This window comes from Clostridium cibarium (assembly GCF_014836335.1).
Lineage (GTDB): Bacteria > Bacillota > Clostridia > Clostridiales > Clostridiaceae > Clostridium > Clostridium cibarium.
This window is the reverse complement of record NZ_JACSRA010000012.1, coordinates 57,672-110,370: the sequence shown is the minus strand read 5'-3', so window position 1 is coordinate 110,370 and position 52,699 is coordinate 57,672. Positions and strand designations below refer to the sequence as shown.

The 52,699-nt window shown below is 28.7% G+C and carries 41 protein-coding genes and 1 riboswitch (1 of these 42 running past the window's edge); of the genes, 34 read left to right on the top strand and 7 right to left on the bottom strand.

Going from position 1 to position 52,699, the window contains the following annotated elements; translation table 11 throughout:
• Window positions 1–713: 713 nt before the first annotated feature.
• The 4 genes from H9661_RS09565 to H9661_RS09550 all read left to right on the top strand — a co-directional run bounded on the left by H9661_RS09565 (window position 714) and on the right by H9661_RS09550 (window position 4,226).
• Window positions 714–1,397, top strand: a complete 684-nt coding sequence (locus H9661_RS09565; protein WP_191768478.1) for a response regulator transcription factor — start codon at window positions 714–716, stop codon at window positions 1,395–1,397.
• A gap of 241 nt (window positions 1,398–1,638) precedes the next feature.
• The gene (locus H9661_RS09560) at window positions 1,639–2,571 is read left to right on the top strand and encodes an ABC transporter ATP-binding protein (RefSeq protein WP_191768475.1); all 933 of its coding nucleotides are present in this window, start codon (window positions 1,639–1,641) and stop codon (window positions 2,569–2,571) included.
• The gene (locus tag H9661_RS09555; RefSeq protein WP_185966712.1) at window positions 2,549–3,307 is read left to right on the top strand and encodes an ABC transporter permease subunit; all 759 of its coding nucleotides are present in this window, start codon (window positions 2,549–2,551) and stop codon (window positions 3,305–3,307) included. The genes H9661_RS09560 and H9661_RS09555 overlap by 23 nt, the downstream gene beginning before the upstream one ends.
• Before the next feature lie 280 nt (window positions 3,308–3,587).
• Window positions 3,588–4,226, top strand: a complete 639-nt coding sequence (locus H9661_RS09550; protein WP_185966713.1) for a sensor histidine kinase — start codon at window positions 3,588–3,590, stop codon at window positions 4,224–4,226.
• A gap of 360 nt (window positions 4,227–4,586) precedes the next feature.
• Here the strand turns inward: H9661_RS09550 and H9661_RS09545 are convergent, their stop codons facing one another.
• Both H9661_RS09545 and H9661_RS09540 read right to left on the bottom strand, forming a co-directional pair.
• Window positions 4,587–4,766, bottom strand: coding sequence for a hypothetical protein (locus H9661_RS09545; protein WP_143315137.1), 180 nt, complete (start codon window positions 4,764–4,766; stop codon window positions 4,587–4,589).
• Between the two features lie 90 nt (window positions 4,767–4,856).
• A complete protein-coding gene (locus tag H9661_RS09540; RefSeq protein WP_143315138.1) occupies window positions 4,857–6,860 on the bottom strand; it encodes a KUP/HAK/KT family potassium transporter in 2,004 nt (667 codons plus the stop codon).
• Window positions 6,861–7,031: 171 nt separating this feature from the next.
• On the opposite strand from H9661_RS09540, the gene H9661_RS09535 reads away from it, so the two are divergent.
• Together H9661_RS09535 and H9661_RS09530 are read left to right on the top strand one after the other, a co-directional pair.
• Window positions 7,032–7,568: a cysteine hydrolase family protein gene (locus H9661_RS09535; RefSeq protein ID WP_143315139.1), complete on the top strand. Its 537-nt coding sequence runs from the start codon at window positions 7,032–7,034 to the stop codon at window positions 7,566–7,568.
• A gap of 216 nt (window positions 7,569–7,784) precedes the next feature.
• Window positions 7,785–8,954: a MerR family transcriptional regulator gene (locus H9661_RS09530; protein ID WP_191768472.1), complete on the top strand. Its 1,170-nt coding sequence runs from the start codon at window positions 7,785–7,787 to the stop codon at window positions 8,952–8,954.
• A gap of 33 nt (window positions 8,955–8,987) precedes the next feature.
• On the opposite strand, the gene H9661_RS09525 is transcribed toward H9661_RS09530, so the two are convergent.
• On the bottom strand, window positions 8,988–9,692 hold the full coding sequence (locus H9661_RS09525; protein WP_143315141.1) for a DUF421 domain-containing protein: 705 nt from the start codon (window positions 9,690–9,692) through the stop codon (window positions 8,988–8,990).
• A 158-nt stretch (window positions 9,693–9,850) separates the two neighbouring features.
• Between H9661_RS09525 and H9661_RS09520 the strand changes: the two genes are divergently transcribed.
• The 4 genes from H9661_RS09520 (at window position 9,851) to H9661_RS09505 (ending at window position 14,616) form a co-directional block, all read left to right on the top strand.
• The gene (locus tag H9661_RS09520; RefSeq protein ID WP_143315142.1) at window positions 9,851–10,450 is read left to right on the top strand and encodes an ATP-dependent Clp protease proteolytic subunit; all 600 of its coding nucleotides are present in this window, start codon (window positions 9,851–9,853) and stop codon (window positions 10,448–10,450) included.
• On the top strand, window positions 10,437–11,165 hold the full coding sequence (locus H9661_RS09515) for a TraX family protein (protein WP_191768470.1): 729 nt from the start codon (window positions 10,437–10,439) through the stop codon (window positions 11,163–11,165). Before H9661_RS09520 ends, H9661_RS09515 begins: the two co-directional genes overlap by 14 nt.
• Before the next feature lie 102 nt (window positions 11,166–11,267).
• A riboswitch (NiCo riboswitch) is annotated at window positions 11,268–11,358 on the top strand.
• A 128-nt stretch (window positions 11,359–11,486) separates the two neighbouring features.
• Window positions 11,487–14,027 carry a cation-translocating P-type ATPase gene (locus H9661_RS09510; RefSeq protein WP_143315144.1) on the top strand — a complete coding sequence of 847 codons (2,541 nt, stop codon included), beginning with the start codon at window positions 11,487–11,489 and terminating at the stop codon, window positions 14,025–14,027.
• A 43-nt stretch (window positions 14,028–14,070) separates the two neighbouring features.
• Window positions 14,071–14,616, top strand: coding sequence for a nitroreductase family protein (locus H9661_RS09505; protein ID WP_143315145.1), 546 nt, complete (start codon window positions 14,071–14,073; stop codon window positions 14,614–14,616).
• 94 nt (window positions 14,617–14,710) lie between these two features.
• On the opposite strand, the gene H9661_RS09500 is transcribed toward H9661_RS09505, so the two are convergent.
• Window positions 14,711–15,754, bottom strand: a complete 1,044-nt coding sequence (locus tag H9661_RS09500; protein ID WP_243240379.1) for a sugar phosphate isomerase/epimerase family protein — start codon at window positions 15,752–15,754, stop codon at window positions 14,711–14,713.
• A 113-nt stretch (window positions 15,755–15,867) separates the two neighbouring features.
• On the opposite strand from H9661_RS09500, the gene H9661_RS09495 reads away from it, so the two are divergent.
• From H9661_RS09495 to H9661_RS09445, 11 genes are all read left to right on the top strand, one after another.
• Window positions 15,868–16,431: a TetR/AcrR family transcriptional regulator gene (locus tag H9661_RS09495; protein WP_191768468.1), complete on the top strand. Its 564-nt coding sequence runs from the start codon at window positions 15,868–15,870 to the stop codon at window positions 16,429–16,431.
• A gap of 32 nt (window positions 16,432–16,463) precedes the next feature.
• Complete coding sequence (locus tag H9661_RS09490; protein ID WP_191768466.1) at window positions 16,464–17,954, top strand: BglG family transcription antiterminator; 1,491 nt, start codon at window positions 16,464–16,466, stop codon at window positions 17,952–17,954.
• Window positions 17,955–18,070: 116 nt separating this feature from the next.
• Window positions 18,071–19,087: an oxidoreductase gene (locus H9661_RS09485; RefSeq protein ID WP_191768464.1), complete on the top strand. Its 1,017-nt coding sequence runs from the start codon at window positions 18,071–18,073 to the stop codon at window positions 19,085–19,087.
• A gap of 27 nt (window positions 19,088–19,114) precedes the next feature.
• Window positions 19,115–19,300, top strand: coding sequence for a hypothetical protein (locus tag H9661_RS09480; RefSeq protein WP_243240377.1), 186 nt, complete (start codon window positions 19,115–19,117; stop codon window positions 19,298–19,300).
• Window positions 19,301–19,313: 13 nt separating this feature from the next.
• Window positions 19,314–20,300: a Gfo/Idh/MocA family protein gene (locus H9661_RS09475; protein WP_143315149.1), complete on the top strand. Its 987-nt coding sequence runs from the start codon at window positions 19,314–19,316 to the stop codon at window positions 20,298–20,300.
• A gap of 97 nt (window positions 20,301–20,397) precedes the next feature.
• On the top strand, window positions 20,398–21,330 hold the full coding sequence (locus H9661_RS09470) for a phosphotransferase (protein WP_191768462.1): 933 nt from the start codon (window positions 20,398–20,400) through the stop codon (window positions 21,328–21,330).
• 75 nt (window positions 21,331–21,405) lie between these two features.
• Window positions 21,406–21,948, top strand: coding sequence for a hypothetical protein (locus H9661_RS09465; protein ID WP_143315151.1), 543 nt, complete (start codon window positions 21,406–21,408; stop codon window positions 21,946–21,948).
• Window positions 21,949–22,106: 158 nt separating this feature from the next.
• On the top strand, window positions 22,107–23,000 hold the full coding sequence (locus H9661_RS09460) for a multicopper oxidase family protein (RefSeq protein WP_191768460.1): 894 nt from the start codon (window positions 22,107–22,109) through the stop codon (window positions 22,998–23,000).
• A 195-nt stretch (window positions 23,001–23,195) separates the two neighbouring features.
• The gene (locus H9661_RS09455; protein WP_191768458.1) at window positions 23,196–24,038 is read left to right on the top strand and encodes a potassium channel family protein; all 843 of its coding nucleotides are present in this window, start codon (window positions 23,196–23,198) and stop codon (window positions 24,036–24,038) included.
• 106 nt (window positions 24,039–24,144) lie between these two features.
• Window positions 24,145–24,546, top strand: coding sequence for a hypothetical protein (locus H9661_RS09450; protein WP_143315153.1), 402 nt, complete (start codon window positions 24,145–24,147; stop codon window positions 24,544–24,546).
• 142 nt (window positions 24,547–24,688) lie between these two features.
• Entirely contained in the window at window positions 24,689–26,704 is a 2,016-nt protein-coding gene (locus H9661_RS09445; protein WP_191768456.1) for a penicillin-binding transpeptidase domain-containing protein, read from the top strand.
• Window positions 26,705–26,776: 72 nt separating this feature from the next.
• Here H9661_RS09445 and H9661_RS09440 read toward each other — a convergent pair whose 3' ends face one another.
• The gene (locus H9661_RS09440) at window positions 26,777–27,649 is read right to left on the bottom strand and encodes a LysR family transcriptional regulator (RefSeq protein ID WP_191768454.1); all 873 of its coding nucleotides are present in this window, start codon (window positions 27,647–27,649) and stop codon (window positions 26,777–26,779) included.
• A gap of 124 nt (window positions 27,650–27,773) precedes the next feature.
• Between H9661_RS09440 and H9661_RS09435 the strand changes: the two genes are divergently transcribed.
• The 3 genes from H9661_RS09435 to H9661_RS09425 all read left to right on the top strand — a co-directional run bounded on the left by H9661_RS09435 (window position 27,774) and on the right by H9661_RS09425 (window position 30,317).
• Window positions 27,774–28,772: a YeiH family protein gene (locus H9661_RS09435; RefSeq protein ID WP_191768452.1), complete on the top strand. Its 999-nt coding sequence runs from the start codon at window positions 27,774–27,776 to the stop codon at window positions 28,770–28,772.
• Window positions 28,773–28,928: 156 nt separating this feature from the next.
• A complete protein-coding gene (locus tag H9661_RS09430) occupies window positions 28,929–29,765 on the top strand; it encodes an MBL fold metallo-hydrolase (RefSeq protein WP_191768449.1) in 837 nt (278 codons plus the stop codon).
• A 105-nt stretch (window positions 29,766–29,870) separates the two neighbouring features.
• Window positions 29,871–30,317, top strand: coding sequence for a DUF134 domain-containing protein (locus H9661_RS09425; RefSeq protein WP_143315158.1), 447 nt, complete (start codon window positions 29,871–29,873; stop codon window positions 30,315–30,317).
• 72 nt (window positions 30,318–30,389) lie between these two features.
• Here the strand turns inward: H9661_RS09425 and H9661_RS09420 are convergent, their stop codons facing one another.
• Together H9661_RS09420 and H9661_RS09415 are read right to left on the bottom strand one after the other, a co-directional pair.
• The gene (locus H9661_RS09420; protein ID WP_191768447.1) at window positions 30,390–30,755 is read right to left on the bottom strand and encodes a NifB/NifX family molybdenum-iron cluster-binding protein; all 366 of its coding nucleotides are present in this window, start codon (window positions 30,753–30,755) and stop codon (window positions 30,390–30,392) included.
• 118 nt (window positions 30,756–30,873) lie between these two features.
• Entirely contained in the window at window positions 30,874–31,344 is a 471-nt protein-coding gene (locus tag H9661_RS09415) for a hypothetical protein (RefSeq protein ID WP_191768445.1), read from the bottom strand.
• Between the two features lie 177 nt (window positions 31,345–31,521).
• Here H9661_RS09415 and H9661_RS09410 point away from each other — a divergent pair, with 177 nt between their 5' ends.
• From H9661_RS09410 to H9661_RS09365, 10 genes are all read left to right on the top strand, one after another.
• Window positions 31,522–32,214 (top strand): response regulator transcription factor, encoded by a 693-nt coding sequence (locus tag H9661_RS09410; protein ID WP_191768443.1) that lies wholly within the window; start codon window positions 31,522–31,524, stop codon window positions 32,212–32,214.
• Window positions 32,207–33,985 carry a HAMP domain-containing sensor histidine kinase gene (locus H9661_RS09405; protein ID WP_191768441.1) on the top strand — a complete coding sequence of 593 codons (1,779 nt, stop codon included), beginning with the start codon at window positions 32,207–32,209 and terminating at the stop codon, window positions 33,983–33,985. Before H9661_RS09410 ends, H9661_RS09405 begins: the two co-directional genes overlap by 8 nt.
• A 14-nt stretch (window positions 33,986–33,999) precedes the next feature.
• Window positions 34,000–34,401 carry an SHOCT domain-containing protein gene (locus tag H9661_RS09400; protein ID WP_191768439.1) on the top strand — a complete coding sequence of 134 codons (402 nt, stop codon included), beginning with the start codon at window positions 34,000–34,002 and terminating at the stop codon, window positions 34,399–34,401.
• Between the two features lie 47 nt (window positions 34,402–34,448).
• On the top strand, window positions 34,449–35,759 hold the full coding sequence (locus H9661_RS09395; protein ID WP_143315164.1) for a peptidoglycan-binding protein: 1,311 nt from the start codon (window positions 34,449–34,451) through the stop codon (window positions 35,757–35,759).
• Window positions 35,760–35,811: 52 nt separating this feature from the next.
• Entirely contained in the window at window positions 35,812–36,546 is a 735-nt protein-coding gene (locus H9661_RS09390; protein ID WP_243240376.1) for a DUF2812 domain-containing protein, read from the top strand.
• 134 nt (window positions 36,547–36,680) lie between these two features.
• Window positions 36,681–38,699 (top strand): acid phosphatase, encoded by a 2,019-nt coding sequence (locus tag H9661_RS09385; protein WP_191768437.1) that lies wholly within the window; start codon window positions 36,681–36,683, stop codon window positions 38,697–38,699.
• Between the two features lie 483 nt (window positions 38,700–39,182).
• Window positions 39,183–40,061, top strand: a complete 879-nt coding sequence (locus tag H9661_RS09380; protein ID WP_143315166.1) for an ABC transporter ATP-binding protein — start codon at window positions 39,183–39,185, stop codon at window positions 40,059–40,061.
• On the top strand, window positions 40,061–41,734 hold the full coding sequence (locus H9661_RS09375; protein WP_143315167.1) for a hypothetical protein: 1,674 nt from the start codon (window positions 40,061–40,063) through the stop codon (window positions 41,732–41,734). Before H9661_RS09380 ends, H9661_RS09375 begins: the two co-directional genes overlap by 1 nt.
• 11 nt (window positions 41,735–41,745) lie before the next feature.
• Window positions 41,746–41,901, top strand: a complete 156-nt coding sequence (locus H9661_RS09370; protein WP_185966715.1) for a hypothetical protein — start codon at window positions 41,746–41,748, stop codon at window positions 41,899–41,901.
• A 168-nt stretch (window positions 41,902–42,069) separates the two neighbouring features.
• Window positions 42,070–52,699: the 5' portion of a non-ribosomal peptide synthetase gene (locus H9661_RS09365; RefSeq protein ID WP_191768435.1), read on the top strand. 5,549 nt of this gene lie beyond the right edge of the window; the window shows 10,630 of its 16,179 coding nt (coding positions 1–10,630); the start codon lies at window positions 42,070–42,072; the stop codon falls past the right edge of the window.

Sequence of the window (52,699 nt, the reverse complement as noted above, 5' to 3'; positions counted from 1 at the left end):
TATTATTCCAAATCTACCATCAAACAATACAAAAAAAGAATGTAGTAGATTTGTTTTACACAAATCTATCTACATTCTCATTATACTTTTAGATTTTTAAATTTAATTTTAACAATAAAGATATTTTATGGTTCAAAATACTGTAATTCCATATTGGAACATTGCAGTATTTTTTTGTATCTTCATTATGTCTACATTATGTCTACATTATGTCTACTGCTTGGTGTCATAAGTCTTCATAGTTTTTCTTCTATCTTTTTGATAAGTTTAATAATAGATTATTGATTTCAGATGATCTTTAGTAAAAAGTTAAAAATCTTGATACAAGTATTCTACAATTATTCATGTTTAGGTAGAAGAACTTTTAGCTGTATTCTTGAAAAAAGTAACGTATAAAAAAATAATGTTCTATACTTGAAAATATATCAACTAATATATGCAACTTATTTCTTTAAATGTGAATCAATATTTGAATAGCAGTAACAATTAGAATTAAATTATTTTATTACAGAAACAATTACAGTATAATATTATTGTAAAAACATTGAATTATAGTAATGAAATGGATTGATAGTGTTATAAAGTAGTGGAATACTAATCTGTTTTTACATGAAGTTAACAAAATAGATCAATCATTTTATGTAAATTATACAACAATGTATTATTTATAAGCTATTGTTATAGGTATGAATAAAAAGAGGGAGGAGTAGAACATGATTAAGATTTTGGTTTTAGAAGATGATAAAGAAATTAATCAACTTATTTGTAAGGTATTAGAAGATAATAATTATTTTACAACTTCTGCCTTTACAGGATTAGATGGAATGAGATATTTAAAATCAGAAAAATTTGATCTAGTATTACTAGATTTAATGTTACCTTTTATGAGTGGAGATAAAATTTTAAGTGAGCTTCGTACATTTTCACAAGTTCCAGTTCTTGTAATTTCTGCCAAAGAAACAACACAGATTAAAGTAGATTTACTTCGATTAGGAGCAGATGATTATATAACAAAGCCATTTGATCTTGATGAGATTGTAGCTAGAGTTGAGTCAAACTTGCGACGTAGTAGAAATGAAAACAAAGAAGAACAAAAGTGTATATTTAAAAATAAGGATATCGAAATGAATTTGCTTGAAAAAGAGGTAAAGGTTGGTGGAAAAGTACTTCAATTAACAGCAACTGAATATAAAATTTTAGAACTCTTTTTATGTAATCCTCAAAAATTATTTTCTAAGGCTAATTTATTTGAAAGCATTTGGAATGAAGATTATATTGTAAGTGATAATACTATTAATGTATATGTTAGTAGATTACGACAGAAGTTAAAAGTTGCAAATCCGCATATGGAATATATAGAAACTCTTTGGGGCTTAGGATATCGTTTGTCGAAGTAAGTATTTATATTTTTTTTATTAATTTGTAAGGATTTTGTTAGAATTACTTATTATGATAAAAGTATAGGATGATTTTCAAATCCAAACTAATAGTTAAGAAAAATTTTAATAACAGGGAGTGCGATATAGTTATATTAACAGGAAATCAACACTAAATAAACCTATGTTAAAAAATATTCAGTAATTTATAAGGGGCTCTATTTGGAGAAAGATAAAATAAAAGAAAGTGGAGTATTTGAATATGGAAGAAATTATTTTAAGGGCAATTGATTTGAATAAAAAATATAATCAAACTAAAGTTTTAAACAATGTAAATATTACTATAAAAAAAGGTAGAATATATGGATTTGTTGGACAGAATGGAGCCGGAAAAACTACGGTTATGAGAATTATATCAGGTCTTTCTATCGCTGATTCTGGGTATATAGAAATGTTTGGGGTATCAGATAGAAAAGGATTAATAGAAGAAAGAAAACGTATGGGATCTATGATCGAAACACCAGCTTTTTATCCATATATGACAGCATATGAGAACATTGAAGCAGCACGAATAGCTTACGGAATTCCGAGTAAAGATTCAAGTGAGAAAGCTTTAGTTGCTGTTGGGTTACAGGATACAGGAAAGAAAAAAGTGCAAGATTTTTCAATGGGAATGAAACAGCGTTTAGGTATTGCAATATCTATACTTAATGAACCGGAGTTTCTTGTTCTGGATGAACCTACAAATGGGTTAGATCCAATTAGCATGATAGAAATACGAGATTTAATAGCTAGTTTAGCACGTGACAAGAATATTACCATTTTAATTTCTAGCCATATATTGGAGCAGTTATACCAATTAGTAACAGATTATATTATTATTCATAAAGGGCAAATCTTACGAACAATAACAAAAGAAGAATTAGATAAAGAATGTGAAAAACATATTGCTATATCAGTAGATAATACTTCACTTGCAATAGCAAGTTTAGAAAAATCACTTAATATAAAAAAATATAAAATTATGCCTGATGATAGCATCTTACTATATGATTATGTTGATGATGTCCAGAAGGTTATTAATACACTATCAAAAGGTGAAATTATAATTAAAAAGATTAATGTAAATGGAGACAGTTTAGAAAATTATTTCATTAATCTTATTGGAGGTGTTGAAAATTTTAAATCTATTTAAGTTAGAATTATATAAATTGAAAAAGCAAAAGACACTCAAAGTATTATTACTACTTGTAATCTTGCTATCTGTTTTAAGCGCTTTTTCTGAGATTAGAATACTTGCTGAGCAAGGAGTTTCAAGCAGTGGAAAATTAAGTTATGAAAAAGCGTTTCAAGATATTTTTATGTATTTTGTATGTGCTGTATTTGCAGGTCTTTATATAGGGGCTGATTTTTCAAATAGGACAATTCAGTCTTATCTTTCTTCTGGACATAGCCGTATTTCAATAATTATAGCAAAATCGTTAGGCTTTTTCATGGGGACAACAATTATTATGTTACTTTATCCAATTACAGTTACTATTATTAATACAATTAAATTTGGGTGGGGTGAACCATTTACTTTTCTTTCATTCTGCTATATATTAAGGGTTGCTTTATTAGGTTCAATTTTAAATATTGGAACAAATAGTGTATTCGTACTTTTTGCTTTTATTTTTAAAGATATTCCCAAAACTATTTGCGCTTCATTATTATTTCCAATTTTATTTTCGTTTTTTCAGTCATTAATAGGAGATGTTATTCCAATTTTAAAGAGTGTAATCAACGTTACAACCTTAGCACAGTTGAAAAATATATCAATCGCCACAATTAGCTATCAACAAATATTTGTAATATTTTTATCATTTTTAATTATAACAATTATAACATTAAGTTTAACTTATATAATTTTTGATAAAGCAGAAATTAAATAGAGGTTAGATAAATATGAGAAATAATATGTTCATAACCAATATTATACTAATAATTCTCATATGCATAATCATTATATTATTTCTTCATTTATATCTAATAAAAAGGCAGATAAGAGCTATATCAAATCAATTGCAAAAAAATAAAGTTGAAAAAATAAATATCGCTTTAATTAATAAAGATGTTATTAATTTAGCTTCTATAATAAATAAAAATATTCTAAATCAAAAAAAACATAATTTGGATATTATAAAAAGGGGAAAAAAACTAAAGGAAGCAATTTTGAGTATTTCACATGATTTAAGGACACCATTAACATCTATTATTGGATATTTACAACTTCTGAAAAGATCAAAGCTTAATAGTGAACAAAATGAATTTGTTGAAATAGTATTAAATAGAAGTGATGGATTAAAAAAATTAATTTGTGATTTCTATGAGCTTTCTATTTTGGAAATAAGTGAAAATAAACCAAATTTCCAAAGGGTCAATATTTCAAAGGTTATTACTGAATGTGTACTTAATTACTTTGAAGAATTTGACAAGAGAAATATAGTCCCAAAATTGAAAATTTCAAAGGAAGTAGATTATGCTTATGTGGATAAATTGATGTTAGAAAGAATTATAAATAACTTATTGATAAATGCATTGCGTTATAGCAATGGCGATCTTAGTATAACTGTAACTGCATCTGAATGGATTAATATAAGTTTTAAAAATGGTATTTTTCAAAATAAAATGTTTGATCCAACTAAACTATTTGAAAAATTTTATACTGGAGATGAAGCTCGTAATAAACATGGTACTGGGTTAGGGCTTTATATAACAAAGCTTTTAATAGAAAAGATGGGAGGGCAAGTATTTGCTAAACTTCAAGACAATATGCTAGATATTACAATTTTGCTAATGAGGAAAAGTTAAGCTAAGTTTATTTGTTAGGTAATAATAAGCATCGAGAGATTTCACAGCTGAATATTAGTAAATCCTCATTATTAAAATTAAATTACGCTTATAGATAAAATATCAAAATCTGATATAGCATTTAGTGCTTACCAGGTTTTTTTTCTTTTTACTGGCTAAGATAACTTAAGTAGTGGTTATTTGGCTAATTTATATAAAAAAAGATTTATGAAAATAAAAGATGGAAAATCGAAGATATATAATACATTAAAAAATAAAATGAAGTTTGAAAGTATTACAGGAAAATTAATTCTTTATTTTTTAAAGAGGCTGTTACATTAGCATTTTGAAAATGCTAATGCGACAGCCTCTTTACATTCATTATTCAGCAACACTTGGAATCTCTTCATTGTCGCTTGACTTCTCTTTATTGTAATAATTATTTGTAGTATTACCTGAATTATTACCAACACCATTTTTAACTGGTGAAATAATAAATCCAAAAACTACTCCAATTGAAAATGCTAAGGAAGTCAATCCCAAAACCTCTTTTTTATTCATTACGTATCCCCCTTTTATTATGAGTACCACTATATTCACATATTACTAAATTATAGTTAAACAGTATAATAATTATAACACTTTTATTCTTTATTTTTTACTTCTTTTTAAAACTACAGGATTTGAATGTCCTACAAATAATGGAACTTTTTCAATATAAACATCACTAGTTTCAAGTCCAAACCATCTTGCTGGAGTAACAGTAATTTTCTTTATTAATAATTTTGATCTAAGTATAAGTGAATCCCAAGACTTTAATTCTGACTCATAAGAAAGATGTTCTTGAATTAAAATAAAGCGGAAGTCACTAATTTTTCTATCGGGCATAGTTGTGTAAGTTCTAGCTTGCATTTCTATTTCACCGCTTTCAACTAATTCATTTGAAATTTGGCGCAAGAAAACATTTAATTTTTGTTCTACTCTAAATCCAAGCTTTAATCGAACTTTCACAATGTAAGATGTTCCAAAGGTGTCTACATTATATTCAGCTAAATAAGGTTCATCGGTAACATCAATATTTACAAACCAATAAACATTTGCTTTTTTAGGTCTTTTGTCTAAAATGGAGTACATTATTTTTCTTTCAATATATTTTCGGCTTCCTAAGCTTGTTAAATATACCAAGTTTGTTGCATACTTAGGGCGATCCTCATCTTGACGTAATTGATTTAATTGATCCTTATAATCTTCTATTGGAACTTCTTCTAGTAATCCCATCTTAATATAGTGACCTTTAATCCAAATAATCATAACTGTTAGTATTCCTAAGGCAATTAAAACAGCTACAAATCCTCCATGCATAAATTTAACTATATTTGCAATAAAGAAACAAAATTCAATTACTCCAAAGAAAATAAGTATACATATAGCAACAATAAGTGGAGTCTTTTTCTTTAATAAATAGTTAAACAATAAAATAGTGGTCATTAACATAGTAACAGTTATTGCAAGACCATAAGCTGCTTCCATATGTTCTGAATTTTTAAAGTAGAGAACTATTCCTATACAAACAATCCATAAAAGCTTATTAATTGAAGGTATATACAACTGTCCTTTAGACTTAGAGGGATACATAATATGTAATCTAGGGAATAGATTCAATTTAATTGCTTCAGAAACAAGTGTAAAGGAGCCTGAAATTAAAGCTTGTGAGGCGATAATTGCAGCTAAAGTTGAAATTACTATAGCAAATATTAAAAGTCCTTCAGGAACCATTTGAAAAAATGGATTTAGGCCTTCTATATCAGCATATTCAGTGCTATTCTTAGCTGCCAGTATCCAAGCTCCTTGACCAAAATAATTTAATAGTAAACATATCTTAACAAAGGGCCAAGACCCATATATATTATCTTTTCCAACATGCCCAAGGTCTGAATAAAGAGCTTCAGCGCCTGTGGATGATAAAAATATGCTACCAAGTATAAAGAAGCCTAGTCTATTTTCACTGCTAAAAAGTGTTTTAATTGCATAATATGGAGACAATGCACGTAATAGTGTCCAATCATGAGACATATTAATAATTCCAAAGTAAGCTAAAGCACAAAACCAAATAAGCATAATTGGACCAAATAATTTTCCAATTAAATCAGTTCCAAAATGTTGAATAAAAAATAAAGCACTTATGATTATTATTACAATTACAACAATATTATTTTGATTGTTCCCAAAAACCTCATTAAAACTTGGTATTAGATTTAGTCCTTCAATTGCTGAAGTTACAGTTACAGCAGGAGTCAACATTCCATCAGCTAGTAATGTAGAACCACCAATAATAGCTGGAACTATAAGCCACTTTGCACGCCTACGAACTAGAGTAAAAAGAGAAAAGATTCCACCTTCGCCCTTATTATCTGCATTTAATGTTATAAGAACATATTTTATAGTTGTTAAAATGGTAATTGTCCAAAAAACCATAGATAAAGTTCCAAGTATAAAACTTTCAGATACGTTACTTAAACCGCCATTACCATTTAAAACAGATTTCATTACATAAAGTGGTGAAGTTCCAATATCTCCATAAACTACCCCTAAGGTTACTAAAACTCCTCCTAAGGTCAATTTAGAAATATTATTTTGTTTTCTAATCAAATTCATATTTAATCTTCCTTTTCTTTTTTCTAGATAAAGCTATATTTATTATTTACTTTTTATCTTAAAATCATAGATAAAATAAAAAAATATATAAACTATTTTTTAAGAAAAAGGTTTATAATTGTTATAAATATCATTATCTGATATAAAAAAACAATAAAGGAGAAAAGATATATGAGTAACGTAGCTATATTAGTAGTAGATGTTCAAAATGCATTGATTGAAAAACATCCTTATAATGAAAGGAAAGTAATTGAAAATATAAAAAAGCTAATTTCAACTGCAAGAGATAATATGAAAGAAGTTATATATGTACGTCATGATGATGGAGTAGGGACTGAATTTGAAAAAGGAACATATGGATGGCAGATTTATAATGAAGTAGCACCTAATAATGATGAGTTAATTATTGAAAAACAGTTTAATAGTGCTTTTTTAAAGACAAGCTTAAGAGAATATTTAGAAAGTAAAGAGATAGATACAATAATGCTAGTAGGGCTTCAAACAGAATATTGTTTTGATGCTACTTGTAAAAGTGCCTTTGATGCAGGATATAAAATAATTATTCCAGAAGAAACAAATACAACTTTTGATAACGAATATCTTTCTGGTGAGAATCTTTATAAATTTTTTAATTATGGAATTTGGAATAACCGCTTTGCTCAGGTTATCTCAATGGAGGATGTAATAAAAACTTATCTAGATAAATAATATTCATATCAGAATTAGTTACCAGTATTTCCCAAGAAATAAACCTCATAAGGAATATAACCTTTTAATTGTAATTTAAATAAAAAACTGTTGACCCTAACATAAGGTTATAGTGTAGCATATAGGTAAAGGTTGAACATATTGTAAAAGAAATTCATAGCTAGCTAATAAATTGCAATATTAACAACCTTTGAATCAAGGCTGGAGGTATAACAATTGAAAACAGTTAAAGAAGTTTCAGATTTAACAGGAATTAGTGTGCGCGCACTACATCACTATCATAAAATTGGATTATTAAACCCAAGTGAAATCACAGATGCAGGTTACAGACTTTATGATCATAAATCTATTGAAAAATTGCAACAGATATTGTTTTTTAAGGAGCTTGATATACCTTTAAAAGATATTAAAGAAATAATGGACAGTCCAAGTTTTAATAAAATGAAAGCTTTAAAAAAGCAGGAGAAGTTGCTTGTTTTAAAACGTGATAGACTAAATGATTTAATAGATCTTATAAATAAGACAATAAAAGGAGAGAATTCAATGAGTTTTAAAGAATTTGATATGAGTGAATATTTTAATGCCTTAGAGGAATTTAAAAAAGAGCATAAAGACAAGATAATTAAAGCTTATGGTAGTATAAATAAATATAATGAATTTATTGAAGGTTTGAAATCTAAGGAAGATACAGCTAATAAGATTGCTAAAATGGCCATAACACAGTATGGAAGCATTGAAAAATATGTTGAGGCTATGAAGAAAAATTGGCAAAATGATAAGATGTTTACTAAAGCAGAACAATATGATGAGTTTAAGAGAGATCTCTTGGAAGATAAGCATCCTAAATTAAGAGAATTATATAAAAAGCTTGTATCTGACTTAAGTAAAGATCCTTCTTCAAAGGAAATTCAACAAGTAGCTGAAGAAATAACTAATATAGCTAAAAAAGATTATGAAATTTTTAAAGCTGATATGGGAGATGACTATTGGTACTACATGGTACGACTTTATTTAGTCTTACCTGATTGGATAAAAGCAGTTGACAGTAAATATGGAGATGGCTCATCTAAATTTATCGGTAAAGCTCTAAAAAGTTATTTAGGAGATAATAAGCCTAAGCTTGAGGTACTATATAAAAATCTTACATCTGACTTAAATAAAGATCCTCATTCAAAGGAAATTCAAGAAATAGTTCAGAAAATAGTAAATGAGACTGAGAAACAGCTTAAGGTTTTAAAAAGAGATGAAGGAGAAAATTATTGGGGCTATACAGCAGAACAATATTTATCAGATCCTACTTATATAAAAGTAATGGATAAGAAATATGGAAATGGTGCATCTAAATTTATTGGAGAAGCCCTAAAATTTTATTCTAAAAACAATTAATAAGAAAAGCTAAGCTTTATGTCTTAGCTTTTCTTATTTATATAAAAACACCTTTAGATTACCTTTATCATCAAATGTAGCTAAGAGAACATTTTTAACCTCTGTTTGATATAACCGTTTCAAATTAGACTGAACCCAATCTTCATCCTTCTGTATTTCCTTTAAGCTCTTTGAAATTATCTTACCTTCTTTAACAATTGTCCTTTGAAAATTAAAAGCTTCTGCTTGTATATTTAAATCTGAAAGAGTAGCAGGACTATATTTAGGATCCAAAAAAACAGAAATTTTCCCATCAGATTCCCAAGTTGCCAAGGCTACCTTTTTCACATCTTCTACTTTCTCTTCACGTAATTCTTCTAATAGCACATCAACTGATATTCTTGCTTTTTTTAATCCTTTATAAAGAATTTCTCCATTTTTAACAATAGTAATAGGTGAACTATTTACAATTCTTCTTAAGGCTGGGAACTTAAGAATACTAAAGATACTAATAAGATATAAAATTACTAGTACAGTTGTTGTAATCATAGAGCCTTCTAAACCAAGGTGTTCGTCAGACAAAGGGTGAGCAATTATGTTTCCAATAACTAGAGCAATAACAAAATCAAGAAGTCTTAATTGTGATATAGTTCGTTGTCCTAAGATTTTTGCCATGATAAGCAAGAAGAAATATGAAGTAATAGCACGAAGAACCCACTGAGCTCCAGTAAGGGTCTCTTGGCTTTGTAAAAAATTCATAAAATATGTACCTCCTTTATTCAAAGATTCAATGCTCATGTTATTTTACCCATTAGGCATTGCTGATTATACTAAGAAAAACAACATGATTAGTTGACATATACATGAAGTAAGAATAGAATAAATGGTATGTAATGGAAAATATAGGAGGTTTTTTTATGGAAATTATAAAAAAAGTGATAAATAAGGAAGATAGTAAAGAAGCAAGTGCAAATAAACCTGATATATATCAAGAGAAAATGCTAAATTCTAGAACTATTATAATCTCAGGAGAAATTAATCAAGAGCTAGCAGCAAAAGTTAGCATGCAGTTATTGATTTTGCAAGAAATAAGTGATGAACCTATAAAGATTTTTATAAATAGCCAAGGTGGCCATGTTGAATCTGGAGATACAATTCATGATATGATCAAATTTGTAAAGCCTAAGGTAATAATGATTGGTACAGGGTGGGTTGCTAGTGCAGGTATAACCATTTACCTTGCAGCTGATAAAGAAAATAGATATTCTTTGCCTAATACAAGATATATGATTCATCAACCATCTGGAGGAGCTAGAGGACAAAGTACTGATCTTGCTATTGAAGCTGAAGAAATAATGAAGATAAAAGATAGAGTAGCAAGATTAATAAGTGATGCTACAGGAAAACCATTAGAAGAAGTTAATGAAAACATAAATCGTAATTATTGGATGAATGCAAATGAAGCTGTAGATTACGGTATTGTAAATAAGATTATAACTAAGTATGAAGAGTTATAAAGGCTTAACTAATAATGAGTTAAAAATACTGGCTATCATAGCTATGACTATGGACCATATCGCTTATGGATTTATTACCCCAAGTACTATCACATATGAAGTTTTTAGAGCAATTGGGAAATTAACAATCGTTATAATGTGTTATATGGTTGTAGAAGGATATAAACATACACATAACATAAAAAAGTATCTATTAAGAATGTTTATATTTGCTCTCATTTCTCATATACCTTATGTATTTCTTTTCACAGGAAAAGTATCTTTATTATTTGGTGAACGTAATTTTCATACCAGCGTAATATGGTCATTACTTTTAGGGTTAATATTAATATGTGTTTGGAATGATGATAGATTTAAAAAAATATATAAGATAATTTTGTTAATCATTATTTGCTGTTTATCAACTTTAGGAGATTGGGGTATATTTGCAGTTATATTGATATTTGGATTTAATATTTATTATGGAAACAGAAAAAAACAGATGATTTTTCTTGGAATATGTGCCATGTTTATAGGTATTTTAACTATTTATCAACTAAGTTTAAGGGGGGCTGGAGCTTGGTATAGTGAGATCTACCTTTTTGGTTTACTTCTTGGTATTCCTGTTTTATTAAAGTATAATGGAACCCTTGGGAAAAGCAAAAATTTGAAGTGGCTATTTTATATATACTACCCCTTGCATCAAGTGATATTAGGCATTTTAGCCCATATTTAACACAAGTAAGTTAGAAAATTAAATATTTTTATCAAATAAAGTAACCTTATTAATAATTCTGCAATATAATATATAAAAATCTCTTTGCGCTGCATATAAACTACAGTACAAACTGATCAGGCCATAAGTTGTAGTAATTTAAGGAGCCGGGCCAAAATAGGCAACAGGGTTATTTAATACCTGTGGGACAGTTTAATGTTCTACAGGTATTTTTTCTTTTAGAGCATTAACTGTTATAAATGCAATGCCATAGAGCTATCAAACAAATTTATTCATAACAGAGAGAGAGAGTTGTTATGGATTAAAGGGAGGTAACTTATTATGACAATTGAAAGAAAGACAATGAAATTGCAGGGGCTAACAAATGAGGAAGCTAAGAAAGCTCAAAATAAGTATGGTAAAAATCAACTTATTCCAGAGAAAAAGGAGAATTTCCTTTTAAAGCTTCTTAATGTACTAAAAGAACCTATGTTTTTATTACTAATAATGTCGGCTATTATTTATTTCCTACTGGGGGAACCAACTGATGGTTCGGTAATGCTAATATTTGTAGTTGGAATGATATTAATTGATGTGGTTCAAGAGTGGAAGACAGATAAAACTTTAAAGTCCTTAAGGAAATTATCTGCACCTCATATTAAGGTTATTAGAGATTATAAAGAAAAAATGATAAATAGTGAAGACTTAGTTCCAGGAGATTTAATGATTATAACAGAAGGTATAAAAGTGCCAGCTGATGGAAAGCTAATCTCTTCTAATGATCTTTTCATAGATGAATCTTCCTTAACTGGAGAGGCTGAAGGTATATGGAAATCCATTGATTCTACAGATGAAGGGGATTATTTAAAAAAGGATCACTGCTATGCTGGAACCTTGGTCCTTCAGGGGAGTGGAGTAGTTAAGGTAGAAAAAATAGGAATGGCTACTGAATATGGGAAAATAGGGCATGGCATATCAGAAGCTAAAGATATTGTAACTCCACTTGAAAAACAAACAAGATATCTTGTAAAAATATGCTCTGTATTAGCTATAGTTCTTTGTTTTATCGTGGCAGCAATAACGTATTTAAATCTCTTTGATTCCCCACTAAAAGAAAGGCTAATCGAAAGCATTCTTTCAGGTATAACCCTTGCAATGGCGATGATTCCAGAGGAATTCCCTGTAGTTTTGACCGTGTTTTTATCAATGGGAGCATGGCGGCTAGCAAAGAAACAATCTCTAGTTCGAAAGCTTCCTTCAGTAGAGACTTTAGGTGCTGTATCCATACTTTGTGTAGATAAAACTGGCACTATCACATTAAATAATATGAAAGTAGATCATATTTGGTCTATTGAAGAAGATAAAGATAATTTGCTAAAAGTTATGGGGATGGCATGTGAAACAAATCCTTATGACCCTATGGAAAAAGCCATGCTTAAATACTGCCAAGATAATGATATAAAAAAGGACTACCTGTTTAGTGGTGAGCTTATTAATGAATATTCCTTTACCAATAAACGAAAAATGATGGGGCATGTTTGGAAGCGTGATAATAAAATAATAATTTGTGCTAAAGGTTCTTCTGAAAAGTTAATTAACCTTTGCAATCTCAAAAAGGAAGAAATAGATAAAATAAATAAAAAGGCATATGAAATATCTTCAAAAGGCCTTAGAGTAATAGCGGTAGGAAAAAAGGACATTGAAGATAATGAAATAGTTCCTCTTGAATTAGAAGATTGCAGTCTAAAGTTTCTAGGATTAATAGGGCTTATAGATCCTCCAAGGGATTATATAAAAGATGACATTAATAAATGTATATCTGCAGGTATTAGAGTTATTATGATTACTGGAGATAATGGATTAACTGCAGCTTCAATTGCAAAAAGAGTTGGCATTTGTTCAAATAAAATAATCACTGGTGATGAGCTTTCCCTTATGGATGATAGTACATTAAGAGAAAAAGTAAAGGATGTATGTATTTTTTCAAGGGTACTTCCAGAGCATAAAATGAAGATAGTAAAGGCCTTTCAAGAAAATGGAGAAGTAGTAGCTATGACTGGTGATGGTGTAAATGATGCTGTTGCATTAAAATATGCAGATATAGGTATTTCCATGGGTAAAAGGGGCTCCGAGATATCAAGAGATGCCTCAGATTTAATACTTTTAGATGATAACTTTTCTACTATAGTGGATACTGTTAAAGACGGCAGAAGAATATATGACAATATAAGAAAAGCTGTAGGTTATATATTTACAATTCATATACCAATAGCTTTAGCTTCACTAGTTGCACCTCTTCTAAAAATAGATTCTTCTTCTTTATTATTATTACCAATACATGTTGTTCTTTTAGAATTAATTATAGATCCAACATGTTCAATAGTTCTTGAAAGACAGCCATCAGAATCTGATATTATGAAACGTAATCCACGTAGCCAAAATGAAGGCATAATAAATCCAAGGCTTTTGCTAAAAAGCTTAATTCAAGGATTAGTCATTTTTATTGCTTCCTTTGGTATCTATTATGGGTATTTAAGTTATAATCCTGAAGGGGCAGCAGTAGCACGTTCCATGGGATTAGCTATAATAATACTTTCTAATATATTTCTAGTTCAAGTTAATAGTTCCAATAAGGACTTTGTATATGAATCTTTTAAAAAATTAAGTAAGGATAAGGTTTTATGGCTAGTAAATATAGCAATACTTCTTGGGGTTGGAATAATTCTTTATACTCCTATTTCAAAATTTCTAAACCTTGAAGCTTTAAGTTTTAAAGAAATGCTTTTGGTTATAGGTGCATCCATAGCTTCAGTGATGTGGTATGAATTTGTAAAGCTTGCCTTAAAATTAAAAAAAACAGATCTAATATCTAAAGATAAATAGTATGATATAATGTATAAAATAACTTTGTGTTTGGAGGACAGTAATGGATTTTTTTGAATTGATATATAAAAGAGAAAGTGTTAGAGGATATATAGATAAACCAGTTGAAAGAGAAAAGATTGAAAAGATAATTGAGGCAGGCAGAATGTCGCCTTCTGCATGTAACGCACAACCTTGGAAGTTTGTTGTAGTAGATGATAAAGAAATTGTTTCTAAGCTAGCTAAAAAATTATATGATCCTTTAGTAAGTGGGATAAATAAATTTGCTCTCTCTTCGCCAGCTTTTATTGTGGTAGTAGGGGAGAAGAGAAACTTAACGTCTAAAATGGGAGAAGTTATTAAAAAGCAAGACTTTACTTCTTTAGATATAGGAATAGCCTGTGAAAATATTTGTTTAGCTGCAGCTTCCTTAGATTTAGGAACCTGTATGATGGGTTGGTTTAAGGAAAAATCCATAAAGGAACTTTTAAATATTCCATCAAGCAAAAAAGTTCATTTAGTAATATCTCTAGGTTACTATGAAAATAAGGAACCAAGAAAAAAGATTAGAAAAGATGTAACTGAAATAATGAGTTACAATAAGTATTAAAATTATTTGGGCCTTTTTCGCTAACATTAAATTTTGTTAGTTAAAAAGGCCTTTTTAACATTTAAATGGAGGGTGGAGCATTTACAAAATAACGTTATTTGTCACCAAACTTCTTCTGCATGTATTCTCCACTAACCTGTAGACTCTTAATTGGATCTTTATCTACCCAATTCTTATGAGTTTCTAATATAACACCCTTTACTCCATTTTTTATAGCTATTTCTGAGAGCGTATCTAGATCCATATTTCCATTTCCTAATTCTGTAGCATTTTCTTCAAGTATTGGCGTCATATATGGACCTGATTTAGTGCAACCACGATCATTAATATGCCATAGTTTTATCCTATTACCTAGCTTTTCCATTAAGGCTGTAACATTAGCACCACCATCTGTCATCCAAAAGCTGTCAAACTCGAAGTTCACATATTCAGCATCTGTTTCTTCAATTATAACATCGTAAGCTGTTTTTCCATTGGCTTCCTTTTGTAATTCGCAATTATGATTATGATACAAAAGATGTATTCCTTCCTCCGAAAGAGCCTTTCCTGCCTGATTCAGACCTTGGGCAAGTTTGTCCACTTCCTCTAAACTACTATAATCAAATTTGTACATACCAGTAATAACTACAGTATCTGTTCCAAAACTTTTAGCTTCATCAGCTATAGCTTTAGGATCTTTCTCAATGCTTGCCAAATCACTGTGGAGACTTGTAACCTTTAGTCCACTTTCTTCTATGAGCTTTGGCCAATCAAGCTCGCCACCGTTGCCAATAGACATTCCTGAGAACTTTGTCATTAGTTTTACCAGAATAGAAGACTTGTGGATCATAAAATCATTTAATTCGATTCCTTCATAACCTGCGTTTTTAATATCAAGTAATGTCTGTAAAGCATTATCATAACTATTACACATTGTTCCTATCATAATCTGTTGAACTCCAGTCACAATATGTTTAGAATCCTTCTCATCACTATTTCTTACAACATCGTTTTCTTTTATGTTTTGCTCCGTTTTGTGTGAGTTCACGATTTTATTAATTCTCATATTTTCTTTGATTTCATAACCAGAAATAAGTATTATCACGAACATAATGCATGCAATGATTATTTTTAATATTTTTTTTGATTTTTTCTTCATTTTCCAATCTCCTTTTCATTGACTTATTTCATAAGTACTCTATAATAATATCAACACCTGTTGATTTTGCAACCGACAGATGATTTAAAAGTGTCGAATTCAATGGAGGAGTTATGTCAGAAAAAAATAATACCAATCAGAGGGTCATGTTAACAAAACGCTTGATCCGTGAGGCTTTATTAGAAATGTTAAAGATACATAATATAAAAAAAATATCAATACGAGAATTATGTCAAATTGCAGGAATTAATCGTACTACCTTCTATAATCACTATGGAAGTCAATATGATGTATTAAATGAAATTGCTGAAATGTACATAGAAAATACTTCATTTGCCGTTATAAATGATATTAGAGCAGGCAAAAATTTCTTTGAATGTCTGACCCGGGTTCTACAATATATAAAAGACAATCTTGAATTTGCAAAACTTGTGCTAGATCAAGGTAATTATGACCTAATCACCCACATCAAAATCTCACTTCCACAGTTTGATGGGATGGTCATTAAACATCTACCAGAGGATCTTGATTTGGATGAAAAGAACGCAATCGCTTCCTTTGTACAGTATGGAACAGTAAGACTTCTTAAAGAATGGATTTTCTCAGATTGTTTGAAACCACCAGAAGAAGAAGCAAAATTAATTTTATATATTGCCGGAAGAACAATTGGCAATTGAAAGCTAACGATATAAGGTAGGTGACCATAAATTTGAATCGAAGACGTCGAGATATTTTAAATTTAATTTTTAATACAGAAGAATACATTACAGGTAATGAACTGGCAAGGCTTTGCAATGTAACAATTAGGACAATAAGAAAAGATATCAAAGAAATCAACAATTTATTAAAAGAATACGATACAGAAATAGATTCTAGTATAAAAAAAGGTTACTTCCTAACTAAAAGAAATAAAGAGATTTTGAAGAAAAATGATCTTATAAGAAAAGTTTTAGATTATGAGTATATAATAGAAGCACCAAGTTTGCCCATAGATAGGCAAATGTACATACTGCTAAAATTAACTACTAAAAAATATATTTATGTAGAAGAATTGGCAGAAAGTTTATATGTATCTACAGCTACTGTAAATAATGATATTGCTTTTATGAATAAGTGGTTAAAGAAAGAGTTGAAATTGGGAATAAGTTATTCTTTAAATGAAGGAATTACACTTAGGGCAGATGAAAAGGAAAAAAGAAATATTATCAGTTGGGTTTTAGCAAAACGGATTAATATAAGTACTGTTTCGAAATATTGGAGTTATTTATTTGAAGGGAAAGATGTTATTACATTAGCTAGAGATATTTATCATGTGGTAAGTGCTGAAACTAAAAAGCATAATTATTATTTATCAGGCCATAGCGCCCAACTTTTATGTTATGAAATATTAGTTGCAGTTAATCGTCAGAAATTAGGATTTAATTTAAATGATTCAGATGATATAAACGGTGAACTTATGCCTGTAATCATTGCTATACGAGAAAAAGTAGAAAAGATATTAGAGGAAAGATTATCAGAAACAGAATGGCTCAATTTACAGCAGTATTTTAAATCAAAGCAATTCCTTCATGGAACAGATATTAAAAATATTCAAACAGAAGAAGTTGTTTATATAGTAGATGAGTTTTTAAACATTTTATATAAAAACTTTAAAATAGATTTAAGGGTTAATCCAGATAATAAATATAAGTTAATTTTATATGTAGCTCCAATGATAAATCGTTTGAAATATAGACATTGTATATCAAATACCATAGATAAAAAAGTTGTTAAAACCTATAAAACAGAATTTAAAATGGCCACTGAAATTATACATATTATTAAGAAGAAACTAAATTTGAATATAGGACTTATTGATTTAGCTTATATAACTATTCACTTAGTAACCATGTGTGGGATAGGTAGATATAAATTAAATACTATAATTGTTTGTGATTATGATGAGTCTATATTAAGTTTTATTAATGATAAAATTAAAAATTATTTTGGAGAAAAAATAGAGGTATGCAGGTTTTATGATTATCAAGAATTTATGTATGAAAATGAGGAGAATCTTAAAAAGGTAGATTTTATAATAACCACCTCAACAATAGCGGATATTACTAATATTCCTTTTATTAGAATAAGTCCTGAAGTGGAGCAAAATGACATGGATATGATAGCTGAATATCTTGATGGTTATAAAAGCGAATCATCATAAAGTATTTCACCCTTTGAGGTGAAATATTTTAGTTTGTGGAAAAAATTTAGAATGATTATAATAAAACCAAAGCTTAGAGATAAGTACACACAGAATTATATTTTTAGGAGGTAGCTATGCTTACAATAGGTTATATTGGAAATGGTAAAAGTACTAATAGATATCATCTTCCATTTGTGGTGCAAAGAAAAAATATAAAGGTAAAGACTATTTATCAAAGGAATCCTAAAAATGAAAATTGGGATAGAATCGATAGAGTAAATTATACTTCTAACTTAGATGAGCTATTAAATGACGAAGAAATACAATTGATAGTGATTTGTACACTTCATAATAGTCATTATGAATATGCAAAAATGGTGTTAGAACACAATAAACATTGTCTAGTTGAAAAGCCATTTATGGAAGATTCTAAGCAGGCAAAAGAAATCTTTGCTTTGGCAAAAGAAAAAGGATTAATAGTTCAACCTTACCAAAATAGACGCTTTGATAGTGATTTTTTAACAGTTCAAAAAGTTATCAAAGAGGGAAAATTAGGTGAATTACTAGAATTAGAAATGCATTTTGATTATTATAGACCAGAAGTACCTGAAGCTAGTACTAGTTTTGATCCTCACTCATCATATTTATATGGTCACGGGTGTCATACCTTGGATCAAGTAATTAGTTATTTTGGCAAACCAGATAATATCCATTATGATGTAAGGCAATTATTAGGCACAGGCAAAATGAATGATTACTTCGATTTGGATTTATATTATGGAAAATTAAAGGTATCAGTAAAATCCAGTTATTTTAGAATCAAGGAAAGACCAAGCTTTGTTGTATATGGTAAAAAAGGATGTTTTCTAAAGAAGACAAAGGACCGCCAAGAAGAGCATTTAAAATTATTCTATATGCCTCAAAACAAGGATTTTGGTATTGATACATTTGATCATTATGGGGTACTTACATATATGGATGAAGAAGGCGACATACACGAAGAAAAGGTGAAGTCTGTCTCTGGTGATTATGGCCGTGTATATGATGATTTATACGAAACAATTATAAATGGTAAAAGTAAAACTATTACTGATGAACAAGTATTATTGCAAATGGAAATATTAGAAGCTGGAATAAAAGATTTAAAATAAGTAGCTAATATGGAGGCTTAAGATAAGGTGAATGAAGAGGATTTAAGAAAATTATGTGCTGAAAAAGCTATGGAATATATAAAAAATAATACTGTAATTGGTTTAGGAGCAGGAAGAACTATAGCTTCTTTAATTGAGCTTATAAGTAAAGAAATACAGGATGGTTTGAAAATTAAAGTTGTAACTCCATCTGATAGTACAATTTATATGTAATGGAGGTATTAACATGAAACTAGGCATTATTGGATCTGGAATGATCGTTCAGGAGTTCCTAACTATTACTTCCTATTTAAAGGATTTAGAGTTAGCAGCTATCTATGGAAGAAAAAGTGCTGAAGAGAAAATGAATGAATTGAAGAATAAATATAAAATTATGGATATTTATTATGATTATGACGAACTGCTTAATAGTGATGTAGATACTGTTTATATTGCATTACCTAATAATCTGCATTTTGAGTTTGCTAAAAAGGCATTAGTGGCAAATAAAAATGTTATTATTGAAAAACCTATAACATCAAATTATAAAGAAGCATCAATATTAAAGGATTTAGCTAAACAAAGAAACTTATTTATATTTGAGGCAATCACTAATCAATATCTCCCTAATTATAAAAAGATTAAGGAACTGCTTCCAGCCTTGGGAAATATAAAAATTGTTCAATGTAATTATTCTCAGTATTCTAGTAGATATAATAGTTTTAAGGAAGGTAATGTACTGCCTGCATTTGATCCTAATTTTTCTGGTGGAGCATTAATGGATTTGAATATTTACAACATTCATTATATAGTTGGTTTATTTGGAAAACCTAAAAATGTTGAATATTATCCTAATATAGAAAGAGGAATAGATACATCAGGAGTATTAATATTAGATTATGAAACATTTAAATGTGTTTGTATTGGAGCAAAAGATTGTAAGGCTCCTATTGCAAATAATATTCAAGGGGATAAAGGATGCATATATCAAGATACTCCAACTAATGTTTGTAAAGGATTTGAGTTATTAATGAATGATGGAACTAGCTCTTTAATTAATGAAAACAATTATGATCATCGTATGGTTAATGAGTTCATTGAATTTATAGAGATGATTAAAAATAATGATTTGGAAAAGTGTTATAAAATGTTAGAACACAGCTTAATAGTAAGTGAAGCTCAAACAATTGCAAGGAATAAAAGTGGAATTGTATTTCCTGAAGATAATAATTAAAAATAATGTAGATAATATTGATTTTATATATTGCTGGAAGAACAATTGGTAATTCAGGAATGTAGGTACTGGATTTAACATTTAAGTGGAGGATAGGATGGATAATGTATGGGAACGCTCGATACCTTTTTATAATTTGAGCATTAAAGAAATAACAGCTATATTCACAGAATATGATAAGAATTTTGAAATATTAAATTATACTCCAATATATGTTGGATGTAGAAATAGTAATTATAAGATACATACAAATAAGGGATATTTTTTGTTAAGAGTATGCCCATTAAAGGATATTAGTTATAAAAAGGAAAGATTTATTAGCGAGTTATTTTACGGCTATATAAATGTTCCTAAATTGCTTTTTGTATCTGAAAATAACATTACACAAAGAATATGTTTAATATATGAATATGTGAATGGTAATTCTATGCAAGAAATGCTTATACAAAAAGGCAAGCTTGAAGATAGAATTATAGTTGAAGTTGCTGAAAGTGCTTCATATATACATAACTGTAATATTTTAAATAAAGATGAATTTCATGATGATTATCCACCTTTTCTAACATGGTATGACTTGTTCCTTGAAAAAGAAATTGTTACTGAACGTATTGGAAAAGAAATAAAAGAAAGAGTTAAGACACTTATAGCAGATAAAAAAAGAGATTTATATGAAATTGATAAGTATATAAGTTTCATTCACTCAGATTTTCATCCTGCAAATATGATAATTGATAAAAATAATCGTATTTGGATTGTTGATTGGGAATTTTCGGGTTTTGGCCATAGCTTAGGAGATATAGGACAGTTTTTTCGATATGAGAATAGTTTTAATCAAAGGCAAATTGAAATGTTTGAAAAAGCATATAATAGCTCTTCTAATAGAGTCTTGCCATCTAATTGGTATGGGTTAAGCAAGCTTCGAGATTTAGTAAACCCACTACAAATGCTTGGTGCAAAAGAAAATCTTCCACAAAAATATATTGATTTAAAAAATATTGTTTTAAATATATTAGTGTTCTTTGGCTATTAACTATATAATCCATTAATTTACTTATATATACTCCCATGTTATTATTTAGTTATATTTTCCAAAAGGGAGGTTTATATGAGAAAGAAGATTATTTTAATTTTTAGTTTATCATTATTAATATTATTGGCATTAATTATAGGAATTACCCACAATTGGTCACCTGAACAATCCTTTAGTAGGACTAATTCAAAAAGTATAGATAATTTAAAGAATTTGGAAACCTTAAAAAAAATAAATTTAAATAAAGATAAGGTTATGTTTGTCAATAAAACTCCATACAATCAATTAAATTTAGTAATAACAAGAAACAAATTTCTTAAGGGATGGAGTGTAGAGGATTTTTTATTGGGAGCAAATATCGATCAATTAGATAATTATATATTTATACAATCAAATTCAAATAAATATAATTTTACATCCAGCTGGAGCAGATTAACAAGTTCAAAAGACCCAGATAAAAAAGGAATTCTTTATGGCTTTTTTACTGGTACGAATAATAATTATAAAGAAATTTATGTAGATGATATTAAATGTAATATTGAAAAGATAGATGATAATTTATTTTTATATTACTGTTTTAGTGGACCACCCAAATTTAATTATAAAGTTGTAGAATAAATAAGAACAATTTGAGATAAATACTAGACACCATAATGCATCTAAAACAAGTAAATTTTACACAAAAATATATTGTTTGGTGGCATAATAAGAGAGCTCTGAATATAATGTAATATTATTTATTATTTAAACAATATATAATTCAATGAGGTGTCTTTATGGTTATTACACCAGATATTCCTACACTTAAATATACTACTAGAAATTGTATTAAATTTTTCGAATTAATAGCAGAACCTGTAAATCAAGAAATACTTCCAGGTGTCTCCATTAGAGGCTGGGGGTACAATGGAAGTATACCAGGACCAACTATTCAAGTTTATCCAGGAGATTATGTCTGTATAAGAGTAATTAATCACCTCCCAGAAGATACAAGTATTCATTGGCATGGACTTAACGTTCCTAATGTAATGGATGGAGTGCCAGATGTGGAACCTTCACCTAGAATTGAACCAGGGCATTATTTTGATTATCACTTTAGAATAACTAATCCACCTGGAACTCATATGTATCATTCTCATGTTAATGTAGCAAAGCAAGATATGCTAGGGTTATTAGGTGGCTTTGTAATTCTAGATCCCCATGAAAAAGATATTAATAAAGACTATTTACTACTAATGCAAGAATGGGGTCTTGATGGCTTAGAAAAAGGAAAAAAGATAGAACATGGACAATACAACTTAAATCCTTTTACAATGGACTTCAACATGTTCACTATAAATGGCAAGAGTTTTCCATATACTACACCTATGTCTATTGAATATGATGATATGGTACGTTTAAGATTAGGCGCTATACAAACTAATCATCATCCTATGCATATTCATGGGCATCAATTTTTAGTTGAAAAAGCTGATGGTAATCCTATAAATGATATGAATAGAGTTTTTAAAAATACAATACTAGTTGCTACTGGGGAAACTTGGGATGTTCTATTTAAAGCTGACAATCCAGGTATATGGCCTTTTCACTGCCATATTTCACATCATATGTCTAACAACTTTACTGATGGACCTGGTGGAATGTTAACTACCTTAGTTTATAAACCATAATATACTTATTTGCTGTTAGATTTAAATACTAGATAAACCAAAGGACACATTTTTATGTGTCTTTTTTATTTAGAGATATATGATTAATTTTTAGTGATAAAGCCTTATTTTTTTTAGAAGTTATTAATATAACATTTAATACATATTATTATAGTTGTAAAGAATTATATACTTAGAGGTGAGGATATAATAACATTGATAACAGTTTTAGCTATTATTATATTAATTTTAGGAAGCGGAAGAAGCATAGGTAACTGTATTAACTCCATTTTCCTAGCTATTAAAAAGATAAATAAGAACTATCTAGATTTATTTTTAGAAAAGGATCTCTTTATGAGAATAAGTCAATGTATTATAATTTGTCTTTCAGAGTTCTTTAGCTTTGTATCAGTTTATATTATTCTTATTAAATATGTAAACCTACAGCTAAGCTTGTATATTAAACTTATACTTATAATTAATTGCTGTTTGCTTGTGCATTACCTTTTTGGATTTATCTTAATAATAAGCAATAATTTAAATAATTTTATGGCAAGCTCAAAAGATAACAGTATGAAAGGGGATTTTTTACTAAGCTATTTTATAACCAGTACCTTTTTAGCAGCAACTTTAGCATATCCTTCGCAAGTAAGTAAATATGTAATTAGTGGATTTATTGGAGTTTTCATATGTTATATTTTAAATTTAAAAATACTTTTAAATATTATGAGAAATCCAGGAAAGGTAAAGATTTCTCCATATGATGAAAAAAGTTTTATTAAGGTATCATTAATAGTTGGTATAGTTGTTATAATGATTGTGCTAAACTTATTTCTTGGAGTATGTTTGGCTAGCTCTTTACAAAATGGATTTTCAAATAATCCTAGTTATTTTGATCTTTTTTACTATACCGTAGTTACCTTTACTACCATAGGCTTTGGAGATATTATCCCTTTATCTATTCTAGCAAAACTTATTGCAATAGTTATTTCTGCAACAAGTATAATATGTATAACTATTTTCCTAGGAAGTATTTATTCGTATAGAGATAGAGATTAAAATAAAAAGTTTAAATATTTTCGTATGCATTAAAAAACTATATTTATGATATAATAAGCTAATAGTAATAAAAAGACAAAATAATATGAGTAAAGTAGGTTAATAGATGAGACATTTACAATTAGAGAAACAAGTGAAAAAGATGGATAAAGAAATAGAAGCATTAAAGATTTCAAAAAAGTACTTATCAAATCATGCTGAAATCGATGAGGTAAGAGAATTTTTAAATAGAGAAAGGCAAGCCCTTGCTGATGAACTTTATTTTGAAGATGGAAAAAGTTATATAGAAGCAAGAAATCTTGTTTCAACATTTTTAGGTGAAAGTTTAGGTAAAGACGAACAAAAAAAGTTACTAGAAGATATTAAAGATATTTATGGAAGACAATTACCTAATGCATCAAAAGAAAGCAGTGGACTAAGTGCTTGGTTAAATAAAATAGAAGTAAACTTTAAGTGGATTCAAAATGATGATACTGAATGGTCAACTTTAATAATTGAAACATTATAAGGATCTACAAAATTCTAAGAGATAAATCTTAGAATTTTTTTTCTTAATAATTTAATACTATGAATTTCATCTAAATACATAGTATAATGGAAATGTAATGCAATTTTAATTATAAATTACAAGATGAAAAGTAGGTGAATTAATGAAAAAAGGATTATTAGCAGCTATAATAGGCAGCGGTATAGTAGTTGTATCATTAATTGGTGGAGGAATTTATTATGTAATTAATAATTCAAGTAAGCCAAGTGATGTACTAGAAAAGTATGTAAGTCTCTTAAATGACAAAGATTACGAAGGTATGTATAACTTAATTTCTAAGGATAGCAATATATCTCAAGAGGATTTTGTTTCTAGAAATAAAAACATATATAACGGGATAGATGCAAGTGATATAAAAGTTAAAGTAGGAGATATTAAGAAAAGTAGTAGTGAAGCTACTATAAATTACGATACCTCTATGAATACTATAGCTGGAGAACTTGATTTTTCAAACTCTATAGAACTGAAAAAGGATGACGGGAAGGATTATAAAATAGTTTGGGATTCAAAAGCTATTCTTCCAGAACTTCAAAATGATTATAAGGTAAATACTAATCCTACAAAAGGAAAAAGAGGTAGCATACTAGATAGAAATGGTAAAATCTTAGCTACTGACGGTAAAGTTTTTAACGTAGGTATTGTACCTGGAAAGCTAGCAAATAAAGCAGACGCTGTAAATAAAATAGCATCAATTCTTCAAATGACAGCAGATGATATAAATTCTAAGTTAAGTGCATCATATGTAAAGAGTGATACCTTTGTACCACTTAAGCTTATGTCAAAGGATGATCCTAGAAAAGCTTCATTATTACAAATTCCTGGGATTTTGCTTAATGATAAAGATTCAAGAATATATCCATTAGGAGCACAAGCTGCTCATTTAACTGGTTATGTACAAGCTATAAATGCTGATGAATTAGAGCAAAATAAAGATAAACATTATAATCAAAATTCCCTTATAGGAAAAGCAGGACTCGAAAAACTTTATGAAGACACCCTAAGAAGTAATGATGGAGAAGAAATTCTTATAGTTGATAGCAAGGGTAGTAAAGTAAGCAGCGTACTTTCTAAAGAAGTGGAAAACGGTAAAGACATAAAATTAACTATAGATAGTAGCCTTCAAAGTTCATTATATACAGATTTATCTCAAGACAAAGGTGCTTCAGTTGCTATGAATCCAAATACAGGAGAAGTATTAGCCCTTGTAAGTGCTCCTGGATACGATCCTAATGACTTCGTACTAGGTATGTCAAATGATAAATGGAATAGTTTAAATAACGATCCTAATAAACCTTTATATAATAGGTTTAAGAGTACGGTAGCTCCAGGATCAACATTTAAACCTATAACTGGCGCTATAGGACTTGATACAAAAACATTAGATCCAGAAGCAGATAAAAAAATCAGCGGTTTATCTTGGAAGAAGGATAATAGCTGGGGAAGTTATTCTGTTACAAGAGTATCTGAGTATGGAGGAGGTTCAAACCTTCAAAATGCTATGATTTATTCTGATAATATCTATTTTGCTCAAGCTGCATTAGATATAGGAAAAGATAAATTCGCAGAAAAACTTAAAAGCTTTGGTTTTAGTGAAGATATGCCTTTTGAATTTGGATTAACTAATTCACAATATGCAACAGATGGAAACATAAAAACTGATGTACAACTTGCAGATAGTGGATATGGTCAAGGAGAAATTCTTGTAAATCCTGTACATTTAGCTTCTATGTATTCTATGTTTGCAAATAGCGGAAGCATGGTTAAACCATATTTATTATATAAGGATAATCCAACAGGAGAGATGTGGAAATCAAATGTAGTCTCTAAGGAATCTACAACTACCATATTAAATGATATGATTCAGGTAGTTGCAAATCCTAATGGTACAGGCCATGAGGCACAAATACCAGGTGCTACTATAGCTGGTAAAACAGGAACAGCAGAAGTTAAGGCATCGCAAGATGATAAAACAGGAACTGAAATTGGTTGGTTTGCAGCTATGACTACTAACAAAACTAGCAACATGCTTGTAGTAGAAATGGTTGAAAATGCAAAGGATAAAGGTGGAAGTCACTATGTAGTTCCAAAGGTAAAGAACGCATTACTTACAGTGAAATAATTATAATGAAAATCTCCAACATTATATAAGATGTTGGAGATTTTATTATATGAGTAGTCCAAGGTATTTTCTTTAAAATTCTTCAACTAATTTTTGGTAGATATTTTTAAAGGCGCTATTTTTTCTCCATATAAAATAAAAATCATGATTTTTCTGCAAATCCTCAATTTCTATTTTTTTTAAAGATCCATTTTCCAGCTCATCTTTAACTGCAGCTTCATATAGAGAAGTAATTCCATTATTATTTTTAACTAAATATTTTATTGCATTAATATTCCCTAGCTCAATAACTTTGCTAAAATCCTTTAAAGTAAGGTTTTGTTTTTCTAAGTTCTTTTCAAAAATATCTCGTGTGCCTGACCCTTTTTCTCTTATAATCAATGTTTCTTGAAGTAAATCTTCTAATACACGTGGTTGCTTTTTTAATTGGTAGCCTTTTCCTGAAACGCAAATATACTTTTCACTTGAATATACAGCAAAATCATATTCATTTTTTGCAAAATATCCTTCTACTAGTGCAAAATCAATTTCGCCATGTTCTAACTTATAAAGAAGCTCTTTGGTATTTTCTACAATTATAGTAATATTCATATTATTATTCCTGTTTAAGTAATCACATAGTTTTGGTGGCAATATAAATTCTCCAATTGTGAGAGTTGCTCCAAATTTAAGGTTCTTTACACCTGATTTTTCTTGAATAATTTTTTCTTTTAAATATTGCTCATCATGCTTCATTGTGGCAACAGCATCATAAAATATTTTTCCTTGCTTAGTAAGGGTTATTTTTCTGCCTTCATATTCAAAGAATTTAGTATCATAACTCTTTTCTAAATATTTAATATGCTGCGATACCGCTGGCTGTGTAATACATAGAGCTTCCGCAGCTTTGGTAAAATTCATGTAATTACATACAGTTAAAAATGTATTTATTCTAAAATCCAACATACATATTCCTCCATCAATTAAGCATAACATATTTTTATGATTATATAAAAATAAATAATTTTTAGTTATGGTTCTCTTGTGATAATATACTCCTTGAAGAAAAGTTTAAGAAAAGAGGAATATTATGGAGTTTATTAAAAAGAATTATCAAGGTTTACTATTTTGTTTATTAATTGCTATAATTGCCGCGTTATTTGGAGAAAAATTTACAATTATAGGAGGTCCGGTATTTGGAATTTTATTAGGTTTGATAATAGCACTTTTCCCACGTAAAAATTCTTTTGAAAGTGGAATTAAATTTACGTCAAAAAAGATACTTCAATACGCAATTATTTTACTAGGATTTGGAATGAATTTTTTTCAAATATTTAAAGTAGGGAGCCAGTCATTATTAATTATAATTTCAACAATATCAACTTCGCTGATTGTTTCATATGTAGTAAGTAAATTAATGAAAATCCCATCAAACATATCTATTTTAGTAGGGGCTGGCTCGTCTATATGCGGTGGATCAGCCATTGCTGCTACTGCTCCAGTTATTGATGCAAAGGATGAGGATGTTGCTAAGTCAATTTCTGTAATCTTCTTATTTAATGTAATAGCTGCATTTTTGTTCCCAGTCTTGGGGGATTTATTAGGCTTCAATGATATAGACTTTGGAATGTGGGCTGGAACTGCTATAAATGATACTTCTTCTGTAGTTGCTGCTGGACAAACATGGTCAAGCGCTCATGGAAGTGATATAGCACTACATTATGCTACAATTGTTAAGCTTACACGAACCCTTGCAATAATTCCAATCACATTAATACTTGCCTTATATCGTTCTAAAAAAAATTCCACTACTACAGTCAAATTATCAAAAATATTCCCATGGTTTATCTTATTTTTTTTGTTAGCTGCTATTATAAGTACGGTATTTAATATGAGTAGCAGCATTACAAAACCATTAACTGAAGCAGGTAAATTCTTTATTACAATGGCTATGGTAGCAATCGGACTAAATACTAATATTGTGAAATTAATTAAAACTGGTAGAAAACCAATTATTATGGGACTTTGTTGTTGGATAAGTATTGCATCTGTTAGTCTTTTTATACAACATACATTACATATATGGTAATATGTAATGTAAAATAAAATTAGTAGAGATAGTGAAAATAACTATATAAGAGATATTATCTAAATTAAATCAAAAAAGTATAAGTCAATTTGTTATAATTATCATATGCTTATAATGAAATGTTTAAATTTATTATTATAACAAGGAGAGAATTATATGAGCATAAAAATAACGACTCTTATAGAGAACCAGCAAGATAATAATGATACTTTAGTTAATGAACATGGACTTGCTTTATTTATAGAATTTGAGGATAAAAAAATCTTATTTGATACAGGGCAAAGTGGAGATTTTATTAAAAATGCAGAAAAGCTAAATAAAGATATTAATAATTTAGATTACGTAATATTAAGTCATGGTCATTATGATCATAGTGGAGGCTTTAGAGAATTTACCAAATATTCAAAAAAAAATTTTAAACTCATAGTTGGAAATGGATTTTTTAATGAAAAATATAAGTTAATAGAAGAAGGCTATAAATTCAACGGGAATTCCTTTAGTGAGGAATTTATAGTTAAAAACAATATAGCTGTAAAATATGTTACTGAAGATATCTTTAAAATTACTGATGAGTTAATGGTATTTACTAATTTTGAGAGAAGCACTGAGTTTGAAACTCTTAATGAAAAGTTTTTTATAAAGAAAAATGAGGGGTATATTTTAGACGATTTTTCAGATGAAATTTCTTTAGGAGTTAAATACGAAAAGGGGTTAGTTGTTATACTTGGATGTTCTCATATTGGAATTGTAAATATACTTAAAACAATAATGAAAAGGACAGGAATGCCTATTTATTGCGTTGTTGGAGGAAGTCATTTAATAGAAGCAGATGAATTAAGATTAAATAAAACCATGGAATTTTTCAAAGAAAATAGCATATCTCTTCTAAGATTGTCACATTGTACAGGAGAAAATGCCATATATAAACTTAAACATGAATTTAGAAAAGAGTTTATTTATAACAATACAGGTAACTCAATAGAAATAATCTAGAATAAAAAGAAATACTCAAACCTCCTGAAGATTTATTTTAAATGTAATAGTATAATAGATATTAATGGTAACTTTAAACATGTAGTGAATGCAAGGAGGATAAGGATGGCTAGACCAATAAAGTTTAGAAGAGTTGAATTTTTTCCAGAAGATAATTATTTTGTACCCTGGGGAAAGCCAAAATGTGAACTAGAAGAAATTATTCTAAAGGTTGAAGAACTTGAAGCTATGAGGCTTAAAGATATAGAGGAATTAAATCAAGAAGAATGTGCAGAAAAGATGCAAGTATCAAGACAAACCTTTCAAAACATAATCGATAGCGCAAGGAAAAAAGTTGCTATTGCATTAACAGAAGGGAAGGCAATTAATATAAATGGTGGAAATTACACTACAAATCATTGCAAGTTTAATTGTTTAGATTGCGGAGAAACTTACGAAATAAATTATGACCAAGACAGGACAATTTGTCCTAGTTGTGGTTCACAAAAAGTAATGTGTAGCAAGAAAAAACAATTTTGCAAGAAGTGGTGTAAGACAAGTAATAATTTGTAATTATTTAAAAGAGGAGACTAAATAAAATGTCTCCTCTTTTTTTCATTAATTATACTTAAATATTATAAAAGTTTATTCATTATGACATCCGTGCTCATGAGCATGACAGAAATCACCAGAATCTTTAATAGAGCCTTCAAGCCATTTTAAGGCTACAGCCTTTACATCCCCAGAACAGCCCCTCAATACTTCTATTCCTGAATTATTAAGTACTCTTACAGCACCTTCACCCATATTGCCTGCAAGCATAACTTTGACACCCATGTTAGAAAGAGTTGATGCTATATTTGATTTGCAGCCACAACCTGATGGTGACTGAACTGTTTCAGAAGCTGTTATTTCCTTAGTTTCTGTGTTAACTGTAAAGACAGTGAAATATTCACAATGACCAAAATGATCATCGATATTATTATTACGTGATGGTAATGCAATTTTCATAAAGAACCTCCATTAATATATAATAAATTAGCATATGAATTTTAGTTATTGGCATATGCCTTTTATATATATAATATCTTTATTGAATTTATATGTCAATAATTACTAAGTATATAAATTATGAATTTGCTAAACATCTAGAATTAGATTTTGACATAGAACCTTTTTTACTACCCGGTATTCCTATGCAGTTTTGTGAATTACTTTCTATCTTTGCTTTCATTGAGTCACCTTCAGCTTTTGTTATATTTCCAGCAGAAACAGCTTCATCGATAGCATTGCTTTTTTCTTCAAGTAAAGCTTTCTTAAAATCAGCTTCTGCCATTCCTTTTTCCTTTGCCATATCATATATTGTCTTTCCTGAATTAAAACCTGTTGAGATTTCATTATCTGTCATACCAAGTTTATCCTTTAATACTGATTCTCCATAATTGTAGCCTTTAACCCCTGTAACTTTAGAAAGTCCAACTCTTTGCTGAGTACAAGTAGTAGTATTATTTGTTGCTTCTGCATTTGCTGCATAAGCAGTCACACCTAACCCTATTGAAATGGCCATAGCTAATGTTACTATTAATTTTTTTGATTTCATTTTAATTTCCTCCTCAAATTAAATTTGTGTGTTTATTGTCTATGCCATAATATTAAATCATTTTACATATGCATAAGTGTCTTAATTGTGAAATAAAAGGACACAATTAGGACACAATTCTAATTAAAGGAAATGATATAATTTAGGCATATATGGAAGAGATACGAGGTGATAAAAATGAATAATAGTATTCTTATTGCTGATGACAATATGGAGATAATTAAAATTTTAAAACCATATATAGAAAAAGAAGGTTTTAACGTAATTTTTGCTTTAGATGGAGAAGAAGCATTATTAAAATTTAAGCACTATAATCCTGAACTAATTTTACTAGATATTATGATGCCATATATAGATGGAATAGAAGTTTGCAATAGAATTAGAAAAGAATCAAATACTCCTATAATAATGATAACTGCCAAAAGTGAAGAGGCAGATAAAATTTTAGGATTAAATTCTGGTGCTGACGACTATATTTCAAAACCATTTAGCCCTGGAGAAGTAGTGGCAAGGATAAAAGCGGTGCTAAGAAGAATTGCTCCAGTATCAAATAGCCAATTATCAGTAATTAAATATCCTTCACTTGAACTAGATATAAATAATTATTTAGTAAAAGTAGATGATGTAAATATGAATCTTACAAAGAAAGAAATTGAAGTTCTTTGGATGCTTTCAGGTTCTCCAAACAAGATAATCAAAAGAGATGAGCTCCTTGATAATATATGGGGAGTGGATTATTTTGGAGATCCTAGGACTGTAGATACCCATATAAAAAGAATAAGAACAAAGCTTAATTTAAATAATCAATATGTTTGGGATATTAAGACTGTATGGGGAATAGGGTATAAATTTGAGGTGGAAGATGATTAAGAAAAATATTACCTTTAAACTAACTCTTGGCTTTTTATCAATAGTTATGGTATCAACGCTTTTTATAGGAATTATTGCATTAAATATATTTAAAAATAATATTTATGAAGTTAAAAAAAACAATATGAAAAAACACGCTATAGCAATAGCTAAAGCTATGGAGCCATACCTCGGAAATGATTTAAATAATGATGAATTTATAAAAGTTATGAATCTGATAAAAAATATTGACAATGCAAAGGTTTGGATACTAAAAGATGATAGTAGTCTATTAACTGCATCAGATAATAATGATATTAATTATATTAATGATTCTAAGATAAAGGAGTTATATAGAGACATTAATGTGCAGGTACTGGATGGAAAAGATGCATATGATGAAGGATATAACCCTTACTATAATGAAGAAATGATGATAGTAGCAGTTCCTATAAAAGATAGTAGTAGCCTAATAAAAGGTGTAATTCTTAATTCGCCAGTATCTGATTTATCAAATTCCATAGATAAATTTTTTAAAAGCTTAATTTTAACTGTCTTAGGTGAAATATTTATTGTAGGACTATTAGGATATTATTTTTCAAGAAATATTTCTAATCCCATAAAGAAAATAAATTCGTCAGCTTTAGAACTTGCAAGAGGACACTATGGAATCAAAACAAACATATATCAAAAGGATGAAATAGGGGAATTATCAAGCTCATTTGACTTATTATCTTTAAAGCTTAAGTATACAATAAGTGAACTTTTTGAGGAGAAAAACAAATTAAGTAACATTATAACCAGTATGAGTGAGGGGCTTTTAGCTTTAGATAAAAATTCTAATATTATAAATGTAAACGAAGCTGCAAATAGTCTGCTCTTTAGCAAAAAAATGAAAGATGATGGGGAAATGATTAATTTATTATCACAATTAGGTGTAATTAATGAATTTAAATTTGCTATAGAAAATAATGAAAAAAAGTCACTAGTAAAAAAACATGAAAATAAAATATTAGACTTTTCTATATCTCTCATAAAGAATAGCTTAAATGAGATTATGGGAGGAGTAATACTTATCCAGGATATTAGTGAAAAAGAGAAGCTAGAGCAAATGAGAAAAGACTTTATCTCAAATGTTTCTCATGAATTTAGAACTCCTTTAACCATTATTAAAGGTAACTTAGAGTCTATTGTAGATGGTATGACAAAACCTACCGAGGTAGTAGATACTTGCACAGCATTAATAAAAGAGACAAATAGACTTGAAAGAATGGTTAAAGATCTGCTTAATTTAAGTAGGTTAGAATCAGGCAAAGTAGAAATTGACCATAATGAATTAGATGTAAATATGCTTATAAATGATACTGCAAGAAGTCTTAGGACTTTAATTTATAGTAAAGATATAGATTTGCAATTAAATTTAGAAAGTAATTTGCCAAAGTTATTAAGTGATTATGATAAATTAAAACAGCTGCTAATTATATTTTTAGATAATGCTATAAAGTTTTCTTATTCTAAAGGCATTTTAAAGGTAACAACATATTCAGATAACAAAAAAATATATATAAAGGTTGAAGATAATGGTGTTGGCATACCTAAAGAAGAAATCGAGTATTTAGGTGAAAAGTTTTTTAAAGCTGATAAGTCAAGAAATGCACAAATTGAGGGCACTGGGCTTGGACTTTCAATAGCAAAGAGATTAATAAAAGTCTTAAAGGGAAACTTTTATATAGAAAGTGATTTAAGAAAAGGAACAACAATAATTATTGCATTTTCAATTAGAGAAACTTAAATGGAGGTAGAGATATGAGGCATGGTTATCACATGGGGATGGGGTTTTATGGTCATTATGTTTTAATAATATTTTTAATAATTTTTAGTATATTAATATATTTGTTGCTAAGAAGAAAACCAACTCCAAACGAATTCACAGTAAGGTTAATAGATATACTTAAAGAAAAATATGCTTCTGGAATTATTACTGCAGATGAATTTATAGAAAGAAAATCTATTATAGAAGATATAAAATATTCAAATTCATATATTCCTATGCTTCTTGAAAGGTATGCAAATTGCAAAATAGGAACAAAAGAATTTTTCAATATAAAAAATTTGATTGAAGAGAACAAAATAGACAATGACACTACTGAACAATTAGTCAAAGGAAACTTATCCTACGATGAATTTAGAACAAGTAATAAATATTAAACGAAATAAATATAATAATTTGACTAAAAATTATAAAGAGGATATATATGGAGAATTCAAATAATACAAATTTACTGAACAAAACAGGTAGATTAAAGATTCAATGCTTTAGGGGCAGTGATTATATTCCAATTGATGGAGCTAAGATAACTGTCAAAGGCATAGAAGGAAGTGAAAGTTTAGGGACTATTGACCTAGTTACAGATGATGCTGGATTAACGCAGGAGATAGATTTATCAACTCCACCATTAGAGTATTCCTTGGATATATATAATGATAAGATGCCTTATAGTTTATATGATATAACTATTGAGAGAAATGGATTTAAGCCGCTAGTAATAAACGGGTGTCAGGTATTACCAACACGAGTTGCATATCAAATATGTAATTTGGAACCTAGTTCGGGAAGAGGAGATATGAGACAAGAAGTTATAAGTGTACAACCAAATACATTATACGGAAATTTCCCGCCTAAAATACCAGAACAAGTTGATAAACCATTACCACCTCCATCATCAGGAGTTGTATTAGCTCAACCAGTAGTTCCAGAGTATATTACTGTTCATCAAGGAGTTCCCGATGATACATCGGCACAAAACTATAAAGTACCATTTAAGGACTACATAAAAAATGTAGCTTCATGTGAAATATATTCAACTTGGACAGATTCAGCTCTAAAAGCAAATGTTTTTTGCATCGTATCTTTTACTTTAAATAGAATTTTTACTGAATGGTATAGAGGTAAAGGAAAAAAATTTGATATTACAAATTCTACAGCTTATGATCAGGCATTTAGTTATGGCAGAAACATATATGATAATATAAGTCAAATTGTAGACGAGATTTTTTCTACCTATATAAAAAGAAGCGGAAAGAAGCAACCACTTTTCTCACAATACTGTGACGGAAAGAGCGTTACTTGTCCAGAATGGTTAAGTCAATGGGGCAGTCAACAGTTAGGAGTTCAAGGTTTAGATCCTTATAGTATATTGACACATTACTATGGAAATAATATCGAATTAGTTACAGCACAAAAAGTTTCTGGAAGTCCAATGTCATATCCAGGTGAAGATTTAACTATTGGAATATCTAGCCCAGCAGTTAAAACAATTCAAGGGCAGTTAAATAGAATAGCAAAAGATTATCCAGCAATTCCAAAGCAAGCTGAAGATGGACAATATACTGAAAAAACTTCAGATGCGGTAAAGACATTTCAGAGAATATTTACATTGCCTCAAACAGGTGTAGTTGATTATGCTACATGGTATAAAATATCAGATATTTATGTTGGAGTAACAAAACTTGCAGAGCTTAAAACTACTGAATCAAGTAGGAATTTAAGAAAGTTTGAAATATAGATATTTTTTGCAAAACTAACTTTGACATATATATAAATAGGAATGGTTACAATTGCGCCTGCATCATTATACACAACATAAAAAAACTTTTATCAGCAGATCTAGTGAAGGTTGGATACTTGAAGGCATAACAGGAGGGTTCTTCTACAAGTTAAAAAAAGATAAACCTAAAAGAATAGGCTATACCTTAGATTATCAAAGTGAAGCTAACGAAGAATATTTTACTTTATTTAAAGAAGCAGGATGGTCTCCTGTTTTATCCATGGAAAACCAAATGCATATCTTTTCAGCTAAAGCTGGTACTAAACCTATCTATACTGATTGTGAATCGGAAATAGATAAGTATTCAAATATAAGAAATATAACAAAAAAGGGATCAATTATATCTTCAATAATAGCTGTTCCATTAATATGTTTATTAATGGCCTCAATAAATTTTATAAGACCTATATTTTTTATTATGTTTGGACTTTTGTTTATTGATTTTGTTATATTTACTTTTAACTTTATGCCTTACTTAGCATACAATTCTAGGATTAAAGAAATAGAAAAGTATGGCAAGTATGATAGTAAAAAATTATATGCTAAAAACTTATGGAAATTCGATCTATTTACAGCAAGTCTATTTCTAGCTGTTGGAATATTATATTTAACTAAAAAAAATTATTTTTCCATATTGTTTATAATTGTATTTGTTTTTTTGCTATTAATTCTTATAAAAAATATAAAAAATCTTTATAGAAAATCCCCAACATCTTTTGGTGTTGGAGATTTTTTTATTTTATAAATAAAAGAATTATATTCCTAAACTGATTAATATTACTTTTTCTTAACATTAAGTTAACCCTTTCATGATATAAGTTTGCAATTTATTAATGTAATATGGCAAGTGAGAAGCTAAACAGAAAGGATAAGATTTAAATGAATTACAAAAATAAAATTATTCCACTAGTTTTAATTGTAGCAGTTTCACAAACCTGCATAGCTAAAAGTACTTCTGCTAGTACATATATTGATCCTAATCCAGGATCTTATGGATATTACGTAGATACATGGAAAAACAATAATACTTCTAATATGACTCCAAATACCAACCCTGCAATAGGAGTACTTTCAGAATATCTTAAACTTTGGACTCCAGGAAGTGCATGGAATAACGGAACTATACTTAACAATGAAATTCATAATGCTAATATACAAAAATCAATTGATATAACAAAAAATCGTACTGATATGGAAGCCCATCAAGCTTATCTAGATGATCGTAGAGATCAAAACTATGGCATAGTTGATGGACTTGGTAAATATACTGATGCATTCCGTAATGGATCACATGCTGGAACAACAATACCTGATGAAATTCCTCAAGATGCTAATCAAAAAAAATATGATGATAAAGGAAATAGTAATGGTAATTGGGCTGATACTGATTCCAACCTTGGAAACATGGTAAATTTAATAAATACTATGAGAAATTCTTCAGCTTCAACCACCCCTGCTAAAAATTACTTTCAATATAAACGTCCATGGCGTTGGAGTAATAGTGTACAAGTACTTCCAACACTTGAACCAGCAAAAAGCAGTACTCCTGAAAAGGATGGAGGATTTCCAAGTGGACACACAAATGCAGCAACTATTGCAGCTCTAGGCCTCGCATACTCAACACCAGAACGCTTTCAAGAGATAATTACACGTGCTTCTGAACTTGGGAATGATAGAATAGTTGCAGGAATGCATTCACCTCTTGATGTGATGGGAGGACGTGTTATGGCTACTGCAATTGTTGCAGCTGCTTTAAATAATCCTGATAACCAAAGTTTAAAAACCGCAGCCTATAATGATGCTCATACAAAACTTCTTACACAAAACGGAACCTCAGTTGATAGATTTAGCGATTATAATAAAAATAAACAAGATTATACATATAGATTAACATATGGTTTTCCTCAAATAGGTATAACAACTACTCCGATGAAAGTTCCAAAAGGAGCAGAAGTTTTATTAGAAACGAGACTTCCATACTTAGACTCAAATCAGCGTAGAGCTGTTTTATATACAACAGGTATTAAATCTGGTTATCCATTACTTGATGATGCTGAAGGATGGGGAAGACTTAACCTCTTTAGAGCTGCAGATGGATATGGTTCTTTCCTTGACCATGTTGAAGTAAATATGGATGCTTCAAAAGGTGGTTTTAATGCATTAGATAGCTGGCGTAACGATATATCAGGGGTTGGAAGTTTAACTAAAAATGGAACTGGTACCTTAAAATTATCAGGTAACAATACTTTTAGTGGTGGAACAGAAGTGAATAACGGAAACCTTGAAGCTGATTCATCTACTGCTTTTGGTGCTGGAAATCTAAAAAATAATGGTGGAAAAGTGACAGAAAATGTATCTGGTCCAGTATTTATAAAAGATGCCTATTCTCAAGGCTCAAATAGTACACTAGAGCTTAATATAAGCGGTGACACAGATATTCTAAAGATTGGAGATAAAGCAAATTTCGCTGGGACATTAAAGCTTAACTTCTTAAATAATTATATCCCTGCTGATGGTTCTACTATAATAACCTACAAAAAAGATGGAGGAAGCGGGGCATTTTCTTCAGTTGAAACAACAGGATTACCTAAAGGATATACTGTATCTGTAGCTCAAAATGCTGATAATATTAGTTTAAAAGTAAACAATGGACAAGCAGATAATAAAGAAGCAAAGGCAACTTCAGTTTCAGTTAGCGGAAAAGCTAGTGTTAATTCACCTAACCAAGGAACAAATGATAATGGGCAAGTTCAAAAAGAAGGAAATAACACTAAAACTTTAGTAAAGACAGGAGATTTTGCAGGTACAAACTTATTTGTTACTGTATTATTACTACTTGCTAGTACAGCTTCAGCAATTATTTTTGGAAGAAAAAGAAAACTAAGATGGTTTAAGTGATATTAGGTTCAATAATATATAAAGGTTATATTAGAATATTCTAATATGGTAATATTCCAGTATGGTAATATTCTTAAGAATATGCTGTAAAAATGCTAGCTGAGAAGTATTCTAATAAAAATAATAGATAAATTTTTAAAGAACGGATAAGTTTTGTCCGTTCTTTTCTATTTGCTAGAAATATGATTAACAAATTTCTTATAGTTATTTTTTCAGTGACTTATGACATGAAAAAAGGATTTAATAATTTTTAAATAGTTAACTTTAAGTAAAAAATTTTTAACAAAAAGAAAGCAATTATCAAAGCTTAATTATTAACCTATTATATATGGGAATTAAGCAAGGTAAAATTTTAAACAGAGACAAATTCCATATTATTGAATATTTGACATTTAAAGATGAGTGTAGTATTATTTAGAAAGTTAATAGTTCTATTTTAGAAGTCATAAGATTTTATCTAGTTATATAAGGAGGACTTAATAAATGAAACTTACTATAAAAAACTTAAGTAAAAAATACGGAAAGGATTTTTGGGCACTAAAAAACTTTAATTTGGAGTTAGAAAATGGTGTACTAGGACTTTTAGGGCCTAATGGTGCTGGAAAATCTACATTGATGAGGATTATAACTACTATTTCAAAGCCAACGGAAGGATGTGTGCTTTTTAACGGGGAAGACATTCATAAAAATCCTCAGATTATAACTAATAATATTGGATACCTTCCACAAGATTTTGGTGTATACCCAAATTTAAATGCTGTTGATTTTTTAAGATATATTGCTGCTGTAAAAGGTATTAATATGACTATAGCAACAAAAAGAATAAAAGAATTGATAGAAGCTCTCAATTTAAGTGAAGCAGCTAAAAAGAGTATTGGAAGTTATTCTGGAGGAATGAGACAAAGAATAGGTATTGCGCAGGCATTACTAAATAACCCTAAAATATTAGTAGTAGATGAACCTACAGTTGGATTAGATCCAGAGGAGAGAGTGAAATTTAGAAACTTAATTTCAGATCTAGCTGGAGAAAGAATTGTAATCCTCTCAACTCATATAGTTTCTGATGTAGAAGCTACTGCTTCTAATATTGCAATAATGAATAAAGGAAGCTTAATATCAAAATGCACTATAGAAGAGCTATTAGACAAAATTGAAAATATGGTTTGGGATTGCGTGGTTCGAGAAGATGAATTAGTAAGTATAAGAAGTAAATATATAATAAGTAATACCATTCGAAGAAATGATGGTGTACATGTAAGGATTTTATCGAAGAATAAACCTCTTGAAAAGTGCAAAAATATTTTTCCTACTCTTGAAGATGCATATTTGTATCAAGTTAATTGCAGTGGAGGTACCTTATAATGAAAGGGTTTCAAGTAATATATGAAGTAGCTAGAGCAGATTTTCTTCAGCGAATTAAGCAAAAAAGTACATTAATAGCTATAGCGTTTATGATGTATTTCTCATATTTAGCTGTTCCAGATATTAAAGCCACTTATTATAATACGGTATTTGGCATGGAAAACAATGTTGCCTATAGAGGGATATATAATTCTGCTTGGATTGGATTTCTAGTTACATTCATTGTAGTAACATATATGACTTTAATTGGTTTCTTTCTTACGAAAAATACAATTAGCAGAGATAAACAAACAAAAGTTGGTCAGGTTATTGCAGCTTCAGATGTAAAAGATGTAAATTATCTATTTGGTAAAGTACTTAGTAATTTTATTTATCTAGCTATAATGGTAGGAATATTTATGCTAGTAGCTATATTTCTTCAATTGACCAGGGGAGAATCCACTGAATTGGATTTGTGGAAACTTATTTCTCCATTTATATTTATAGCAATTCCTGCTATGTTTATTACTGGAGTTTTATCGGTAATTTTTGATTCTACACCTTCTCTGCAAAAGACAGGAGGAAATATTTTATATTTCTTTTTATGGTGCGGAATAGTTGCTCTTTCTGTTTTAGGAACAATAGGAAAGCTTATTCCACTTGAATTTGTAAGAAATATTTTTAGTCAAATTAGTCGTTATATAGATGTGTTTGGGATAGGTAAATTATCTGCTTCCATGTTAAATGGAATTTTAGAAAATTATCCAAACTTTAATGGAGGCTTCACATTAGGTTCTGGTGTGGGAATAACAGAAATTAATACTTTTAAGTGGGATGGAATTGAATGGAGCACAGCTATATTATTACCAAGACTTCTGTGGATTTTACTGACTGTTGTACTATTTATATATGCTTCTAGTAAATTCAAAAAAGAATATCTTATCGATAAAGTGATTAGTATAAGAAAACCAATAAAAATTAGAAAGTCAAAGAAAAAGACTAAGAATGACTTAGAAGTGAATAGTGGAAGCAAGTCAAGAAGCTTAGCATATTACGCAACAAATGATATAACTGAAGATCGATTTAGCTTTTTAGATATGATCATTGAAGAATTAAACTTAATGTTAAAAGGTGTATCTCCATGGTGGTTTCTTATACAGGGAGTTTTAATACTTAATATTGTACCAGTTCCTAATGATGTTGCTATGAGTTCTATTATTCCAGCAACATTTATAGCACCTTTACTTGTTTGGTCAAAAGCAGGAACACTTGACAATAAATATGGAACTGAACAATATCTTTTTAGTTGCAAGCATTATAGAATAGATCAATTTGTAGCTTTATGGATATCTGTAGCAATTTTTACATTACTAATTTCAGTAAGCACGATAATAAAAATTTTAGTTTCTGTAGGTTTTGTAAATGTTCTAGCTCTATTAGTTGGAATAGCATTTATATCATCACTTGCTGTATTTTTAGGAATGGTAAGTGGAAATACAATTTTATTTGAATTAATATATATGGCATTATGGTATTTAGGCCCATTAAATAAGATTCCAGTCTTTGATTTTCTTGGATTTACTAAAGAATCTATTTCTATGGGAACACCAATTATTTATGCATTAATTAGTGTTATTTTAATATTTATAGCACTTTTAAGTAGAATAAAAAAAGTTGAAAAAAAATTTAATTAGGAGGAAAATTTATGCAATTACTTACACTCAATCTTTTAGGTGGATTTATAGCTCTTTTGATAGGAGGAATATTATACTATAGAAATAAAGAGCAGAAAGCTTTTTTAATTATAGTTGCATTAGGACTATTAGATATAGTTATAACTACAATTAGACTTATTTTATAATAAGCCTAATTGCATTACATATTAAATTTATTTTTTTGCTTTATTTGATATAAAGCAAAAAAAAATCGAGTTATATTCCATTTTTATCTATTTCTGAGTGAGTAATACATTAATTTCAAAAAATATAATACATGTAAAAAAAGGGTTTTAATAAAGGGGGAGAAATTAATGAGTGTAAAAAAAAATAGTAAACTTGAATATTGGCAAGATAGGTTAAATGGCGAAATACCAGTAACTAATATTCCAACAGATTATAAAGTATCTGTCAATAAATTTCAAGAAAAAATTATAAAGTTTAGTTTGGAGGAAGAATTAAGTAATAAAATTGATTGTATTACAGAAAAAATGGGAGTAAAAAAATTTGATTTTTTCTTGTCTTTATTTTACATAGCACTGTCCAAAAAAAGTGGGCAAGAAGATATTATTGTAGAGATTCTAACATCTGAAAATATAGAATCTAATATTATAGACAATAAACATATTCCAATCAGAAATTATCCAGCTTCCACTAAATATTTTAGTGCTTTTCTAAAGGAAGTTAATAAAAATTTGAAAGAAGATTTAAAACATAAGAACTTTGATTTTACTAAATTGTTAGACACGCTTGCTCCTGAAAAAACTGGTGATACTTTATCCGAAGTTTTTTTCAACTATATAGGTGATGGTAATGAAATAGATTTTAAAGCAGGGGAAAGAAATGAATCAGGTTGTAACTTTTTAGGAAATATGTTTTTAGAAATAGTAGAAAACACTAATACATATAGTTGTAGTTTAAAATATAACTGCAATGCTTTTGAAGAAGAGACTATTGATAGATTTAAAGAACATTTTATTAATACTCTAAAGTTAATATTACATAATTATGAAATTAAAATAAGTGACATTGATATAATTTCTGAATATGAGAAAGAGCTAATTCTAAATAGGTTTAACGACACAAAAAAAGATTATATGAGCGAAAAAACTATTTATAAATTATTTGAAGAACAAGTTATAAAAACACCAAATAATATTGCAGTAATATTTGAAGATAGACAATTAACTTACAAAGAGCTTAATGATAAATCCAATCAATTAGCAAGAGTATTAAGAGAAAAAGGTGTTAAGGAAGAAAGCGTAGTAGGAATTATGCTAGATAGATCACTAGAAATGATAGTAGGAATTATGGGTATATTAAAAGCAGGAGGAGCATATTTACCAATAGCAACTCACTATCCTATCCAAAGAATTGAATATATGGCTAAGGATAGTAAGATGACTGTTTTATTATCTCAAGAAAAATATTTAGAAAAACTATCAGAAATAGAAGATATATTAACTATTTTAAATGTTGAAAGTGATGATTTATATAAAGGAAACTGTGAAAATTTGGTACCTTTAAGTACATCTAAAAACTTAGCATATGTAATATACACTTCTGGTTCTACAGGAAAACCAAAGGGGGTTATGATAGAGCATCATTCAGTTATAAACAGAATAAGCTGGATGCAAAGCAAATATCCAATTTCTCCTGATGATGTAATACTTCAAAAAACTCCATATACTTTTGATGTATCGGTATGGGAGATATTTTGGTGGTCTTTTGTGGGCGCAAAGGTTTGTATGTTGTACCCTGATGGAGAAAAGGATCCAGATAGAATTATTAATGCTATAAGCAAAAACAAAGTAACAACTCTTCATTTTGTTCCATCTATGCTAAATGTATTTTTAGATTATATTGAAGATTTCAATAGTGATAATTATGCCGATAAATTAAGTAGTATAAAGCAAGTATTCTGTAGCGGTGAAGCACTACATGTTGAACAAGCTGATAGATTTAATAAAATGTTATATAGAAAAACTGGAGCAAAGCTAGCAAATTTATATGGTCCAACAGAAGCGACCGTTGATGTATCATATTTTGATTGCTCAGAAGATACAGAACTAAAAAGCATTCCAATTGGAAAACCTATTGATAATATTAAACTATATGTTTTAAATAAAGAAAAGAAACTTCAACCAATAGGAATTCAAGGAGAATTATACATATCAGGTGTAGGAGTAGCAAGAGGTTATCTAAATAACCCTACTTTAACTGCTGAAAAGTTTATAGAGAATCCATTTGTCCCTGGAGAAAAAATGTATAAAACAGGTGATCTTGCAAAGTGGAATTCAGATGGAAATATTGAATACTTAGGAAGAATAGACCATCAAGTTAAGATTAGAGGTTTTAGAATTGAATTAGGTGAAATAGAAAAAGAAATATTAAAGTTTAAAAACATGAAAGAAACTGTAGTTATAGATAGATTGGACAATGGTGGAAATAGATATCTATGTGGATATATAGTTTCTGATGTAACAATAGACGTTAAAGAACTTAAAGATTTTCTAAATAAATCATTAATTGAATATATGGTTCCACCATATATAATACAATTATCAAAAATGCCACTTACTGATAATGGTAAGTTAGATAGGAAAAAGTTACCTGAACCTAATATCACACAGTTAGAAAGAGAATATATAAAGCCATCAACAGAATTAGAGATAAAAATTGAAAGTATATGGAGTGAGATTTTAGGATTATCTCAAATAGGAGTAACTGACAACTTCCTAGAATTAGGGGGGCATTCATTAAAGGCAATAAGTATAGTAAGTAAAATAAGAAGAAATCTTAAGATAAAAATTAAGGTTGCTGATATATTTGAAAATCCAACAATACAAAAGTTATCACAATTTATTGAAAAACATAATTTTAAAGATGAAACTGAGATTTTAGAAGAATATGATGGAATTAAATGCATCCCAGAAAAGGAGTTTTACGAAACATCATTTGTTCAAAAAAGAATGTATGCTATAAATCAAATTGATCTAGAAAGCATAAATTATAATGAACCAGAAATATATACTGTATATGGAAATATAGATAAGCAAAAGTTTGAAAATGCATTACAACAGCTGATAAATAGACATGAATCATTAAGAACAAGTTTTCACGTAGTAGATGGAGAAATTGTTCAAAAGATTAATAAAAATATTAAGGTTCCAATAGAATATTTCAAGTATAGTGGTAACTTCAGTAATATGGAAGAATATATTAACAAGCAAATTGACAATCTAATATATCCTTTTAACTTAAGCAAGGCACCTCTTATTAGATTATCTGTTATTGAACTTGATGATATAGATATTATAGTTTTAGATATTCATCATATAGTTACTGATGGTATTTCAAGCGAAATAATAATTAAAGAGCTTGTAGACCTATATGAAGGAAAAACTCTAGATAAATTAGAAATTCAATATAAAGATTTCGCACATTGGCAAAATAATTTATATAAAAATGGTTATTTAGATAATCAAGAAAAATACTGGCTTGAAAAGTTTAAAGGGGATATCCCTGTGCTAAATATGCCGACAGATTATAGTAGACCAGCTTATCAAAATTTTAATGGAAACACTATTTTCTTTAATATAAGTGCTGATTTAACTACAAAATTAGATAGCATTGTAAAGAAAACAGGCACAACAAGATATATGTTGCTAGCTACTGCATTTATGGTGGTTTTGTCTAGATATAGTGGTCAAGATGATATAGTTATAGGAACTCCTTCTTCAGGAAGAAGTAATGATAGTTTAAACAATATTGTTGGAATGTTTGTAAATTCGCTTGCAATTAGAAATAAACTTAATCCTAACAGCACTTTTATTGAAACACTTAATGAAGTAAAAAATACTATATTAGATGCTTTTGAAAATCAAGATTATGATTTTGCTAATTTAGTTGAAAAGTTAAATATAAAGCAAGAAGCTAATAGAAATCCTATTTTTGACATAATGTTTTCTGTACAAGACTTTAATTTAAACTATGAAGATAGTAAAACAATTAAATTAAAAAGATATTTAAGAAAAGATACTATAGCAAAACTTGATATGACAGTAATTATGAATGATAACTATGAAGGGTTGATTCAATACAAGACTAAACTATTTAAATATGAGACTATTACAAGATTCATTGATAATTATAAAAATGTATTAAATCAACTAGTATCAAATATAGATATAAATCTTAATGAAATAGAAGTTGCAACTGAAAAGGAAAGAGATACTATTCTAAATGGTTTTAATAATACAAAGACAAATACTTTAATTCTTAAAGGTGCTAAAGAGATGTTTGAAGAAACTGCAAAGAAACTCAAAGATAAACCTGCACTAATAAGTAAAGATGGAACAATAACTTATAAAGAATTAAATGAAAGGGCTAACCAGATAGCTCACTTATTAAGAAAGAAAGGTATTGGTAGAAACAATATTATAGGAATTCTTTGTGATAGAACAATCGAAACAGCTATTTCTATGATAGCAATAATAAAATCAGGGGCTGCTTATTTGCCAATAGATAATAATTATCCACAATCAAGAAAGAAATACATGATTGAAGATAGCAAATGCAAAATGTTACTAGGAAACATAAAACAATTATCTCAAGATGATTTTAATGAATATAATATAGAAACATTAGTTACAGACAATAAAGAAATATGTAAAGAAAGTATAGAAAATTTGGAAAGTATAAATGAATTAGATGATCTTATGTATACAATATATACCTCAGGATCAACAGGAAAGCCAAAAGGTGTATGTTTGTGTCAAAGAGGGTTAATTAATAGATCGTTAAATTGCATAAATCCTAGTAGAGAAGATCGAATATTACAAGTTATTTCACTTTCATTTGATCCATCAGTTTTGGATATTTGGAAAACGCTATTAAATGGTAAAGAGTTATATATTGCATCTAATGAAGAAATAATGGATTTAAATTCATTAGAAAACGTAGTAAAAACATTTAAAATAACTTCTATGCAGATGCCATCAGCTTTATTTGCAAATGTAGTTTCTGAAAATGTTAATGTATTTAACGGAATTAAAGAGTTAACAGTTGGTGGTGATGTTCTTTCTTCTAATGCAGTTGCAATTTTAGTTGCGACTTATCCAGATATAAAAATAATAAATGCCTATGGACCTACTGAAAACACTATAATTTCAACCGAATATGTAATTGAAAAGTCATGGGATAAAGACAAAACAATTCCAATAGGAAAGCCAATAAATGACTCTAAAGCATATATTGTTGATAAATGTGGCAAGTTATGCCCAATTGGAGTGCCAGGAGAACTATTAGTAGGTGGAGTAGGAGTTGCAAAAGGATATTTAGATCGTAAAGAACTTACAAAAGATAAGTTTATAGATAACCCATTTGTTGAAGGTGAAAGCTTATATAAAACTGGAGATCTTGCAAAGTGGTTAGAGGACGGAAATATAGACTTTCTAGGAAGAATAGATAATCAAGTAAAAATAAGAGGTTTTAGAATTGAACTAGGTGAAATTCAAGCTGAACTTTTAAAAGATGAAAAAGTAAAAGAAGCTTTAGTCATTGAAAATAAAGATAATAGAGGTGTTGGATACTTATGTGCATATGTTACTAGTAATGAAAAGATTTCCTCAGAAAAAATGAAGAAAAGTTTAAGTTTCAATTTACCAGATTATATGATACCAGCTTATATTATCCAAATTGAAGGATTGCCAATGACTTCAAATGGGAAGATAGATACAAGCTTGCTACCTAAACCTGATTTATCTCAAAATATTAATGAATATATAGAACCAATAAATGAGCAAGAGCAAATAATGGCTGATATATGGGGTGAGGTTTTAGGAATAGATAAAGTAGGTACAAATTATAATTTTTATGATATTGGTGGAGATTCAATAAAGGCTATACAAATTGTATCAAGACTTACTAAACATAAAATTAAGATAGAAGTTAAGGATATCTTGAAATACAAGACTATAAAAACTATTTCAAATTACATTAAAAAGTTTGAAACTAATATATCACAGGATTTGGTAGAAGGAGAGATAATACCAACACCTATTATAAAAGATTTTACTAGAACTTCTAAAAAGATATTTAACCATTTTAATCAATCTATGATGATATACAGTAAAAAAGGTTTTGATGAAAACAACATAAAAGAAGCTATGAATAGGATTTTAACTCATCATGATGCCTTAAGAATGATATTAAAATATGATGATAACAAAATCACTCTGTACAATAATGGGTTAACTGAAAACTTATTTGGTTATGTTAGATTTGACTTTACTAAAAATCTAGAATATGAAAAAGCAATAGAAATGGAGGCTGAAAAGTTACAACGATCTATCGATGTTGAAGAAGGGCCTTTAGTAAAATTAGCATTATTTAAAACAAAGAATGGAGATCATTTGCTTTTTGTAATTCATCACCTTGTTATAGATGGTATGTCTTGGAGAATATTATTTGAGGATTTTTCCAATGCATATAGAGCCTTAGAAGAAGAAAGAGAAATAAAATTTCCTCTAAAAACAACTTCTTTTAAAGATTGGGCAAAGAAACAATATGAATATGCAAACAGTAGTAAATTCCTTAAAGAATTAGAGTATTGGAATAGTATTATACCAAAAGAGCCACTAGGAAAAATGCCAAAATACAATGTGACAGATGAAATATTATTTAAAGATATGAATTCTAAGACTATTACTTTAGATAAAAATACAACAAAGAAATTATTAAGAGAAACTAATAGAGCATATAATACTGAAATAAATGATATTTTATTATCTTCATTAGGAATTGCTGTTAAAGAGTGGAGTGGAATTAATAAAGTAGCCGTAACATTAGAAGGCCATGGAAGAGAAAATATAATTGAAAATGTAGATATTACAAGAACGATTGGATGGTTTACAAGCTGTTTCCCAGTAGTTTTAGATTTAACTGACAATGACTTGGCGTCTAATATAAAAAGAAATAAAGAGATCTTGAAAAAGGTACCAAATAAAGGTATAGGATTTGGTATGTTAAAACATTTAACAGAAGATTTCAATAAAAATAAAGAAAACTTTAATCTAAAAACAGAAATAAGTTTTAATTACTTAGGGCAATTTGATGAAGATGTTAATAATGAATTATTTGAGTTTTCAAATATATCAAGTGGTACAGAAATAAGTCCTGAATTTAAAGCAACAGATAGTATTCAGATAAATTCAATGGTACAAAATGGACAATTAAAAGTAATTATTGAATATAACACTAAAGAATACACTGACGAGGTAGCAACTAAATTTATTGATATATTGAAAGAAAAAATAGAGCTTGTAATACGTCATTGTAGTGAAAAGCTTGATGTTGAGCTAACACCTACAGATTATGGAATTAATGATTATACATTAGAAGATTTAGAAGAGATTAGATCATTTATTAAAGAAAATGTTGATGAAGATGCAATAATAGAAAGTATCAATAAGCTTATTCCTATTCAAGAAGGAATGTTATATACGTATTTAAATGATAAAAATACAACTGCATATGTATTACAAATGGAATTGGAAGTAAAGGGTAAATTGGATTTATCTATATTAAATAAGGCTTATAATGAATTACTTAATAGATATAGCATTTTAAGAACAGTAATTTTTAATCACTGGAAGCATCCAGCGCAAATAGTTATTAAAAATAGAAAAACAGAAATCATATATGAAGATTTTAGCGAAAAAGATAATGTAGAAAAAGATTATCAAGAATATGCTAAAGAAATTATTAACAAAGGTTTCGATTTAAGTAAGGATGTATTATTTAAAGTAAGTGTAGTTAAAACAGGTGATAAAGATTACAAGGTAGTAATAACAGCTCATCATATAATCATAGACGGATGGTCCAATTCTATAATTATTAACGAGTTATTCAATATATACAATGCAATAGAAAAGGGAGAATCAATTCCTAAAGAAAACTTAAGATATGAGGAATACTTAGCATGGCTATCTAAACAAAACAAAGAAGAAGGGCTTAACTATTGGAAAGAATATCTTGATGATTATAATGAAACTTCAATACTTCCAGCTAAAAAGAATACTACAGGAAATTATAAAGAAGGAATTTTAAACTTTTCTATAGATAAAAATCTTAGTGAAAAACTAGATAAAGTTGCAGTTAAGTGTGATGTTACACTGAATACAGTATATCAAGTTGCATGGGGATTGGTACTTCAAAAATATACTTCAAGTAATGATGTTGTGTTTGGAACTGTTGTCTCAGGAAGATCAGCAAAAGTTACTAATATAGAAAAGATGGTTGGAATGTTTATAAATACTATTCCAGCAAGAATAAAAGCTGATGACTGTGTAACAATACTAAATCTTTTACAAAAAGTACAACAAGATAACAATAATACAAAGAAATATGAGCATATTGCTTTATCAGAAATTCAAGAGATTACACCTTTAAGAGATCAATTAATACAAAACATAATGGTTTTTGAAAATTATCCAATTGATAATAGCAAAAATTATGAGGAAAGTTTAATTGTAAAAGAACTAAAGTCAAGAGAACAAACTGATTATCCTTTAAATATATCATTTGAAAAACAAGATACATTAAAAATTCAATATATGTACAACAAAAATATATATGATGATGAATTTATTGAACAATTAACTAATAAATTAATTTCAGTATTTAAAATAATGATCAATAATGTTGAAACATCAGTTAAGGATATAGAAAAAGTAGATGAAATAGAAAAGAGAAGAATCTTAATTGATTTTAATAATACAAAGAAAAAGTATAAAAATGATAAAACAGTAAAAGAAGTATTTGAAGAACAGGTAATAGAATCTCAAGATAAAACTGCTATCGTATCTAGAGGAGAGAAAATAAGCTATAGAGAGCTTAATGAAAAAGCAAATCAAATTGCACGCTTGTTAAAGGAAAAAGGTGTAGGTAAGGGAACTATTGTCCCAATAATATGCGATAGAAGTTTGCAAACTATAGTATTAATGGTTGCTACAATAAAATCAGGAGGAGCATATTTACCAATCGATGAAGAATATCCAAAATCAAGGATAAGATATATGCTTGAAGATAGTAAAAGTAAGATATTGCTAGCAAAGGAAAGTGAATATACACGATTAGATTTAGAAAATTTAAATATAGAATTACTAAAAATAAATGATAAGGATTTAAATGTAAGTAAAGAAAACTTAGAAGACTTAAATGGACCTGATGATCTAGCTTATGTTATTTATACTTCAGGATCTACCGGAAATCCTAAAGGTGTATGTTGTAAAAATAGAGGATTAATTAATCTTGTTAAAGATCCAGAGTACATGGATAAGAAAGAGCTTGAAAGAGTATTGCAATCAGGATCTTTATCCTTTGATGCATCTGTATTCCAAATTTGGATCACTTTATTAAATGGTGGTGAGATTCATTTAGAAGATAAGAGTCTGACAATTGATGAAAAATCATTGCAAGAATATGTAACAAGAAATAAAATAACCTTTATGCTTATACCAACTCCTTTATTCAATCAATATAGTCCAGAGATATTCAAAGGCGTAAAAGCTTTGTTAGTCGGAGGAGATGTTCTTTCCAGCAAGCAAGTATCTAAATTAACAAAAATGTATAAAGATTTGAAAATTATTAACGGTTATGGCCCAACTGAAAATTCAGTTGCATCTACTATGTATGGAATTATAGGAAATTGGGAAGAAGATCACAAAATACCTATAGGTACTCCTATTCAAAATTCAACAGCTTACGTAATGGACTTAAATAATAAGTTGTTACCAATTGGAATAGCAGGAGAATTATATGTAGGTGGAGATGGAATTGCAAAAGGATATTTAAATAGAAGTGAACTTACTAAAGAAAAGTTCATTGAAAATCCATATAAACGAGATGAAATAATATATAAAACTGGAGATTTAGTAAAATGGCTTCCAGATGGCAATCTAGATTTTATAGGAAGAGTTGATAATCAAGTTAAGATAAATGGATTTAGAATAGAGCTTGGTGAAATAGAAGCTAAACTTTTAAAACATAATGAAATAAAAGATGCAGTAGTAATAGATAGATTAGATAGTAAAGGAAATAAGTACCTATGTGGATATATAGTTGCCTTAAGAGAAATGTCTTCATTAGAGATAAAGGAATTTTTAAGGAAAGAACTTCCTAACTACATGATTCCATCATATATAATGCAACTTAAGGAGATGCCACTAACACCAAATGGAAAAACTGATAGAAAAGCCTTACCAAAACCTGATCTTTCAAAGGAATTAGATAATGAATATGTTGCACCTAGAAATGATGTAGAAGAAAAATTGGCAAATGCTTGGAGTGAAGTACTAGGTATAGAAAAAATAGGCGTTAAAGATAATTTTTACGATATTGGAGGAGATTCTATAAAATCTATGCAGATAGTATCTAGAATCAGAAAATATGGTATTATACTTGAAATTAAAGATATACTCGAGTATAAAACTATTGAAGTATTATCTAAGCATGTTAAAAAGGATATGTTAGAGTTTTCTCAAGGAGAGGTAAAAGGAGAAATTGAATTGACCCCTATTATGAAAAAGTTTATAGGTATTAAAAAGAATGTCTATACTCATTTTAATCAGTCTATGATAATTCATAGTTATGAGGGATTTGATGATGATAAAGTTCAAAAAGTAATGAAAGCTATTGTAAGCCATCACGATATACTAAGGAGCGTTTTAAAATATACTGATACAGTTAAGATGTATAATCGAGGAATTGAAGAGAAATTATTTGATTTTGCAAAATATGATTTAAGAGAAATTTCGGATTTTAAAGCTTCCATTGAAATAGAAGGTCAAAAGATTCAGGAATCCATGAACACTGAAAGTGGCCCACTAGTAAAACTAGGGTTATTTAAAACACAAAAAGGAGATTATTTGCTTTTTGTAA

Coding starts and splice junctions, on each gene's coding strand:
- H9661_RS09565 (WP_191768478.1), top strand. CDS start 714: ATGATTAAGATTTTGGTTTTAGAAGATGATAAAGAAATTAATCAACTT.
- H9661_RS09560 (WP_191768475.1), top strand. CDS start 1,639: ATGGAAGAAATTATTTTAAGGGCAATTGATTTGAATAAAAAATATAAT.
- H9661_RS09545 (WP_143315137.1), bottom strand. CDS start 4,766: ATGAATAAAAAAGAGGTTTTGGGATTGACTTCCTTAGCATTTTCAATT.
- H9661_RS09540 (WP_143315138.1), bottom strand. CDS start 6,860: ATGAATTTGATTAGAAAACAAAATAATATTTCTAAATTGACCTTAGGA.
- H9661_RS09535 (WP_143315139.1), top strand. CDS start 7,032: ATGAGTAACGTAGCTATATTAGTAGTAGATGTTCAAAATGCATTGATT.
- H9661_RS09525 (WP_143315141.1), bottom strand. CDS start 9,692: ATGAATTTTTTACAAAGCCAAGAGACCCTTACTGGAGCTCAGTGGGTT.
- H9661_RS09520 (WP_143315142.1), top strand. CDS start 9,851: ATGGAAATTATAAAAAAAGTGATAAATAAGGAAGATAGTAAAGAAGCA.
- H9661_RS09515 (WP_191768470.1), top strand. CDS start 10,437: ATGAAGAGTTATAAAGGCTTAACTAATAATGAGTTAAAAATACTGGCT.
- H9661_RS09510 (WP_143315144.1), top strand. CDS start 11,487: ATGACAATTGAAAGAAAGACAATGAAATTGCAGGGGCTAACAAATGAG.
- H9661_RS09505 (WP_143315145.1), top strand. CDS start 14,071: ATGGATTTTTTTGAATTGATATATAAAAGAGAAAGTGTTAGAGGATAT.
- H9661_RS09500 (WP_243240379.1), bottom strand. CDS start 15,754: ATGAAGAAAAAATCAAAAAAAATATTAAAAATAATCATTGCATGCATT.
- H9661_RS09495 (WP_191768468.1), top strand. CDS start 15,868: ATGTCAGAAAAAAATAATACCAATCAGAGGGTCATGTTAACAAAACGC.
- H9661_RS09485 (WP_191768464.1), top strand. CDS start 18,071: ATGCTTACAATAGGTTATATTGGAAATGGTAAAAGTACTAATAGATAT.
- H9661_RS09475 (WP_143315149.1), top strand. CDS start 19,314: ATGAAACTAGGCATTATTGGATCTGGAATGATCGTTCAGGAGTTCCTA.
- H9661_RS09470 (WP_191768462.1), top strand. CDS start 20,398: ATGGATAATGTATGGGAACGCTCGATACCTTTTTATAATTTGAGCATT.
- H9661_RS09465 (WP_143315151.1), top strand. CDS start 21,406: ATGAGAAAGAAGATTATTTTAATTTTTAGTTTATCATTATTAATATTA.
- H9661_RS09460 (WP_191768460.1), top strand. CDS start 22,107: ATGGTTATTACACCAGATATTCCTACACTTAAATATACTACTAGAAAT.
- H9661_RS09450 (WP_143315153.1), top strand. CDS start 24,145: ATGAGACATTTACAATTAGAGAAACAAGTGAAAAAGATGGATAAAGAA.
- H9661_RS09445 (WP_191768456.1), top strand. CDS start 24,689: ATGAAAAAAGGATTATTAGCAGCTATAATAGGCAGCGGTATAGTAGTT.
- H9661_RS09440 (WP_191768454.1), bottom strand. CDS start 27,649: ATGTTGGATTTTAGAATAAATACATTTTTAACTGTATGTAATTACATG.
- H9661_RS09435 (WP_191768452.1), top strand. CDS start 27,774: ATGGAGTTTATTAAAAAGAATTATCAAGGTTTACTATTTTGTTTATTA.
- H9661_RS09430 (WP_191768449.1), top strand. CDS start 28,929: ATGAGCATAAAAATAACGACTCTTATAGAGAACCAGCAAGATAATAAT.
- H9661_RS09425 (WP_143315158.1), top strand. CDS start 29,871: ATGGCTAGACCAATAAAGTTTAGAAGAGTTGAATTTTTTCCAGAAGAT.
- H9661_RS09420 (WP_191768447.1), bottom strand. CDS start 30,755: ATGAAAATTGCATTACCATCACGTAATAATAATATCGATGATCATTTT.
- H9661_RS09415 (WP_191768445.1), bottom strand. CDS start 31,344: ATGAAATCAAAAAAATTAATAGTAACATTAGCTATGGCCATTTCAATA.
- H9661_RS09410 (WP_191768443.1), top strand. CDS start 31,522: ATGAATAATAGTATTCTTATTGCTGATGACAATATGGAGATAATTAAA.
- H9661_RS09405 (WP_191768441.1), top strand. CDS start 32,207: ATGATTAAGAAAAATATTACCTTTAAACTAACTCTTGGCTTTTTATCA.
- H9661_RS09400 (WP_191768439.1), top strand. CDS start 34,000: ATGAGGCATGGTTATCACATGGGGATGGGGTTTTATGGTCATTATGTT.
- H9661_RS09395 (WP_143315164.1), top strand. CDS start 34,449: ATGGAGAATTCAAATAATACAAATTTACTGAACAAAACAGGTAGATTA.
- H9661_RS09385 (WP_191768437.1), top strand. CDS start 36,681: ATGAATTACAAAAATAAAATTATTCCACTAGTTTTAATTGTAGCAGTT.
- H9661_RS09380 (WP_143315166.1), top strand. CDS start 39,183: ATGAAACTTACTATAAAAAACTTAAGTAAAAAATACGGAAAGGATTTT.
- H9661_RS09375 (WP_143315167.1), top strand. CDS start 40,061: ATGAAAGGGTTTCAAGTAATATATGAAGTAGCTAGAGCAGATTTTCTT.
- H9661_RS09370 (WP_185966715.1), top strand. CDS start 41,746: ATGCAATTACTTACACTCAATCTTTTAGGTGGATTTATAGCTCTTTTG.